Origin of the sequence: Cellulomonas fengjieae (assembly GCF_018388465.1) — a bacterium.
Classification (GTDB): domain Bacteria; phylum Actinomycetota; class Actinomycetes; order Actinomycetales; family Cellulomonadaceae; genus Cellulomonas; species Cellulomonas fengjieae.
Window position 1 is genome coordinate 2,695,084 of sequence record NZ_CP074404.1, and the last position, 57,671, is coordinate 2,752,754.

The window sequence follows — 57,671 nt, forward strand, 5'->3', positions numbered from 1 at the left end:
GCGCGGACGGCGCCCGGCACATCGGTGATCGCCCGGAGCGCGACCCGGAGTCCCCCCTGAGCCCGTCACTTGCCCGGCTTGCCCGGTCCCTTGTCCTTCTTCGGGGGGCCGCCGGGGCCGCCGTCCTCGTCCCGTTCTTGGGCCTGTGCCGCTGCCGCTTCGGCCGCCGCCCGCTCGGCCGCGGCCTGCTCGGCGGCAGCCGCCTGCTCGGCTGCGGCCTGTTCGGCCGCGGCCGCCTGCTCGGCTGCGGCCTGTTCGGCCGCGGCCGCCTGGGCCGCCAGCTCCGCCTGCTGAGCCGCCGCCTTCGCCGCAGCGAGCTCGGCCGCGACGCGGTCCAGCGCGGCGTCGATCTCGCGGTAGCGCGTCGTGGACACCTCCTGCGCGTCGGCCCCTTCGGCGAGCGCGCTCCGGATGTCCTGCAGCAAGGCCTCGGCGTCGTCCCAGCGGGCCTCGCCCGCGGCCTGCGTCACCGCCAGCACCGAACCCTGCAGCGCCTCGGCCCGGTCCTCGGCGAGCTCCGGCCGGGCGGCGCAGCCCGCGCAGACGAGGGCCGTGGCCAGCAGCGCCGCCGTCCAGCCGACGAGGCGCCTCACGGTGCGACGCTCTCTTGCAGCTGGATCAGGGACTCGCCCAGCGTGCCCTCGACCGCGGGGTACGACGGCGGTTCCGGCGGGGCGCCGCCACCCGCGGCGACCTGCCCGACGAGCAGGGCACCGACGGCCAGCAGCACCGCGGCACCGGTGACGAGCCCGACGCGGGCGGACCGCACGCGGCGCCACCGGGTCGCGCTCGCGGGCTCCGGGCCGACAGCCGGGCCGACGGCGAGGGGGACGGTCGGCAGCGCGAGCGTCGCCCCGGACGGGGCGTCGAGGATCGCCGCCAGGTCCTGGGCGACGTCACCCGCGCTCGGCCTGTCCTCGGGCGCCAGGCGCGTCATCCGGGACAGCAGGTCACCGAGCCGTGGGTCCAGGTCGTCGGGGATGGCCGGGGACGAGACGAGCCGCGCCGAGGTGACCTCGGCCATCGTGCCCGAGAACGCCGGACGGCCCGTCGCGCACTCCAGGAGGACGAGGCCGAGCCCGTAGACGTCGCTCGCGGGTGCAAGCGGGCCACCGGTGGCCTGCTCCGGACTCAGGTAGCTCATGGTGCCGAGCGTCATGCCGGTCATCGTGAGCCGGGCGGCACCCGCCAGCCGGGCGATGCCGAAGTCGGCCAGCTTCACGACCGGCCTCGCGCCGCGGCCTCCGTCGAGTGCGTCGGCGCGCGTCAGCAGGATGTTCGCCGGCTTGATGTCGCGGTGGATGATGCCGCGCGCGTGGACGACCGCGAGCGCCTCGGCGACGTCCCGGCCGACCAGGGCGGCCTGCTCGGCACCGAGCGCGCCGCCGCGGAGCCGCTCGGCCAGTGTGGACCCCTCCACCAGCTCCATGACGAGGTAGACCTGCTGCGAGCCGTCGGCGCCGTGCACCGTCCCGGCGTCGTGCAGGGTGACCAGGGCGGGGTGGCTGAGGGTGGCGAGCACGCTGATCTCGGCCCGGTTGCGCGCCAGGTCGTCGGCGCCGTCGTGCACGGCGGGAAAGACCTTGACGGCCACGTCACGGCCGAGCAGGAGGTCGTGCGCGCGGTGCACGGTGGCCATGCCGCCGCGGCCGAGGACCGCCTCGAGCCGGTACCGCTCGCCCAGGACCCGCGGCTCCTGCGAGGCCGCCGTGTCCGGGCGGGGCGCGCCCGCGTGTTCCAGCATGGGCACCGACCGTAGGCGCACCCGCGCACACCCGCACGCGGGCGCCGGGCGAATTCGCGGGCACCGGGCCCGACGACGGTGCCACACTGCGGCGATGACGCTTCCCGACCCCCTGTCCTTCAGCGCGGCCTGGGTGGCCGCGTGGAACGCCCACGACGTCGAGGCCGTCCTGGCCCACTTCCACGAGGACGTCGTGTTCACGTCGCCGACGGCCGCGCGCCTGGTCCCGGGCAGCGACGGCGTGGTCCGCGGGAAGGCCGAGCTGCGCCGCTACTGGACCGAGGGCCTGCGCCTGCTCCCGGGGCTGCACTTCACCGTGGAACGGGTGTTCGCGGGGATCGACGTGCTGGTCATCGGGTACCGCAACCAGTCCGGCGGGCTGGTCGACGAGGTCCTCCGGTTCGCGGACGGGCTCGTCGTCGAGGGGCACGGTACGTACCTGGTCGCGGACGACTGAGCGGTAAGCGCGTTCCCTGAAAGGTTTCACCGCCTAGTTGCGCAACTCCGCCGTCCCTAGCGTCACCACGGGGCTCAGCCGTTCCCCTCGACGACGACGTCGGCCGCACCGCGCTGGAGGCACACCGATGACTCATCCCCGCAGGACCGTCCCGTGGCTCATGGCGGCCACCCTCGCCACCGGGGTCGGGGTGGCGGTCGCTCAGCCGGCGACCGCCGCGGCCGGCTGCCGGGTGGACTACACGGTCACCAACCAGTGGACCGAAGGATTCGGCGCGGACGTGCGGATCACCAACGTCGGTGACCCCGTCAGCACGTGGTCGCTCACGTGGTCGTTCGGTGCCGGGCAGACCATCACCCAGGCGTGGAACGCGGCCACCTCGCAGAGCGGTGCGCAGGTGACCGCTAGGAACGTGTCGTACAACGGCGCGATCCCCACGGGAGGCAGCACGTCGTTCGGCTTCAACGGAGGCTGGTCCGGGAGCAACCCTGTCCCGACGTCGTTCGCGCTGAACGGCACCACCTGCACCGGCACGACCACCCCACCGGTGGACCCCACCACTCCCCCGGTCGACCCCACCACGCCGCCCGTCGACCCGACCACACCGCCCGTCGAGCCGCCCGCCGGCGCGTGGCAGGCCGAGAGGCTCGACCGCGGCCTGATCAGCGTGCGGTCCGGCAGCAACAACCTGGTCCAGTGGCGCCTCCTGGGCACGGAGGCGGCCGGCACCGGCTTCACCGTCTACCGGGACGGCACCAGGATCGCCGGCCCGATCACGAACTCGACCAACTACCTGGACACCGGCGCCGCCGCGGGGGCCCGGTACACCGTGCGGGCCGTCGTGAACGGGTCGGAGCAGGCGGCGTCGGCGAGCTCGCTGACGTTCGGCAACGGCTACCTCGACGTGCCGATCCAGCGACCCAGCGCGGACCACGTCGCCAACGACGGCAGCGTCGGCGACCTGGACGGGGACGGCCAGCTCGAGATCGTCCTGAAGTGGGACCCGACCAACGCCAAGGACAACTCCCAGGCGGGCGTCACGGGCAACGTGTTCGTCGACGCCTACGAGCTCGACGGCACCCGGCTGTGGCGCATCGACCTGGGCCGCAACATCCGCGCGGGTGCGCACTACACCCAGTTCCAGGTCTACGACTACGACGGTGACGGCAAGGCCGAGGTCGCCATGAAGACGGCCGACGGCACCCGCTCGGGCACCGGGCAGGTGATCGGCAACGCCGGTGCCGACCACCGCAACTCCGACGGGTACGTGCTGTCGGGTCCGGAGTACTTCACGGTGTTCTCCGGTCCGACCGGTGCCGTGGGGGCGACGACGAGCTACGTCCCCGCGCGCGGGACGGTGTCCAGCTGGGGTGACGGCTACGGCAACCGCGTCGACCGGTTCCTGGCCGGCACCGCCTACCTGGACGGGCAGCGGCCGTCGATCATCATGGCCCGCGGCTACTACACCCGCGCCGTGGTCGTGGCGTGGGACTACCGCAACGGTCAGCTCACCCGCCGCTGGACCTTCGACTCCAACGACTCCGGCAACAGCACGTACGCGGGCCAGGGGAACCACTCCCTGTCGGTCGCGGACGTCGACCAGGACGGCAGGCAGGAGATCCTCTACGGCGCCGCCGCCATCGACGACAACGGCCGCGGCCTGTGGAACGCGCGCACGGGTCATGGCGACGCCGGCCACGTCGGTGACCTCATCCCGAGCCGCCCCGGCCTCGAGTACTACAAGGTGATGGAGAGCGCCGGCCAGCCGGCGTCCTGGATGGCCGACGCCCGCACCGGCCAGCTCCTGTGGAGCACGCCGGCGGCCGGTGACAACGGCCGCGGGGTGTCGAGCGACATCTGGTCGGGCAGCCCCGGCGCGGAGTCGTGGTCGTCCGCGGACTCCCAGCTGCGCAACACGGCGGGCCAGACGGTCGCCCGCAAGCCCAGCTCGGCCAACTTCCTGGCCTGGTGGGACGGCGACACCTCCCGCGAGCTGCTCGACGGGACCCGCATCGACAAGTACGGCACCGGCGGCGACACCCGGCTGCTGACCGGCGCCGGGGTCCGGTCGAACAACGGCACCAAGTCCACGCCGGTGCTCTCGGGCGACCTGTGGGGCGACTGGCGCGAGGAGGTCATCTGGGCCAAGTCCGACGAGTCGGGGCTGCGGATCTACGCGACGCCGACGCCGACGACCACGCGGCTGTGGACCCTGCTGCACGACCAGACCTACCGGGTGGCGATCGCCTGGCAGAACACGGCGTACAACCAGCCGCCGCACCCCGGTTTCTTCCTGGGCACGCCGTTCACGATGCCGGCGCAGCCGGTCATCTCGACGCCCTGATCTACGCTGCCGGTCGGACCCCCACCACACGGGTGACGGTCCGACCGGCAGCTTCTGGAGACGCGTGACCAGCGAGACGACCCTGCGCTACGACAGCCCGGCGACGGCATGGACGGACGCCCTCCCGCTGGGCAACGGGCGGATCGGCACGATGGTCTTCGGTGGCGTGGCGCGCGAGCGGTTGCAGGTCAACGACGACACCTGCTGGTCGGGTGCGCCGCGCGCCCGGTCGGCGCCGGACGGGCCGGCGGCGCTGGCCGCCGCACGCGACGCGCTCGACCGGGACGACGTCCGCGAGGCGGAGCGGCAGGTGCAGCGACTCCAGGGCGGCTTCGTGCAGGCCTACCAGCCGCTGGTCGACCTGTGGCTGGACCAGCCCGACGCCACCGCCGACGGCTACTCCCGGTGGCTCCGCCTCGACGAGGCCGTCGCCGGGCAGTCGTGGAGCGGGGGGACGCAGGAGGCGTTCGTCAGCCGTCCGGCGGGCGTCCTGGTGGTGCACCGCACCTGGAGCGCGGGCCCCGGTGCGCTCGACGTACGCATCACCTCGGAGCACCCGCTCGACGGCGCCGCAGGCGAGCACGGCCGCTGGTCCGCGACCCTGCGCCTGCCGTCGGACGCGCCGCCGGACTACGTCGCGGGCACGCGGCTGGCCCGCGACCCGCGCCCGGGTACGAGCCTGACGGCGGCGGTCGCCCTCGAGGTGCGCACCGATGGCGTCGTCACCGCCGGACCGGACGGGCCGCGGCTGCGGGACGCGACCTGGGTGACGCTGGTGCTGGCCAGCGCGACCGACTACGTCGACGCCACGACCCCGCCGCACGGCGACGCCTACCTGCTGCGCGCGACGGCGGCCGCGTCGGTCGCGGCCGCCGCGGCCCGGGAGGTGTCCAGCCTGCGCGACGAGCACGTCGCCGACCACGCGCGGCTCTTCGACCGCGTCACCCTGGACCTCGGCACGTCGGACACCGCCGGGACCCCCACCGACCAGCGGCTGGCCGGTCCGCCCGACCCCGGGCTCGCCGCGCTCGCGTTCCACTACGGGCGGTACCTGATGATCGCCGGGTCCCGCCCGGGGACGCTGCCGCTCACGCTCCAGGGCATCTGGAACGAGGCCGTCCGGCCGCCGTGGTCGTCCAACTACACGATCAACATCAACACGCAGATGAACTACTGGCCCGTCCTGAGCGCCAACCTCGCGGAGTGCCACGAGCCGCTGGTGCGCTGGATGGGAGAGCTGGCCGTGGCGGGCAGCCGCACCGCGACGGAGCTGTACGGCCTGCGCGGCTGGACCGCGCACCACAACTCCGACGCGTGGGCGTTCGCCGAGCCCGTGGGGGACGGCGCGAGCGACCCGGCCTGGAGCTTCTGGCCGCTCGGCGGTGCCTGGCTCGCGCGACACCTGGTCGACCAGCACGACTTCACCGGTGAGGCGCTGAGCGCGCGGGACCGGGCAGTGCTGGTCGGCGCCGCGCGGTTCGTCCTCGACTGGCTGGTGGAGCTCCCGGACGGGTCTCTGGGCACGCGCCCGGCCACCTCCCCGGAGAACTCGTTCATCGCGCCCGACGGCGCACCTGCCGCGCTGAGCACGTCCACCACGGCGGACCTGGCGATCGTCCGCGACCTGCTCGAGAACGTCCTGCGGCTGGACGGCACGGACGCCGAGGAGATCACGAGCGCTCTCGCGCGGCTGCCCGGGGAACGGGTGACCGCCGACGGGCGGCTCGCGGAGTGGCGCGACGACGTGCCCGAGGCCGAGCCCGAGCACCGGCACCAGAGCCACCTGTTCCGCGTCCACCCCGGCACGTCGGTCGACCCCGACCAGGAACCCGCGCTGGCCCGCGCCGCGCTCGCCACCCTGGACGCGCGCGGCCCCGAGTCCACCGGGTGGTCGCTGGCGTGGCGGCTCAACCTGCGTGCCCGGCTGCGCGATGCCGCGGGGGCGCAGGCCATGGTCGACGCGTTCCTGCGGCCGGTCGACGAGCACGCGCACGGCGGCGGGGTGTACCGGAACCTGTTCTGCGCCCATCCCCCGTTCCAGATCGACGGGAACTTCGGCCTCACGGCCGGCGTCGTCGAGCTCCTGCTGCAGTCGCACCGCACCGTCGACGGTGTGCGCGAGCTCCAGCTGCTGCCGACCCTGCCGCCGGCGTGGCCGTCCGGGTCGGTGCGCGGTCTGCGTGCCCGCGGCGGTGTGACGGTCGACCTCACGTGGGACGAGGGCGTGCTCGTCGCCGCGCGGCTCGTCGCCGACCGGGACGTCCCGGTCCTGCTTCGAGCCGGCGGCACGACCGAGCGCGTCCACCTCCGCGCCGGTGAGGCGTGGTCGCTCACCCGCTGACGGCGGTGGGCACGGGCGCACCGGCCGACACGGCCACCGTCCGCCGCACGAGGTCCTGGTCCTGGACGGCTTGGGCGAGGACCCAGCCGACCTGCGCACGGGACACCCGCATGCTCGCGACCTGCCCGTCGGTCGCCGTGGCCGGCGGACCCGACCAGGGCTCGTCGGTGAGGTTGACGGGCTGCACCTCGACCCAGTCCAGCCCGCTGGCCCGCAGCTCGGCACCCTGCCGCTCGGTGTCGGCGATCTGCGGGCGCAGCAGCAGCCCGAACATGAGCCGCGTGGCCAGCGGCAGCCCCTGGCTGCTGGGGCCGGTGCCGTAGGACGTCTGCACCACCACGCGCCGCACGCCGTGGCGGCGCATGGCCGCCAGCACCGTCCGCGTGCCCCGCGAACGGATGTCGAGCGGGGTGCCCGACGGCCCGCGCAGGCGCACCCGGACGGCGCTCTCGCTGATGCCGAGCGCGACCACCACCGCGTCCTGCCCCTGGACGAGCGCGTCCACCAGTGCGGCGTCCGTCGCGTCTCCGTCGACGCCGCGGACGTCGGGCAACGTGGACGCATGCCGCGACAGCGCGGTGACGTCGTGCCCGCGCGCGACCAGCTCGGCGACGGCGGCACGGCCGGAGCCGCCCGTCGCCCCGACGACGAGAACCTTCATGATCTGTCTCCCTCTGTGCTGCACCGGGGTTGGTGTGGTCCCAGCCCATCAGCGGGAGCGGTGGACGGTCTATGATGCAGCGTCGCGGTTTCATGGCAGATCATCCACGGAGGACTCGATGTCGACGCTCATCGTGGACCCGCCGTGGTTGTCCGTGGATCCGGTCGGCGAGGCCCTGCACCACCTGCGCGTCACCGGGCTCTTCTACTGCCGCACCGAGGCGGACGGTCCCTGGGCGGTCGACATGCCCGCCTTCGGCGAGTGCGTGAGCTTCCATGTGGTCACCGTCGGCGAGGCATGGGTGGAGGTCGGGGGCGCGCCGCCGGTGCGCCTGGTGCCGGGCGACCTCGCGCTCGTCCCGCACGGGCGTGGCCACCTGCTGCGCAGCGCACCGGGTGTGCCCTCGCTCGGACGGGTGGACGAGCTGCCGCAGGAGTACCTCAGCGAGCACTACTCGGTGCTGCGGCACGCCGGCACCGGCCCCCGGGCCGAGCTGATCTGCGGCGTCCTCTCGGTGGAGGGCTCCGCCTCGCGGCTGCTGCTCGACCTGCTGCCCTCCGTGGTGCACGTCGACCGCTCGAGCTCCGGGACCCTGCTGGCAGGCACGCTCGCGCTCATGGCGGGCGAGCTCGCGCAGGCCCGTCCCGGCGGCGAGGCGGTCACCACCCGGCTGGCGGACATCCTGGTCATCCAGTCGATCCGGGCGTGGCTGGACGCCCAGCAGCTCACCACCGGCTGGCTGGGTGCCCTGCGCGACCCGCAGATCGGCGCCGCGATCACCGCGGTGCACCGCGAGCCCGGCCGGCCGTGGACCGTCGCGGCGATGGCGCGCGAGGCGGCGATGTCGCGGTCGGCGTTCTCCGCACGGTTCACGCAGGTCGTCGGCGAGCCGGCGATGCAGTACGTCACCCGCTTCCGCATGCACGTCGCGGCGGACCGGCTGGGCACGGGACGGACCGTCCGGGAGGTCGCCTCCGCGCTCGGGTACGACTCCGAGGCCGCGTTCAGCCGTGCGTACAAGCGTGAGATCGGCCTCTCCCCCGGGCGGACCCGCCGTCCGCAGATCGACTCCTGAACCGGTCGTAGATCGTCCGGAACCGGCTCTACCGTCGCCCTCATGACGACGACCGAACCCTGGTACACCCCAATTGCGGCCACCGAGGTCGAGCACCTCGTTGGCTCCCTGGACCTGCTGCGCACCACGTTCCGCTGGAAGGCGGACGACCTCGACAGCGCCGGACTGGCCCATCGCATCGGCTCCTCGTCCCTCACCCTCGGCGGGCTGCTCAAGCACCTCGCCGCGGTGGAGGACACGACCTTCACGTGGAAGCTCGCGGGCCGGCACCCCGGCCCGATGTGGCGGCCCGAGACCTGGGGCGACACGGGCGCCGAGCTGCTCACGGCGGGCGACGACACGCCGGAACAGCTCTATGCGACGTGGGACGAGGCGGTCGCCCGCTCCCGCGACCGGCTCGAGGCGGCCCTGTCCGGCGGCGGCCTCGACCAGCTCGTGGAGGACAGTGACGACGCCGGAAACCACGTGAACCTGCGCCGGCTGCTGCTCGACCTCATCCAGGAGTACGGCCGCCACACCGGGCACGCCGACCTGCTCCGCGAGGACGTCGACGGGCGCGTCGGCGAGGACCCGCCGAGCGGATGGCGTCCGGCCGTCGGCGCGCGCCTCACGTGGATCCGGGACTCCTGAGTCGGGGTGGTGCCTCGGTCGCCGCGAGCATGTGGCGGCCGAGCGAGCGCACCGTCGCGTGCAGCTCGGGGCCGCCCACGACCCGGATCGGCACCGGCACGGCCGCCAGACGCTCGGCGATCCAGTACGGGTTGCTCGTCGTGCCCACCAGTCGGCACGACGAGCCGTCCACCGCCTCGAGCCGGCCCAGGTCAGGAGGCAGCCACGCCCGCGCCCGGTGCGCCGGTGCGCGGACCTCGACGACCACCTCGAACTCCCAGCCCTGCGCCAGGTGCGCCTCGAGCTCGGCCACGGGGTCCAGGCCGGCGGGCAGGCTGAACGTCTCCGCCCGGGGCTCGACGCCTCCGATCCGGTCGACGCGGAAGGCGCGACGCGCCTGCGCGCCGTGCGAGTAGCACAGCAGGTACCAGCGGCCGTGCCGGACGACGACCGCCCACGGGTCGACGACCGCCTCCCACGCGTTCCCGTTCTCGGACCGGTAGGCCAGCCGCACCCGTCGGTGCGCCGCCCGGGCCTGCACGAGGGCCGCCGCAGTGGCCGGGTCCGGCCGCAGGGCGTCGGGCCCCGGTGCAGGCGCCGTGCCGTGACGCACCGCCCGCACGGGCGCGGCCACCGACTCGGGCAACGACCGGACGACCTTGCCGAGGGCGCTGCCCACGGGAGTGCCCACGTCGTCGGCGTCATGGTGGCCGTCCAGCGCGGCCATGACGAGCGCCAACGCCTCCGCGGCCGTGAAGACCACGGGCGGCGGGCGCAGACCGCGACCGACCCGGTAGCCGCCGTACGGTCCACGCACGGAGTCGATGGGGATCTCCGCCTCGCGCAGGATGGCCACGTAGCGCCGGGCAGCCCGCTCCGAGACGCCGAGCCGCTCCGCCAGGCGCTCCGCGGTGATCCCGGGGCTGTCCTGGATGAGCTCGAGAGCGGTCAGCGCCCGAGCCGTCGGACTGCGGTCCCCCGCCATGGCTCCCCCCGCATCCGGACGCGGACCGTCCGCGACGGACCCTACGAGGGTCCGGGCCGGGAGGGAACGGCCGCCACCCGCCATGGCGTGTCCGCTCCTGCCCGGCGTAACGTCGCTCGCGCCAGGTCCAGCAGACAGCGACGGAGGGGCGAGCCCATGAGCATGATGGCGGACATGATGAAGTCGATGCCGACGCCGACGGCGGGTATGGACATGTCGATGATGCAGGAGTGCATCGAGGCGTGCTCCGCGGCCGCGATGTCGGCCACGATGTGCGCCGATGCCGACGCCGCTGAGGGCATGGGGCGCTGCGCGTCCCTGTGTACGAACACCGCCGACGTCGCCACGACGATGATGCGGATGATGATGCGCCCCGCCGGCTACGACATGGGCGTGATGACCTCGATGATGACGGCGTGCATGACGATGGGCGAGGCCTGCGCCGCCGAGTGCGCGATGCACGCCGACATGTCCGAGCACTGCCGCATCTGCGCCTCGGCGTGCACCGCGATGGTCGAGGCCTGCCGGTCGGCGATGTCCTCGATGCAGACCGCTAGCTGACCACCGGCCGGGCGGAGTACCAGGCGGGCCCCAGCGCCACCACCTCGGCGACCAGGTGGACGGCGACGGGTTCGCCGACGGCGGGTGCCGCCCGGGTCGCCAGCACGGCCACGGTGCCGCCCAGCAGGGCGACGGTGATCGTGTCGGCGTCCCGGGCGGCGACGAGCCCGTCGCGCCAGGCGCTCGGCGAGGCGGTCGCCACGGCCTCCTGGATCGGCAGCAGGTCGATACGGGTGCGGTTCAGCACGGGAGTGCTCCATCGGTTCGTCAGGCGTTGTCGGTGTGTGCGCCGCACGCAGAGGTACGGCGGGTCAGGTCCCGACCCGGACCAGGCGGCACGCCTGCGGGGAGCTCGTCAGAGCTGAGGGGACCGCGACGACGGGGTCGTCAGCGACACATTCGACACAGACACCGGCGCGTCGACGGGACGTCGACGCAGGGCACGGTGCTGACGATGGGCATGCCACGAGTCTGAGCACCGGTCCACATGCTGTCAAGGAGTCTCGGATGGCGGACGGTTGCCGCTCACGGGATCGGGCGGGAGCGCCGGGGGCGCGGTGTCGGCGCCGCAGGCCAGCGAGGTCGCGAGGTCCTGCGGGCTCGTCGTCGGCAGCTCGCACACGAACCCGCGGCAGACGTAGGCGGCGGGGGCTCCCCCGACCAGCGGCCGGTCCCTGAGCAGCGGCGGGCTCTCCGCGCCGGGCTCCCCCAGCGCGACCACGAGCCCGGGTGCCGTGGACCGCAGCGCGACGCGGTGCAGGGCATGGGTCGCCGGGTCGTCCCGGCGCCCGACGACCGCGACCTCACGGGGGCCGTCGAGGATCGCCTCGACCACCGCGAGCGCCGCTCCGGCGGCGGTCGGGAAGCGGGCCGCCAGCTGCAGCGGACCGCGCAGGGCGCGCTCGGCCGCCTCCCTGTGCCGCAGCGACCCGGTCAGCGACGCGTACGCGAGCAGGGCTGCGGCCGCCGCGGACTGCCCGGACGGCGTCGGCCCGTCCGCGGCGTCCTGCAGGACCCGGATCCGTCCGATGATCGCGTCGGTCTCGTCGTCCGCGGTGTCCCGAAGCCCGCCGTCCTGCGCGGCGAAGTGCAGCAGGACGGTCTCCAGCAGGTCCCCGGCGGCGGCGAACCACGCGGGATCCCCGGTGACCGCGCTGAGCGCCAGCAGCCCGTCCGCGACGTGCGCGTAGTCCTCGAGCACCGCCGGCGCGGCGCCGGGGACGCCGTCCCGCGAGGCCCGGACCAGCCGCACCGACCCGTCGTGGGCCCGGCGGACGTGCGTGTCCAGGAGGAACCGGGCGGCGGCCGCCGCCGCGTCCACGAGGTCCGGGCGGTCCAGGAGCGCCCCCGCCTCGGCGAGCCCGGCCACGGCCAGCCCGTTCCAGCCCGAGACCACCTTGTCGTCCCGTCCGGGGCGCGGCCGCCGTTCCCGGTCACCGAGCAGCCGCGCCCGCAGGCGGTCGAGCCGCTCCGTGTCCGCCGGGTCGGAGCGCCGCTGGAGCACCGAGGTCCCGTGCTCGAACGTGCCCTCCTCGGTCACGCCCAGCACCTCGGCCGCCCACGCGCCGTCGTCGTCGCCGAGCACGTCGCGCAGCTGCGCGGGGCTCCAGGCGTAGAAGGCGCCCTCGCGCCCCTCGCTGTCGGCGTCGAGCGACGACGCGAACGCGCCCTGCGCCGTGCGCAGCTCGTCGAGCATCCACCCCGCCGTCTCGGTGGCGACGCGGTGCGCGAGATCCGATCCGTCGGCCCGGAACGCGTGCGCGTACACCCGCAGCAGCTGCGCGTTGTCGTAGAGCATCTTCTCGAAGTGCGGCACGGTCCACGCGGCGTCGACCGAGTACCGCGCGAACCCTCCGGCCAGCTGGTCGTACATCCCGCCGCGCGCCATCGCCTCCAGGGTCGTGTCCGCCATGGCGAGCGCCGCGGCGTCCCCCGTGCGCGCGTGATGGCGCAGCAACCACTCCAGCACCATCGACGGCGGGAACTTCGGGGCTCGGCCGAACCCGCCGCGCCCTGCGTCGAACGCGGTGCCCAGGGCCGCGAGCGCACGCCCCGCCACGGCGTCGTGGTCACCGCTCGGGTCCGGTGTGGTGCCCCGCTCGGCGAGCGCGGCGGCGATCGTCGCGGCGCTCGTCTCGACCTCGTCGCGTCGCGTGGTCCACGCCGCCGCCACGCTCGCCAGCACCTGCGGGAACGACGGCATCCCCTGCACCGGGCGCGGCGGGAAGTAGGTGCCGCAGAAGAACGGCTCGCCGGTGGGCGTCGTGAACACCGTCATGGGCCAGCCGCCCGCGCCGGTCATCGCCTGCGTCGCCGCCATGTAGACCGCGTCGACGTCGGGCCGCTCCTCGCGGTCCACCTTCACGCACACGAAGTGCTCGTTCATGAACGCCGCGGTCCCGGCGTCCTCGAACGACTCGTGCGCCATGACGTGGCACCAGTGGCAGGCGGCGTACCCGACCGAGACCAGTACCGGCACGCCGCGCGCGGTCGCGTCGGCGAACGCGGCATCGCCCCACTCCACCCAGTCGACCGGGTTGTCGGCGTGCTGCTGGAGGTACGGGCTCGTGGCGGACGCGAGGCTGTTGGGCACGAACCCAGCGTCCGCCGGAACGCGCTCCGGTGCGACCGCACGCGGCCCGGCTCACTCCAGGGCGACCTCCGCCAGCACCTCGATGATGTGCTTGTACGGCTTGCCCGTGGCCCGGGTCATCCCGAGCTCGCACGTCCGGTTGCACGAGGCGTGCTCCTCGGCGTCGCCCGCGAGGACGTCGGCGGCCTCCCCCGCGGTGGCCGACGCCGTGAGCTCGGGGTGCAGCATGCCGCGGTCGCCCGCGTAGCCGCAGCATCCCCAGCGCTCGGCGACCTGCACCTCCTCGGCGACCGCGGAGGCCACCAGCTCGAGCGCCTCGTTGATGCCCATGCGGGTGGTCGAGCACGTCGGGTGCAGCGCGAGCGACGCCTTCTTGGCGTACGTGCCCAGGTGGGGCACCACGCGGGTCGCGACGAACGCGACGGCGTCCATCACCACGAGCGGCGCGCCGCCGTCCTTCGTCGAGCCCTTGGCGACCGCTTGGAGCAGGCCCTCGGTGCAGGACGCCGCGTCGCAGACGATCGGCAGGGCGCCGTCGCGGGTCGCGTCCCGCAGCGCGGCGAGCGTGCGGTCGCGCATCGTCTTCTCCCCGGCGGTCATGCCCTTGGACGACCACGGCGTGCCGCAGCACAGCCCGTCGATCCCCTCGGGGACCAGCAGGGCCACCCCGGCCTTGGCGCACAGCTCCTCGAACGAGGCCTGGACGCCGGGCGAGCCGTCGACCGGGCCGAACATCGACTGCACGCACGCCGGGAAGTAGACCGCTTCGGGCTCGGTCGTCGGTGCGGGCCGGGCACGTCGCGGCCCACCGCCGGGCAGCTCCGCGGAGTACAGCGGCACGTTGTCCGTGCCGAGAGCCGCCCGCGCCAGGTGGTCGGGCGGCAGGACCAGCGGCGTGGGCACCACCTTGAGGGTGCTGAGCGCGGCGCCGGCCACGCGGGTGGTGCCCGCCCAGTGCTTCGCCGCCACCCCCCAGACGGCCTTCGGGACGGGTGCCGCGTTCTGCGCCCGCAGCTTCTTGATCATGACGCCGGTGTCGATGCCGACCGGGCAGGCGGTCTTGCACATGCCGTCCACGGCACACGTATGGATGCCGTCGTACTGGTAGTCCTTCTCGAGGGACGCCACGAGAGCGGTGTCCCCCGCGATCCGCGCCTGCTCGATCGCGCGGAGCACGACGATCCGCTGGCGCGGCGTCATCGTGATGTTCCGGCTGGGGCAGACCGGCTCGCAGTACCCGCACGTCACGCAGCGGTCGATCTCCGGCGCCACGGCGGGCGCGGACTTGATGTTCTGCAGGTGCGCCGTCGGGTCGTCGTCGAGCAGGACACCCGGGTTCAGCATCCCCCGCGGGTCGACGACCGCCTTGATGCCCCGCATGACGTCGTAGATCTCGTCGCCGTACTGCCGACGCACGTACGGCGCCATGACCCGCCCGGTGCCGTGCTCGGCCTTGAGCGAGCCCCCCTCGCCGAGCACCAGGTCGACCATGTCCTCGGTGAAGTCGCTGTACCGCTCGAGGTCCGCGGGGTCGGTGAACCCGCTGGTCAGCATGAAGTGGATGTTGCCGTCCTTCGCGTGCCCGAAGATCACGGCGTCGTGGTAGTCGTACTTGGCGAACAGGTCGATCAGGTCGGTGCACGTGCGACCGAGCGCCGGAACCGGCACGACGACGTCCTCCAGGACGGCGGTCGTCCCCGCGGCCCGGGCCCCGGCGACGGCCGCGTACAGCCCCTTGCGCAGGCGCCAGAGCCGGCTGCGCTCGCGCACCTCGCTGGTGAACCGGGCCGGCGCGGACAGCGGCAGGTCCGCGACCAGGCGCATCCCCACCGCGTGCGCGTCGGCGAGCCCAGCGGCGTCGTCCGCCTGGTACTCGACGAGCAGCGCGGCGTGGTCACGCACCTCGAGGCCCGCCACCACGGCCGGGCAGCCCGACAGGCCCTGGCCGACGCGCAGGGACAGCGCGTCCATGAGCTCGACCGTCGCAGCCCCGGTCTCCACCAGGGCGGGCAGGGCGGTGTTCGCGGCCAGGAGGTCGTCGAACACCAGCAGCGCCGTGGTCACGTCGGTCCGCCGCGGGACCGTGCGGAACACGGCCTCGGCGACGAAGCCGAGTGTCCCCTCGGAGCCGACGATGAGGTGCGCCAGCATGTCGACCGGCCGGTCGAAGTCGAGCAGCGAGTTCACCCCGTAGCCCATCGTGTTCTTCATCGAGAACTGCTGGCGCACCCGTGCCACGGAGGCGGGATCGCGGCGCAAGCGGGTCGCCAGCGTCAGCAGCCCGTCGTGGATCTCCGGCTCGAGGGCACGCAGGCGCTGGTCGGCGTCGAGCTGGCCGGTGTCCAGCACCGTGCCGCTCGGCAGCACCACGGTGAGGGACTCGAGGGTCTGGTAGGCGTTCTGGACGGTCCCGCACTCCATGCCCGAGGAGTTGTTGGCCACGACGCCGCCGATGGTGCAGGCACCCTCCGAGGCCGGGTCCGGGCCGAACTTGCGGCCGTAGGGGGCCAGCCGCGCGTTCAGCGCACGGACCGTGACGCCGGGCTGCACGCGCACGCGCAGCCCGCCGTCGAGCACCTCGATGTCCTTGAAGTTGCGCCGGACGTCGACCATGATCCCGTCGGTCTGCGCCTGGCCGGACAGGCTCGTGCCGCCGGAGCGGAACGCCAACGGCACGCCCTGCGCCGCGCTGACCTGCAGGAGCCGCGACACGTCGCCGGCGTCCCGGGCGACCACCAGGGCCGACGGGATGAGCAGGAAGTGCGACGCGTCGTGGGCGTGGGCGTGCAGGTCGAGCGGACGGGTCCGGACCTGCTCCGGGTCGCCGACGGCGACCCGGAGCGCGTCCAGGGTGGCCGTGCTGGCGCGGTCGGCGGTCACGGCACCATCCAGCCCAGGACGGGGGTGGACTGCAGCACGACGAGGGCGGTCACGAAGACCAGCAGGCCCAGGCTCCAGCCGACCAGCCGCCGGAACAACGTGGACTCCGCCCCGGCCAGCCCCACCGCGGCGGCGGCGACGGCCAGGTTCTGCAGCGAGAGCATCTTGCCGAGCACGCCCGCCGACGAGTTCGTCGCGGCCATCAGCACCGGCGACAGGCCGGTCTGCTCCGCGGCGGTCACCTGCAGCTGGCCGAACAGCGAGTTGGACGAGGTGTCGGAGCCCGTCAGCGCGACGCCGATCCACCCGATCAGCGGGGAGAGGAAGGCGAAGAAGCCACCGGCCGAGGCGAGGGCGAACCCGAGGCTCGTCGTCTGGCCGGACAGGTTCATCACGAAGGACAGGCCGAGCACGGCGGTGACGGTCAGGATCGTCCACCGCAGCTGGTGGACGGTGTCCTTGTAGATGGCGAGCCCGCGCGAGAACGGGATCCTGTAGAGCGCCATCGTCGCGATGCCGGAGAAGAGCAGCAGGGTCCCGGTCGCCTTGAGGTGGTCGAGCTTGAAGTTCTGCGCACCGACGGGCTCACCCGCGGAGTCGACGACGTCCAGCCCGGGCCAGCGGAACGTCACGCTGCCGACCTCGGTCAGCCAGTGCTTGATCCCCGGGATCTGCGCGAGCGAGAAGATGGCCATGATGATCAGGTAGGGCGCGATCGCCATCCAGACCTCGCGGGTGGACGGGCGCTCCTGCGCGCCGTCGCCACCCCCGGTGCGCGGCAGCGTCGTGGTGGTCGTGGTGGTCGTGGTGGTCGTGGTGGTCGTGGTCGGACCGCCGACGGCGGACGCGCCGCCCTGAGCGGCGGCACCCTGCTCGGCGACGGCCTCGTCGTCGTCGCCGGTCACGGTGGTGCTGGGCTGCCAGAAGCGGAGCATGACGAGCACGGCGACGACCGTCAGGACGGCGGCGACCACGTCGGTGAGCTCGACGGCGAAGAAGTTGGACGTGACGAACTGCGCCCCGCCGAAGACGAGACCGGCGACCAGCGCCACGGGCCACGTCTGACGCACGCCGCGGCGGCCGTCGACGAGGAACACGAGCACGAGCGGGACGATCAGCGCGATGAACGGCGTCTGGCGGCCGGCCATCGAGGACAGCTGGTCGATCGGCAGGCCGGTCACCCCGTTGAGCGCGATGATCGGCGCCGCCATGGCACCGAACGCCACCGGCGCGGTGTTGGCCAGCAGCGACACCATGGCCGACTTGAGCGGCTTCATGCCCGCCGCCATGAGCATCGCCGCGGAGATGGCCACCGGGGCGCCGAAGCCGGCGAGCGACTCCAGCAGGGCCCCGAAGCAGAACGCGATGAGGATGGACAGGATCCGCAGGTCGTCGCTGACGGAGCGGATCGTGCGCCCGAGCACCTCGAACCACCTGGTCTCCACCGTGAGCTTGTAGATCCACATGGCGTTCACCAGGATCCACAGGATGGGGAACAGCCCGTAGAACATGCCCTCCGCGGTGCCGCTGAGCGCCTGGACCACCGGCATCTTCCACACCACGACGGCGAGGAGCAGCGAGAGCCCGAGACCCGCGAGGGCGGCCTGCCAGGCCTTGGCGCGGAACACGCCGAGGAGCACGAACAGCAGCAGCAGCGGCAGCGCCGCGAGCACCGCCGAGAGAGCGACGGACCCCCCGAAGGGATCCAGGATCTGCTCGAACATCGGAACAACCTCCACGCTGAGGTCGCGCACCCGCGCGCACGCCGCTGGGGCCGTGCGGGAGTGCGAGAGAAGTGATCTGGGGACGTGCGCGACGCCGATCCCCCCGGCCGGCACCGACGCGGGCCGGTGGGAACCGGCCCGCTCCCGCCCGGTCCGGGCGTCCGCACCAGCGGCTTCGTTGCCGCGGGTCGGTGCGCCCTGGTGCACGTGCAGTGCACTCAGGTAACCAGCGCGACGAGGCCGATCACTGGGCCCTTGGTCCCGGGTGGAGGGCCCCGGTGGCCGCGGCCCGGTCGGCGCCCCGACCCGCGAACGCGCAAAGCCCGGACCAAGGTCACGTCAACGGGAGTCAGGACGCACAGGTTCACGCGGGACAATCGGACCACGTACCGGGCAAGAGGAGGGTGCACATGTCACGTACGCATCTGGTGACGGGATCAGCTTCCGGCGTGGGCGCGGCGGTGGCGCAGGCTCTGCGGGCCCGCGGTGACCGGGTGGTCGGCATCGACCTGCGCGACGCCGACATCACGGCCGACCTGGGCACGCCCGAGGGGCGGGCCGGCGCCGTGGAGTCGGCCGTCGCGGCCACCGGCGGGACCGTGGACAGCGTGATCGCCTGCGCAGGCATCTCGGCCCCGAAGCCGCTCACGGTCGCCGTGAACTACTTCGGTGTGGTCGACGTCCTGACCGGGCTGCTGCCCGCGCTGCGGCGGTCGACCGCCCCGCGGGCCGCCGTCGTGTCCTCCATGGCGACGCTCCAGCGCAACTCGCCCGACCTGGTCGACGCGTGCCTCGCCCACGACGAGGAGCGCGCACTGACCATCGCGGCGGGCCTCGCGGAGCAGGGGCCTGGTGTCGGCTACCTGGCCTACCCGTCCTCCAAGCGGGCGCTGTCCCGCTGGGTCCGTCGGGAGTCGATCACCGCGGACTGGGCCGGCGCGGGCATCGCCCTCAACGCGGTCGCTCCCGCCACGATCCTCACGCCGATGACCCGCGAGCTGCTCGCCGCGCCGGAGTCGGTCGCGATGGTCGACAAGGCCGTCCCGATGCCGCTGAACTACCACCAGAGCCCCGAGTCGGTCGCGGAGCTGCTGGTCTGGCTCACGAGCGAGGTCAACACCCACGTGACCGGCCAGACGATCTACTGCGACGGCGGCGCCGACGCCTCGCTGCGCGGCGACGACGTCTGGGGCTGGGCCGACCCCGCCTGACGCGACGCCCTCGAGGGGGTACGGCGTCATCCTTGCGGCGTACCCCGCAGCGCACCGGAGATGGTCCCTGCGGGCGTCCCGGCGACACCCTGCCGGCTCCTACGTTCGGGTCACACCGAACGAGGAGGACGCATGATCGAGGCCAACGGCCTGACCAAGCGGTACGGCAGCCGGAACGTCGTGGACGGGATGAGCTTCACCGTCCAGCCGGGGAAGATCACGGGGTTCCTGGGCCCCAACGGCGCGGGCAAGTCCACGACGATGCGCATGGTGGTCGGGCTCGACCGGCCGACCGGCGGGACCGTGACAGTCAACGGCCGCCGGTACGCACAGCACCGCGCGCCGCTGGCGGAGGTGGGCGTGCTGCTCGACGCCAAGGCCGTGCACGGTGGCCGGTCCGCCCGGGAGCACCTCGTGGCGCTGGCCACCACCCACGGCATCGGGCGGCGCCGCGTCGACGAGGTCGTCGAGCTGACCGGGCTGACGTCGGTCGCCCGCGTCCGGGCGGGGAAGTTCTCGCTCGGCATGGGCCAGCGCCTCGGCATCGCGGCCGCGCTCCTGGGTGACCCGCAGACGCTGATCCTCGACGAGCCGGTCAACGGGCTCGACCCCGAGGGCGTGCTGTGGGTCCGCACCCTGCTGCGTGGGCTCGCCGCCGAGGGGCGGACGGTCTTCCTGTCGTCGCACCTCATGTCCGAGATGGCCCTCACCGCCGACCACCTCATCGTCGTGGGCCGCGGCCAGGTGATCGCCGACGCACCCGTCGACGAGATCGTGTCCCGCGTGCGCACGTCGACCGTGCGCGTCCGCACCCCCGACGCCGCGCGCCTCGCCGCGCTGCTGTCCCGCGAGGCCGGCGTCGAGCTCGCGTCCACCGGCGCCGACCTGCTCGACGTCACGGGCAGCACCGCCCCCGCGATCGCGACGCTCGCCGCGGGCGCCGGGATCGTGCTCTACGAGCTCGCCCCGGTGCAGGCCTCCCTCGAGGACGCCTACATGCAGCTCACGGAGCACGCGGTCGAGTACCGCGCGACCCCTCCCGACGCGCCCACCGCCACCTCGACCTCGACCTCAGGAGCCCACCGATGACCACGGCAGCCACGCTCGTCCGCACCCCCACCGCCGTGCAGCCGGTGACGTTCGGCCGGCTGGTGGCCGCCGAGTGGGTCAAGTTCCGCTCGCTGCGCTCGAGCTGGTGGGCGCTCGCGCTCGCCGTCGCGTTCTTCCCGATGTTCGCGGCCATGCGCAGCTCGAGCATCGCCCAGATCGCCGACGAGGCCCCCGCCGGGGCCTTCGTCGGGCCGGTCTACGTGACGTCGGGGCTCATGCTCGCGCAGCTCGTCCTGTGCGGCCTGGGCGTCGTGGTGGTCACCGCCGAGTACCGCACCGGCCAGATCCGCTCGACGCTCGTGGCCGCGCCCACCCGCCTGCCCGTGCTGTGGGCCAAGCTGCTGGTCGTCGTCGCGGTGGCGCTCGCCACCGGGCTGGTCGGAGCCGTGACGGGGTGGGTCGCCGCCGCGCCGTGGTTCGAGGCCGCCGGCATGAGCGTCGACCTGTCCCAGCCCGAGCACGTGCGGCTCATGCTCGGTGTCCCCCTGTACCTGGCCGCCATGGCGGCACTCGCGTACGGCATCGGCGCGGTCCTGCGCAGCTCGGCCGCGGGCATCGCGACCGTGCTGGGGCTCGTGTTCGTGGTCGAGCCCGCGTTCTCCTACATCCCGTGGCAACCGTTGCAGAGCCTCGCCGCCTACCTGCCCAGCGCCGCCGGCGCGCGGCTGGTCACGGCCGACGCCATGGGGTCGGTCATGTCCGGCTCGCAGAGCACGATGCTCGGCCCCTGGGCCGGGTACGCGGTCCTGCTCGGCTGGGTCGCCGCCGTCCTCGTGGTCGCCGCCGTGCTGCTCCGGCGCCGTGATGCGTGACCTGCGGTGCGAGGATGCGCCGGTGACTCTCGAGCCCGGCGCACCCCGCGACGCGCCCCGCCCCGCGGCCGTGGCCGCGGCGGCGGGGCGCGTCGGCGCGCACGTCGGACGGTTCCTGCGCCGACCGGCCGTCGCGCACGTGCTCGTCGTGGGCGGCTTCACCGCCTGGGCCCTGCTGATGGGGCTCGGCGCCGACTCGATGTACTGGTTGTCCGAGCACCTCGACAGCGCGCAGGTGCTGCGGATGCAGCTCGCGTGCGTCGTCCTGACCGCCGCGGGCGCGACGGCGCTGTGCTGGCGGCGCAGCCGCCCGGTCGTCGTCGCCGCGGCCGTGGGTACCCTCGCGATCGCCTCGCTGCTGGCGACCGGCGCGACCAACGGGTTCGAGATCGGCCTCGCGATCGCCCTGTGCTCCGTCGCCGTCGCGCGTCCCGTGCGCGACGTGTGGCTCACGGCCGCGGCCGTGGTGCTGCCCGTGGCGCTCGTCGCGTGGGCCGCTCCGCTCGTCCGCGTGCTCGGCACCCGGGTGATCGGCAGGGACCCCGGCGACCCGGCCGCGCTGCGCTCCCCCCTGCTGCCCGGTGCCCTGGCCGACGCCGTCACGCCCGCGTGGCTGGTGACGGTGGTGCCCGTCGTCGTCCTCGTGCTGCTCGGGATCGCGTGCGGCACCCTCCTGCGCAACCGGCGCCTGCGGCTCGCGGCGCTCGCCGAGGCCGCGCAGGCACGCGCCGCCGAGCAGGAGCAACGCGCTCGCCTCACCCAGGCCGACGAGCGCGCCCGTGTCGCGCGCGAGATGCACGACGTCGTCGCACACTCCATCACCGTCATGGTCGCCCTCGGCGGGGGCGCCGCCGCGGCGCTCGACCGGGCACCGGACCAGTCGCGCCTGGCCCTCAAGGAGCTCGTCGAGACCGGCCGCACCGCGCTGGACGACGTGCGCCGGATCCTCGGAGTACTGCACGCCGCCGAGGACGCCGCCGAGGACGCCGCCGGAACGCCGGGCGGAACGGCCGAGCGCTCCTCCGACAGCTCGTCCGAGCCTGCTCCGATGGAGCCGCAGCCGGGCACCACCGACCTGCCCCGCCTGGTCGAGCGCTTCCGCACCGCGGGGCTGCCGGTACGCACGCGCGGCCTCGCCGTCACCGGGCTGGACGGCCCCGCCTGCCTCGACGCGACCGCACAGCTCGCCGTCTTCCGGATCGTGCAGGAGTCGCTCACCAACGCGCTGCGGCACGCCCCCGGCACGGCAGGCGTCGACGTGGAGGTCCGGCGGGCGCCCGGCGCCGTCGAGGTGGTCGTCACGGACCAGGGCCCCGGCCAGGACGTCGCTCCCACCCCGGGGACCCGACGCGGGATCGTGGGCATGACCGAGCGCGTCGCCGCGTTCGGCGGCACGGTCGAGGCCGGCCCGTACGGTCCGGGCTGGCGCGTGCGCGCGCAGATCCCGCAGCCGAATGACGAAGGAGAGGCATGACCCGCGTCCTGCTGGTCGACGACCAGGCGCTCATCCGGATGGGCTTCCGGCTGCTGCTGAGCAGCACGGACGACCTCGAGGTGGTCGGCGAGGCCCAGGACGGCCAGGCCGCGGTCGAGCAGGTCGCGGCGCTGCGTCCCGACGTCGTGCTCATGGACGTGCGCATGCCCGGCGTCAACGGGATCGACGCCACCCGACGCATCGTCGAGACGCACCCCGAGACGCGCGTGCTGGTCCTGACGACCTTCGACCTGGACGAGTACGCGTTCGCCGCCCTGCGCGCCGGCGCGAGCGGCTTCCTCCTCAAGGACGCCGCCCCCGACGAGCTCGCCGCCGCCGTGCGGACGGTCGCCTCCGGGGACGCCGTCGTGTCGGCCCGCATCACCCGCCGGATGCTGGAGCTCTTCTCCGAGCACCTCCCGGCCGGGGACGCGCAGGCCGACGCGGACGCGGTGCACCCGCGGCTGGCGCCCCTGACGCCCCGTGAGGTGGAGGTGCTGCGCGAGATCGCCGAAGGCCTGTCCAACGCCGAGATCGCCGGCCGGCTGTTCCTGTCCGAGGCGACGGTCAAGACGCACGTGGGCAGGGTGCTCGCCAAGCTGGGTGTCCGCGACCGCGTGCAGGCGGTCGTGGTGGCCTACGAGACGGGGCTGGTCCGCGCGGGCGGGTGAGCCGACGGCGCTGGACCGCCGCGAGGCTCCCCGCCCGGCGCGTGGCTCACTGCTCCAGCGACCGCGCCGACAGCTGCCCCACTACGACCTGCTCCTCGATCGTCGCGAGGGCGTAGGCACCGTAGGTGCACCCGACGAACCAGCCGGCGTGCGTCGTGCCGAGGTGCGCGACGTCCAGCGCCGTGACCTGGGTCTGCGCCGCACCGGACGGCTGCCACAGGACCTCGGCCCGCCGCCCGCCGATCCGCACCGAGAGGGTGCCCTGCCCGGCCACCGGCGACCGCGTCACCACCGCTGCCGCTCCGTCGACGCACTGAGTGACCACGAGCTCGACCGTGCCGTCGTCGCCCGCTCGCACGCCGGCGCTGACCCACTGCGTCGAGGACTGCCGCACGGCGAGACCCACCTCGCGCTCGGGCGACGCGGTGACCCACGGCCCCACGTCCGCGAGCGCCAGCGACACCTCCGCGGCCAGGTGGCGCAGCCTGCGACCGAGGAACGCGGGCTCGCTCGCCGCCAGCCCCGCTCCGGCACGCAGGGTCACGTCTCCGCCTGCACCGGTCCCGGCGGCGACCGCCGCAGGCGGGCGCCGGACCGCGAGCCACGGCTCCCCCGCACCAGCCTGCCGCGTGACGCCCGACGGGCCCCCCGGCTCGGGGACCAGCGTGGCGGTGCCGGGCGCGAAGACGGGCCAGTCGTCGTGCCACTGCACCGGCAGCAGGAACGTCTCGCGGCCGAGCAGGTCGACGCCGTCGGCGAGCCGCGACGCCAGGCACAGCGCCCACCAGGTGCCGTCGGGTGCCTCGACGAGGTCGGCGTGCCCGACGTTCACGACCACCGACTGCGGGCCGAGCGTGCGGTGCGTCAGGACGGGGTTGTCGGTGCACGCCTCGAACGGGCCCGTGGGCGACAGCGCCCGAGCGACCGTCACGGCGTGGTGGCGACCGGTGCCGCCCTCGGCAGCGAGGAGATAGACGTACTGGCCACGCCGGTACAGGTGCGGCCCCTCCGTCCACTCCGAACCGATCAGCGCACCGTTCCAGATCGCCACCTCGGGGCCGACCAGCTCGAGGGTCGCCGGGTCCACCTCGCGGACCCAGACCTCTCCCTCGTTCGGCCACTGCGGCACGTGCGCCCCGCGTGCACCGTGCGCCCAGATCCGGCCGTCGTCGTCGAGGAGCAGCGACGGGTCGACGCCCTCGCTCTCCGGCCACCAGACGGGCTGGGACCACGGACCCGCGGCGTCCTGCGCGGTCACGACGAAGTTCCCGCCCTGCCGGCCGGGGCCGGCGAGGTGCGTGCACACGACCAGGAAGCGCGTGCCGTCGTGGCGGATCGTGGGCGCGTACAGGCCTCCCGAGTCCCGGACGTCCGTGTAGTCCAGCTGATCGGTGATCACGTGGCCCACGTGCTCCCAGCTGACCAGGTCGCGGGAGCGGTGCACGGGGATCCCGGGCAGGTACTCGAACGTCGAGTTGACGACGTAGTACCAGGTCCCGTCGGGGCCGTCGACCCGGCAGACCGACGGGTCGGGGTGGAAGCCGGGCAGGACCGGGTTCGAGGCGTCCCGCCAGGCCGACAGGTCGGTCACGACGCTCCGGTTCACGGGTGCGTGCCGATGCTCAGCGTGACCTCGCCGGCCGCCGACGCGACGGGCTCGCCGAGCGCACCGAGCGCGACGGACCAGCCGGCGACGGCGTCCTGGCTCGTCACGGTGACCTGCGACCCGGTGCGCACGACGCGGAAGGACGCCGCCGCGCCGGTGCCGCCGAGCACGCTCGTCACGGCGTCGTAGCCGTCGGGGAGCTCGAACAGACGCAGCGTGACCCCGTCGGCCCAGGCCGACTCCGGCCCGGTCTCGTCGGCGCCGATCGGCAGCACGGTCCCCGGCCGCACGTACAGCGGCAGCGAGTCGAAGCCGTGCTTCTCCTGGCGCCAGCCGCTGCCCGCGACGACCTCGCCGGTGAGCAGGTGGGTCCACCGACCCTGCGGCAGGTAGACGGTGGTGTCCTGGCCCGCCGAGAAGACGGGGGCGACGAGCAGTGCGTCACCGAGCATGTACTGGCTGCCCAGGCCGGCCACGCCCCGGTCGCCGGGGAACTCCAGCGCCATCGCGCGCATCACCGGGACGCCCGTCGTGCTCGCCTCCTCACCGAGGCCCGCGAGGTACGGCATCAGCCGCATCTTCAGGCGGGTGAAGGCGCGGGTCACGTCCACGGCCTCGTCGTCGAAGGCCCACGGGACCCGGTACGAGTTCGACCCGTGCAGGCGGGAGTGGGACGACAGCAGGCCGAAGGCGACCCAGCGCTTGAACACCGCCGGGTCAGGGGTGCCCTCGAACCCGCCGATGTCGTGGCTCCAGAACCCGAAGCCGCTCATGCCCAGCGAGAGGCCGCCGCGCAGGGACTCGGCCATCGCCACGAAGGTCGACTCGCAGTCACCGCCCCAGTGCACGGGGAACTGCTGGCCGCCGGCGGTCGCCGAGCGCGCGAAGAGCACCGCGTCGCCCTCGCCGCGCTCGGTCTCCAGGAGCTCGAAGACGACCTTGTTGTAGAGCTGCGTGTAGTAGTTGTGCATCCGCTGCGGGTCGCTGCCGTCGTGCCACACGACGTCCGTGGGGATGCGCTCGCCGAAGTCCGTCTTGAAGCAGTCGACGCCGTCGTCCAGCAGCGCCTTGAGCTTGCCCTGGTACCACGCCACCGCGGCGGGGTTGGTGAAGTCGACCAGCGCCATGCCGGCCTGCCACTTGTCCCACTGCCACACGCTGCCGTCGGCGCGCCGCACCAGGTAGCCCAGCGCCCGCCCCTCCTCGAAGAGGTAGCTGCGCTGCGCGATGTAGGGGTTGATCCACACGCAGATCCGCAGGCCCCTGGCCTTCAGCCGGGTGAGCATGCCCTGCGGGTCGGGGAACATCGCCGGGTCCCACAGGAAGTCCGACCAGTGGAACTGCCGCATCCAGAAGCAGTCGAAGTGGAACACCGACAGGGGGAGGTCGCGCTCCGCCATGCCGCTGACGAACGACGTGACCGTCTGCTCGTCGTAGCTGGTGGTGAACGAGGTGGACAGCCAGAGCCCGTAGCTCCAGGCCGGGACGCGCGCGGGGCGGCCCGTCAGCGCGGTGTAGCGCTCGAGGATCTCCTTGGGCGTGGCGCCGTAGACGACGTAGTACTGCAGCTCGGAGCCCGCGACGGAGAACTGCGAGCGGGAGACGACCTCGGTCCCGATCTCGAACGACACGTGCTCCGGGTGCGCGACGAAGAGCCCGTAGCCGGCGTCGGACAGGTAGAAGGGGACGTTCTTGTACGCCTGCTCGGAGGCGGTGCCGCCGTCCTCGTTCCAGATGTCCACGCTCTGGCCGTTCTTGGCGAACGTCCCGAACCGCTCACCGAGGCCGTAGATGGTCTCGTTGACGCCCATCGTCAGCTGCTCGCGCACGAACCGGCCGTCCGGCGTGCTGAGGATCCCGACGCTGTGGTGCGTCGAGGTGGTCAGGACGCGCCCGTCGTCGGAGACGAGCTCCATCCGCCAGGGCCCCTCGGTGGCGACCCGCGCCGTGAGCCGGCCCGAGGTGTACGTGGCCGGCCCCTTGCCGGGCGCCTCGGGCAGCTCCACGACGACGTCGTGCTCCGCCCGGGCGAGTGCGAAGTGCGGGCCGGGGTCGACGGCGCCGAGGTGGTGGGAGATGCGCACACCGATCACGTCGGGGACGGGCGACGTGAGGCGGATCGTGATCAGCGGCTGGTTGAGCGTGTCGCCGCGGGAGTCGATCCGCGCGGTCGGCGCGTACGCGAGCAGGTCGTCACCCTCACGGACGATGTCCTCGACGTCACGCGGACGCAGCAGGTCCACTCCGGGACGCAGCTGCCAGTAGCCGTCGGTGAACTTCATCGTGCCTCCATGAGAATGAGAGTCCGCTGCGCCCGGGGTGCCGGGCGCATCGGGGACAGACGTGACAGCCCGCTGCGGCGGGTCATCCCTTCACGGCGCCGAAGATCACGCCCTTGGTGAAGTGCCGCTGCACGAACGGGTACACCAGCAGGATGGGGATGACGGCGAGCACCATGATCGCCATCTTGACCGGGAGCCCGGTGACGGCGCCGGTGGCCACGTCGACCTGGCCGGCCCCGCTGCCCGGGAGCGTCACGCCCTGCAGGACGTAGGACCGCAGGACGAGCTGCAGCGGCCACTTGGCGTTGTCGTTGATGTAGAGCATCGCGTTGAAGAACGCGTTGAAGTACCCGACGCCGTAGAACAGCGCGACGACGGCGATGACCGCCCGGGACATGGGCGCGACGATGCTGCGCAGGATCCGCCAGTCGCCGGCACCGTCGATGCGCGCCGCCTCGGTGATGGCCGGGTCGATCCCCATGAAGAACGACCGCAGGATCAGGACGTTGAAGGCCGAGACGGCCCCGGGCAGGATCAGCGCCCAGTAGCTGTTGATCAGGCCGAGGTTGCTGACCAGCAGGTACGTCGGGATCATCCCGGCGCCGAAGAACATCGTGATGAGGAAGACGAACAGGATCGGCCGGTGCAGGATCGAGCTCGGCCGGGAGAGCCCGTACGCGGCGAGCATGGACACCGAGGTCGACAGCAGCGTGCCGACCGCGGTGATGCCGATGCTCACCATGGCGGCGCGCGTCACGATGCCGCCGTTGAGGATCTGCTCGTAGGCGCTGAAGGTGAGCGTGCCGGGCACGATGACCATGCCGCCCGACCGGTTGACGTCCGCCGTCGTCGACAGCGAGGTCAGCACGACCGTGTAGAGCGGGAAGAGGACCGTGAGCACCACACCCGCCAGGACGACGGCCTTCAGGCCCTGACCGAGCGGGGACGGCTTGCCCTCCCACGCGTTGCGGTGCGTCTTGCGGGGCTTGCGCCGCACGGGGCGGGCGTCGCGCACGGGGTCCGGGACCGGGACGGCGTCCGGGTGGCCCAGCGGGCCCTGTCCGACGTCTGACTGGATGCTCATGATTTGCGGTACACCCCATCCTCACCGAAGACGTGCGCGAGCTTGTTCGCTCCCAGGACGAGGAGCAGAGAGACGACACCCTTGACCAGGCCGGCGGCAGCGGCGAACGCCCAGTCGCCGTTCACGACGCCCTGGTAGTACACGAAGGTGTCGATGACCTCCGCGGCGCCGGAGCCGACGGCGTCGCGCTGCAGGATCAGCTGCTCGAACCCGACGGTGAGCGCGTCGCCCAGGCGCAGGATGAGCAGCAGGATGATCGTCGGCCGGATCGCGGGAAGCGTGATGTGCCACATCCGCCGCCACCGCCCGGCACCGTCCATCGCCGCGGCCTCGTAGTGGGCCGGGTCCACGGTCGCCAGCGCGGCGAGGAAGATGATGATGCCCCAGCCGGCGTCCTTCCAGACGGCCTGCGCGGTGATGAGGACCAGGAACGAGTCCGGGTTGGTCATCAGGTCGAACCCGCTGTAGCCGGCGTCGGCCAGGACCCGGTTCACCAGGCCCGCGCCGCCGAAGATCTGCTGGAAGATCGTCACGACGAGCACCCACGAGAAGAAGTGGGGCAGGTAGATGATCGACTGGATCGTGGTGCGCAGACCCGGCGTGATCACGCTGTTCAGCAGCAGGGCGAGCACGATCGGGATCGGGAAGTAGAACACCAGCTGGAACGCCGTGATCACGAGCGTGTTCTCGACCGAGTGCAGGAACAACGGGTTGGTGAAGACGCGGACGAAGTTGTCCCAGCCCACGAACGCGCTGTCGAGGATCCCCGTGTACGGGGAGTAGTCCTGCCACGCGATGACGTTGCCCAGCATCGGGACGTAGGCGAAGACCACCAGGAGCACGATGCCCGGCAGGGTCATCGTGAGCAGCGTCCTGTCCCGCCTCAGCCGCGTACGCCAGGTGACGCGGTTGACCGGGGCGCCACCGTCGGGGACCACCTGGCGCCGCGAGCGCCGGCGCGGCCGGCTCGATGGGGTGGCGGCGGGTTCGCCGCCGGCCCCCCGGCCCGACGGCTGAGCCGTCGGGCCGGGGGTCGTCGTTCCGGTCGTCATGAGTCGGCGGACTCGCCGTCGCCCTGCTGGGCCTCGTAGATCTCCGTGTAGAACGCCCGCAGCTCCTCGCCGCCGGACGTACGCCACGTCTCGATGGCGGCGTCGAGGTCGTCCATCGACTTACGCCCGCGAGCGATGTCCTTCTCCAGGTCGTCGAAGGGCTGCCCGAGCGACGCGTACTGCGCGGGCTCGGTGATGTTCATCCCGTAGAACAGCGGCTCCACCATGAACTCGGCGTTGCGCGCACCCCATGCGCTGCGGCGCTCGACGTAGTCGGGCAGGGCCACCTGGGCGTTCACGACCGGGGGGTCCACCAGGAAGATGTAGCTCGGCTGCACCTCGGTCTGCGCGAGGGTCGTCGGCACCGGGAGCTTGTTGGCGTCCAGGTCGTAGTGCAGGCCCTCGACGCCGTAGTTGATCAGCTGGAACTCCTCCGTGCCGAACGGCGACGCCAGGAAGTTCGCGGCCGTCAGGAGCTCCTTGATGGCGGCGTCGTCATCGTTCGCCTTGAGGTAGGAGCAGATGCTCGCACCGTTGGGCTTGTAGAGGACCGGGTCGCCACCGTCGGCCGCGAAGACCGGCAGGACGTCGATGCTGAAGTCCGGGTTGGTCGCGCGGTTGCGCGTCAGGGCCTCGTGCCAGTAGCCCAGGCCGCCGGAGTTCACCAGCACGTCGCCGGACTCGAAGCGCAGGCCCGCGTCGCCGTCGTTGCCGGCGACCGCGTCGGGGTGCACCGCGCCGGAGGCGTAGACCTCGGCCAGCCACTCGAGCGCCGCGCGGTACTCGTCCGTCTCCACGCGGTTGACGAGCTTGCCGTCCTCGCCGACCTCCCAGCCCTTGGCGGGCAGGACGCCGAACATCACGGTCGCGGTCGACCACATGTCGTTGGTGCCCCAGACGCCCTCACCGGTGTTGTCGACGACGAAGTCGAGGAGCTCGTCCGCGTTCGTCGGCAGGGCGGCCTCGGGGAGCAGGTCGTCGCGGTACATCGACCAGTTGGTCACGCCGGCGGCCTCGGGGAACGGGAGCCCGTAGAGCTTGCCGTTCCACGAGCACGCCTGCCACGCCTCGGTCGGGATGTTCGCCAGGTACGGGTACTCGTCGACCTTGTCGCCGGCCAGGAAGGGCGTCAGGTCCTCGAAGATCGTCTCGACGGCCTGGCCGAAGCGGGGCGGGTTGTTCCAGGACGGGATGCTGACCCAGTCCGCGACGTCCTTCGGGGAGGCGAGCACCGCGGCGAGCTTGTCGCCGTAGGTGTTGCCGTCCGAGATCTGGAAGTTCAGGGTCGTGCCCATCGCCTCGCTGACCGCGTCGAAGTACTGGTTCCCCTTGGTCGGGGGGATGGTGCCCCACAGCGGCGTCATCACGGTGTACTCGCCACCGGAGCCGGGGGGCGCGTCGAAGGCCTTGACCAGCGGGTCCGGGATCGACAGGAAGCCCGGCGCCGAGCCGTTCACGCTCGGGAAGTCGGCCTCCACCAGGTCGATCGGGGCGTGGTTGGGCAGGTTCTCCTCCGAGATCCCCGCCTGGACGTCATCGCCTCCCTTGGCGCCGTCCGCGTTCGTGTCGCCGCCGCCGCAGGCCGCGAGCAGCGAGGTGGCCGCGAGGGCTGCGGTCGCCGTCACCCACACCCGCCGCCGCTGAGCGCCGTGACTCGTCGTGAGTCTCTTCATCACCAGATCCACTCCTTTGGGAACGTCGGAGGCGTCGATGCCCCCTGAGGTGCCTGACACCCGCGACGGGTGTCTTCCGCCGCGGGCGACACGGTTCGACCAAGATCCGTCGAAGCGCTTCGAGTGAAAAGTAGACCATGCGCCGAGGGATGACAACGTTGCCATGTCATGATGGCCGGCATCCCCTCCACCCCGTCCGGTGCTCACGCCCCGGACCAGGCACGACGCGTGCGAAAACCCCTCGAAGGAGCCCTCGATGGACCACCACTCCCCCGAGCCGGACCGTGCCGCAGCACCCCGGGTGTCGCCCGTCGACCTGCTCGGCCGGCTGACGCTCGACGAGAAGATCGCGCTGCTGCACCAGCACGCGCCCGCCGTCGACCGGCTCGGCCTGCGGCCGTACACCACCGGCACCGAGTGCCTGCACGGCCTGTCGTGGACGGGCGTGGCCACCGTGTTCCCGCAGCCCGTCGGCCTGGCCAGCACCTGGGACGTCGACCTCCTGGCCCGCGTGGGCCGCGCGGTCGGCACCGAGGTCCGCGCCAAGCACGCCGAGGACCCGTCGATCGGCCTGAACGTCTGGGCGCCGGTCGTCAACACGCTGCGCCACCCCCTGTGGGGCCGCAACGAGGAGGGCTACAGCGAGGATCCCGACCTCACGGCCGCCCTGGCCACCGGCTACTGCCAGGGTCTGCGCGGCGAGGACCCCGATGTCTGGCTCACCGTCCCGACCCTCAAGCACTACCTCGGCTACGGCAACGAGACCGACCGGTCCGCCACGAGCTCCCACCTTCCCCCGCAGTCGCTGCGGGAGTACGAGCTGCCCGCCTTCCAGGGCCCGCTCGCCGCGGGCGTCGTCGGCGCGGTCATGCCGTCGTACAACCTGGTCAACGGTCGGCCGAACCACGTCGCGACCGAGCTCCTCGACGAGCTCCGCACGTGGGCGGACGGCTCCGTCGCCGTGGTCTCGGACGCGCAGGCGCCCTCGAGCCTGGTCGACGTCGAGCGGTTCTTCCCCGACCACGTGACCTCGCACGCGGCGGCGCTGCGTGCGGGCATCGACTCCTTCACGGACAACTCGCAGGATGTGCGCCCGACGATCGAGCGGATCACCGCCGCGCTGGGCGCCGGGCTCGTGGACGAGGCCGACATCGACCGCGCCGTGCTCCGGCTGCTCGAGCTGCGCGACCGGACCGGCGAGCTCTCGGGCGCCGACCCCTACCGGGTGCCGGCCACCGCCATCGACACGGCGGAGCACCGCGCGCTGGCCCGGGAGGCGAGCACCCGCGGTGTCGTGCTCCTGGCCAACGACGGCGGCGCGCTGCCGCTCGGTGAGCCCACGTCCATCGCGGTCGTCGGCCCGTTCGCCGCGCACGTGGTCCACGACTGGTACTCCGGCACACCGCCGTACGTCGTCACCCTCGCCGACGCGCTGGCCGAGCGGTACCCGGACGCGGAGGTCCGGGTGGCCACCGGCGCCGACCGGGTCGCGCTGTTCAGCCGCACGCACCAGCGCTACCTCGCCGCGACGCCGACGGGCGACGCCGTCACCGCGACCTCGGTCACCGTCGACGCCACCAGTCAGTTCGACGTCACCGACTGGGGCCACGGCGTCCTCAGCCTGCGCAGCGTGGCCACCGGCGCCTACCTGAGCGGCCAGAGCTGGATCCAGCGGGCCGACGCCGACCGCATCGGTGGCTGGGTGGTGCAGGAGACGTACTCCGCACGGACCCAGCCCGACGGGTCGGTGTCCCTGCTGCACATCGGCAGCGGCAAGTGGCTCCGCATCCAGAACGGCACCCACCTGCTCGTGGCCGACGGCACCGAGGCGACCGCCGAACGGTTCTCCCTCGAGACCCTCGTCAGCGGGAGCGACGACGTCGCCCGGGCGTGCGCCGGTGCGGACGCCGTGCTGGTCGCCGTCGGCAACGACCCGCACGTCGCGGGACGCGAGACCGAGGACCGGCCCGACCTCCTGCTCGGCGCGACGGCCGCGACGGCCTGGAGCTCCGCGTCCGCCGCGCACGACCGGCCGATCCTCGTGATCGTCTCCAGCTACCCCTACGCGGTGCAGGACGAGGCCGCGCAGGCCGGCGCTGTGGTGTGGAGCTCGCACGCCGGCCAGGAGCTCGGGCACGGCCTGGTCGACGTCCTCTCCGGCGACGTCAACCCCTCGGGGCGCATCGCACAGACCTGGTGGCGGCGGGTCGAGGACGCCGGCGACCTGCTCGACTACGACGTGACGGGCGCGGGTGGCCAGGGCGGCCAGACCTACCGGTACGCCGAGGCCGACCCGCTCTACGGGCTCGGCCACGGCCTGGGCTACTCCGAGATCGCCTACCGCAGGCTCGAGCTCTCCGCCGGCAGCGTCGCGGCGCCCGCACCGACCTTCGGGCACACGCCCGCGCGGGACGCCGAGGCCCCCGGCACGGACCTCACGGCCACGGTCACCGTCGAGAACACCGGGGACCGCCCGGTGGACGAGCTCGTCGCGGTCTACTCCCACGCCCCGCAGGACCTGACCGTCCGGGCCCCGCGTCGCCGCCTGCTGGCCTGGACCCGCGTCGAGGTGGCCCCGCACTCCACGCTCGACGTGCGACTGCCGCTCCCCCTGGGTGCCCTGGCCGTCTGGGACGTCGCCGCCACGGCGCCCGACCGCACCGCGCTCGTGGCGACCCCGGGCGCCTACGTGGTCCAGCCCGGCGCCTACGTCGTCGCGAGCGGGCCGAGCGTGACCGAGGCCGCCCTCACCGCCCCGCTCACCGTCACCGGTCCCGAGCCCGCGGTCCTGCGTCCGGGGACCCTGCCCGCAGCGGCCTTCCACTCCTACCGCTCCCTCGTCACGTCGGCTCGCGAGCGCACGCTCGGCAGCTGCATCGAGGTCCACCCGGCGCACGAGGCGGGCTGGGCGCAGTACGGGCGGATCGCGCTCGACGGCGCCCGCGTGGTGCGGATCCTGGTGGCGCGCCGGTGGCTTCCTGCCTCGTCGGCCCCGCGGGTCCGGTTGACCGCCGGCGGCACCGGGTGGGCACCGCTGACGGAGTGGGCGGACGTGACGAGCACCGAGCAGTACGACTGGCAGGAGCTGCGCCTGGAGCTCCTCTCGCCGCCGGCGGGACCCGTCGACCTGCGGGTCGAGATCGAGGGTGCCGCGCGGGTCGCGGAGCTGATCTTCGACTGAGGCCGACCGGCCCGCCGTCCCTTGTGCCGAGCCGACCACCCGGAGTCGCCGCGTGCGTCCTGTCACCAACCCCGTCCTGCCCGGGTGCCACCCGGACCCGTCGGTCTGCCGCGTCGGCGACGTCTACTACCTGGTGGTCTCCTCGTTCGGGTACTACCCCGGCATCCCGGTGTACCGCAGCACGGACCTCGTGGACTGGGAGCTCGTCGGCCACGTCCTGGACCGTCCCGGCCAGCTCGACCTGACCGGGCTCGACCTGTCCGACGGGATCTGGGCCTCGACCATCCGCCACCACGACGGGGTGTTCTACGTGGTCTCGGGCATCGCGCGGGGGCGCACCGGGGCGTCGACCTTCGTCGTCACCGCCACGGACCCCGCCGGTCCGTGGTCGGACCCGGTGGAGCTGGACGCACAGGGCATCGACCCGTCGCTCTTCTTCGACGACGACGGGCGCTGCTGGTTCACCGGTGCGCGGGACGCTCCGGAGCCCGCGGTCACCGGTCCGGGCGAGCTGTGGCTGCGCGAGCTGGACCTCGACACCCTCCGCCTCGTCGGACCGGAGCACGTGCTGTGGCACGGCGCCCTGCGCGGTCAGTGGGTCGAGGGTCCGCACCTGTACAAGCGCGACGGGCGCTACCTGCTGCTCGCGGCCGAGGGCGGTACCGAGCGCAACCACGCCGTCACGGCGGCGAGCGCGACCCACGTCACCGGCCCGTACGTGACCGACCCCCGCAGCCCGCTGCTCACGCACCGCCACCTCGGGCCGGACCATCCCGTGCAGAACGTGGGGCACGCCGACCTGGTCGACACCCCCTCCGGCCAGACCTGGGCCGTCGTGCTCGCGGTGCGCGCCGTCGACGACACGCACGTGCTGGGCCGCGAGACGTTCCTCGTTCCCGTCGAGTGGTCGACCGCGGGCCCCGTCTTCGCCCCGGGTGCCGGGGCGATCCACGTCGGTGAGGCCGCGACCGCAGCGCCCGTCGAGGTGCTCGACCTCGCCGCGCCACTCGCCGCGCAGGGCTGGGCGAGCCTTCGTGGGCCGGTGACCGGGCTCGTCGAGCCGGTGCCGGACGGGCTGCTGCTCACCCCGGCGGGGGCCGACCTGGCGGGCCGCGGCACGCCGACGTTCGTGGCGCGACGCCAGCAGCACCCGCGGTTCCGCACCCGGACCCGGCTGCGAGCCGACGGGCTCACCGGCGCGGAGCAGGCCGGCGTGGTGGCGTTCCTGCACCAGGACCGGTTCGTGACCCACGCGCTGGGCGTCGACGCCGACGGCTCGCGCGAGGTTCGCGTGACCGCCTGGACCTCCGCCGGCGGGCACGTCCTCGGCCGGGCCCCGCTGCCGGGGGACTCGGCCACGCTGCTGATCACCGGCGACGACTCCACGTACACGTTCGCGCTCGAGACCGGTGCGGAGCAGACCGTCGTCGCGGCGGTCGACCGGGCCTTCCTGAGCACCGAGGTGGCCGGCGGCTTCCTCGGCGTGCACCTGGGCGTGTTCGCCGACGGGGCGAGCGGGCCGAGCACCGCACAGGCCCTCGTCGAGGCGTTCAGCTACGAGCCGCTGGCGGCGCCGCGGCAGCAACGGCCCGGCCCCGGCTGACCGTCAGCGCGGCGGCGCGGTGCTGCGGCGCACCACGAGCTCCGGCTCGAGCTTGCGATGGCCGACGACGTCACCGCGCAGCGCCGCGAGAAGGGACTCGATCGCGGCCTCCCCCAGGGCCGCGAAGTCCTGGCGCACGGTGGTCAGCGCGGGCACGAGGTAGCCCGACCCCACCTGGTCGTCGAAGCCCACCAGGGACACGTCGCCCGGAACGCTCACTCCCCGCTCGGCGAACGCCGCGAGCACGCCCATCGCCATCTGGTCGTTGCCGGCGAACACCGCGCCCGGCGGGCCGCCCGGCCGCGACACGAGCTCGTGGGCCAGGCGGTACCCGCTCTCGGCGGTGAAGTCGCCCTCCAGCAGGTCACCGCTCAGCCCCGGCGTCGCCTCGAGCTCGGCCCGCCAGCCCTCCACCCGAGCGCGCGCGTCCCAGGTCCGCAGCGCCCCGCTCAGGTGGACGATCTCCCGGTGCCCGAGGCCGGCCAGGTGGCGCACCACCAGCCCCGCCCCCAGGTCCTGGTCGACCTCGACCGACGCCACGCGCGGGTTCGGGACGTCACCGGACATCACCACCGACAGCGGGATCCGGCTGGTGATCGTCGCCAGCGCGTCGACCGCGACGGGCCGGTCCGCGACGACCGCGACGGCCTCCACCGACTGGTCCGCCAGCCGTTGCACGGTCTCGGCGAGGTCGCCCGCGCCGTCCATCCAGCTGGCGAGGCTGACCCAGTACCCCGCCCGGCGCGCTGCGGTCTCCAGGCCGAGCAGGAGCCGGGGCAGCTCGTACAGCTCCGACCCGGCGATGACCACGCCGATCGTCGAGGAGCTGCCGGACTTCAGCGCCCGGGCCATCGAGTTGCGGCGGTAGCCCAGCTCGGCGATGGCGGCCTCCACCCGCGCGCGGGTGTCCGCGCTCACCGACGGGTGGCCGTTCACGACCCTGGACACCGTCACGTGCGACACGCCAGCGAGGCGAGCGACGTCGACCATCCCCGGTGCGCGTTCCTTCACCAGGGGCTCCGCTCTCGCCTCACGCGTGGCGGCAGCTCGGTCGGGGTACCAGGCCGCTCAGCACACGGTACCCCTGCGACCTGCGGATACACCGCCATCACCGGTCGACGCGACGTGTCGAGACTGCGCTCGACGACGGCGGCGCGTCAGCGCCGGCCGCCGCCGACCCGCACGGTCCCGGTGAGTCGGACGTCCGCGGACGACGAGCCGACGAACACCGGGATGTCACCGCGCGGCGTGCGCCACCGGTCCCGGTCGACGTCCCAGTACGACACCGACTCCGGGCTGAGCGCCACGGTCACCTGCCTGCGCTCCCCCGGCTGGAGGGTCACGGTCGCCCACCCGGCCAGCACCTTCGGCGCGCTCTGCACCTGGCGGGTCGGCAGGTTGCCGACGTACACCTGCACGGTCTCGGTCCCGGCGACCGCACCGGTGTTGCGGACGGCGACCCTGACCTGCAGCGCCCCGTTCGCTGCGGGAGCTGTGCGCAGGTTCCGGTAGTCGTAGGTCGTGTACGACAAGCCGTGCCCGAAGGGGTACTGGGGCGCGATGCCGAACTCCTCGTACCCGCGGTAGCCGACGTAGATGCCCTCCGTGAACTGCTGGTCCAGCCCGATGCCCGAGTACTGCTCCGGCGTGCTGACCGGCGTGCTGTCCTCGTCGACCGGAAGCGTGATCGGCAGGCGTCCGGACGGGTTGACGTCCCCGAACAGGATGCCGGCCAGCGCGTTGCCCTGCTCCTGCCCCCCGAACCACGAGTGGATGATCGCCGGCACGCCACCCTCCCAGTCGGAGGTCTGGACCGCGCCACCGGTGGCCAGCACCACGACCGTGCGGGGGTTCGCCGCCGCGACCTCGCGGATGAGCTCGGCCTGACCGTTGGGCAGATCGAGGTCCGGCTTGTCTCCGCCCTCGGTGGAGTAGTCGCGCACCACGACGACCGCCGCCTGTGACGAGCGCGCGAGGTCGGCCGCTGCCTGTGCCTGCGGCGCGACGACGCCGTCCGGCGGGGTCCAGCCGAGCTGGAACACTGCCCCGGCGTCGGTGCCGGTCACCCCGGGGTTGTTGTACTCGACCCGCAGGTCGTGCGCGACGCCGGCGGTCAGCGGGACCGCTGCCGTCACGGTGGCCAGGACGCCGTCCTGGTCCGCCGACAGGACGAGCGCGTCGTCGAGGTAGACGTCCGCCCGGCCGATGGTGGTCACGGCGAGCTCGTACGTGCCGTCGACCGGAGCGGTGAGGGCCCCCGTCCACCGGATCGACGGTCCCATGTCCCGGGTCTGCGTCGGGAAGTGCGGGGACTGGGAGTTGAACCCGGGGAACACGAAGAACCCGGCGTTGATGGCGGCATAGGGCTCGGTCCGGTCAGCGAGCACCGTGCCGGCGAACTCCGGCTCGGAGAAGTACTCCGCCCGCAGCCCGGGAGCCCCGGCGCCGTCCGTGAGGTAGTCCGAAGGGATCGGGTCCGGGCCGCCGATGAGCGACGCGGAGGTCACGGGATCGGCCCCGGCGACGTGCCGGACCAGGACACCCGCGCCCGCCCGCGCCCGGATTCCGTCGAGCGGGCTCACCGTGTAGGTCGGCTTCACCAGCGAGCTGCCGCCACCCGCGACGACGGTGTCCGCGTCGGCGCCGATCACCGCGATCGACCCGACCGACCCGCTCAGCGGGAGCGCGCTCGCCTCGTTCTTCAGCAGCACCATCGCCCGCTCGGCGACCTGCCGCGCGAACGCGCCGTGCTCCGCCTCGGGCAGCGCCGAGATGACCGGCGGGTTGTCGAACAGCCCGAGCGCGAACATGGGCCGCAGGATCCGCAGGACGGCGTCGTCGATCCGGGAGACCGGGACCTGACCTGCGCGGACGGCGTCGAGCAGCGGTCCGCAGAAGAAGCACGTGCCGGGTCCCGTCTGCGGGGTGGTGTTGCCCGGCATCTCCTGGTCGAGCCCGCCCAGGATCGCCTGCACGGTGCTGTGCGTGGCGCCGTAGTCGCTCATCACCCAGCCCTCGAAGCCGAGCTGCTCCTTGAGGATCCGGTTCAGCAGCTCGTCGCTCTCGCACGCGAACACGCCGTTCACCTTGTTGAACGCGCACATCGCGGAACCCGGCCGCCCTTCCTCCACGCCGATCGCGTACGGCCGCGTGTAGATCTCCTGCAGAGCCCGCTCGTCCACCACCGCGTTGCCACCGCTGAGCCGGTTCACCTCCTGCGTGTACACGTTGTAGTGCTTGATGTCGGCGACGACGGGGTGCGACTGGATCCCCCGGATCTCGGCCGCCGCGATCGTGCCGGACAGCAGCGGGTCCTCGCCCAGCGCCTCGAACGCGCGGCCCGCCTGCGCCACCCGCGCGATGTCGACGGCCGGGGACAGCAGGACGTTGTGGCCCGTGCGGAAGGCCTCGTCACCCGCGACCTGCCCGTACTGCTCGGCCAGGGCGGTGTCCCAGGTGGCCGCCAGGGCGATCGGCGCCGGCAGCTGCGTCGCCTCCTGGTCATTGACGCCGGGGTTGGCGATGCGGACCCCCGCCGGACCGTCGGCCATGGTCAGCGCGGGGATGCCGAGGCGCTCGATCGGGCCGTTGTAGAAGCCGTAGAAGTTGTTCTGCTCCCCGTGCAGCATGTCGACCTTCTCGTCGAGGGTCATCTGCCGCAGCAGGGCGCGGGCGCGCCGGGTGTCGGGGCCGGACTCGTCCCACCACCACTGCGACGGCAGGGACTTCACGTCCTGCAGGCTCTCGGTGACGGCCGCCTCGCCATCGGGATCGTCCGGGGCCGCGACCGCACCACCCGCCGGCACGACCATCGCCGCCACACTGACGGCCGCCACGATCGACAGCCTGAGGGACCTGGTTCGGATGTCGGTACGCATGGACCCTCCCCCGGGTCACGGCGTCGGGCACCACGGCCTCATTGCCGCTGGCGCTGCCCCCGCCACATCCCAGTAGTCCACCGGTGGCGCACAGGCGTCAAGGGCGGTTCTGCGCGGCGACCACGCCATGGGTGCTGCCCACGACGCCCGAAGCGGCCCTCAGGGCTTGCTCGTCCGTCGTCGAGACCGCGGTGCGCCGGCACGCCACGACGCCGGCCGAGCGGCACTCGCCCCAGCCTGAGGACCGGTGAGCGGTATACCCACCGTCGATCCATGCGCCCGGTCAGCACACCTAGCCGTCGCCGCGGGGCGGCGTCGCGGGTCCGGGCGCTGCGTGTGCGTCGTCGGGCTGCCCGTCCCCGTGGTGCGCGTCGCCGAGGAGCACCGTCTGTTCGCGCAGCACGGTGATCATCCGACGAAGGTAGTCCGTGATCGCGGCCTGCTGCTCGGGGGTGTACTCGGCAATGAGCCCACCGAGCGCCCCACCGAGTCGCGCGAAGGCGTCGTCGAGCTCCGGGTTCGTCGAGGGGACTGCGCGGATGATCGCGCGCCGGCGGTCAGCAGGGTCCGTCTCGCGCTGCACGTGCCCGCCCGCGGCCAGACGTCCGACGAGGCTGGTGATCGCCGCAGGGGTCAGGCCCGTCCGTCGGGCGAGCTGGGTGGCACTGAAGGGCCCTTCCTGGTCGATGAGCTCGAGGGTCTTCAGGTCGCCCGCCGACAGGCGGACGCGCGCGGCGACCGCTTGGTGGAAGAGGACGACGGCACTGCTCAGCTCGCGCCCGAGGGACGGAGTGCTTGACACGGGACCCCTCAAATCACTTAGATCGGTCGTAGTAATTACTACGACCCATCTAAGTAGATCAGGAGGCGCGCATGGATGCCACCGAGGCGATCGACGCGACGATGAGCGGGATCGAAGAGGCCTGGGCTGCAGGGGACGCGGGCGCCTTCGCTGCGCTCCATGCGCCGATGGCGACCTATCTGGCATTCGACGGCACGTTGATGGTCGGACGGCGCGAGATCGAGAGCGGGCACGCGCCGCTCTTCCGCGGGATCATGCGCGGCTCGCGGCTCCTGAGCTGGGACCGTCGCGTGCGCCTGGTTTCGAGCGATGTCGCGGTCGCCACGCAGATGGGCGGGATCGTCATGCGGTGGCAGGGCGACCGCGCGACGCCGTCGGCGAAACGGGTCTCGGCGAACACGACGGTGCTCGTCCGCGACGGGGACCGGTGGCTGGTGACGGCGTTTCAGAACACCCGGTACCGGCCGTGGGCGGACACCCTGCTGGGCCGCCTGATGACGAGATCGTCGGGGTGACCGGCGTGCTGCACCACGTGTGCGCGGGCGTGGTCCTGCTGGGCTCGGCGGCGACGTTGTACGTGACGGCGCCGCTCCTGCTCGGGCTCGCGATCGTGCCGGCGGGCCTGCGCAGCTACCAGCTGTACAGCGGCGACACCAACGGCTGGCTGGAGCTGCTCGTCGAGCTCCTGCGCGTGGCCCTGGTCGTCGCCATGGTCGCCGTCGGTCGGCGGTGGCGCGGCGTCGCGGGGTAACCGTGGCGGCAGGTGCGGGCCGACGTGGCGCGGGCGTACCGCGCGGGCTGGTTCGGCATCCTTGTCCAGCTGGGCGTCGTCACCCTCGCCGCGCTCGCCGTCGGAGCGGTCGTCACCGAGTCGTCGGTGCGCGACGTGCTCGGCGCGCTGGGGGCGGACAGCGTGCCTGCACGGCGTGCGGCCGACGCCGTGACGTTCGCCGTGAAGAACGTCGTCGTGATCCCCGTCTACCTCGCGGCCCTGCTCATCGCGAGCGGTGCGGTGCCGGTGGAGCGCACCGCGGCGCGCGCAGGTGCTGCGGGCTGAGGGCGAGCGTCCGCCGGACGTCGGTCCCGGCCCGGATCTACCCGCACGCATCCGCTCGTGGCCGGCAACGTCTCCACGCGACCGCTGCGTACCTCCTGGGTGCACCAACGCCGGAGGCCCTCTCTCCCCGAAGGGAGAAAGGGCCTCTGAGCTGCAACTTCACTTGTAGCGGGGGCAGGATTTGAACCTGCGACCTCTGGGTTATGAGCCCAGCGAGCTACCGAGCTGCTCCACCCCGCGTCGGTGAGTACAACTTACCCCACCCCTGGAGGGGGGCCAAATCGCAGGCACCCGGCCGGTGGTGGTGTGCGTCACCCCCACCGGCCGGACCCGCGTCATTCAGCCAGTCGCGCCTCGGCGTCCAGGGCGGCCTGGATCGCCGTGTCGAGGCGCTTCTGCGCCTCGCCGTAGGTGGCGAAGTCGCCGGTCGCGAGGGCAGCCTGGCCCTCGGCGATGGCCTCCTTGGCCTGCTGCAGCGCGCGGTCCAGGTCGGCGCGCGCCGTCGTGTCCGTCCCGGTGCCCGCGCCCGGGTCGGCCGGTGCGGCGGGGGTGTCGGTCGGCGTGTCCGTCGGTTCCTGCGTCGGCGGGGTCTCCGCGTCCGGATCGGTTCCGGCGTCACCGGCATCGGCACCCGAGTCGCCCCCGAACACCTGGTCCAGGGCACCGTCGAGGGTGTCCGCGAACCCGATGTCGTCACCGAAGGCCACGAGCACGCGCTGCAGCAGCGGGAACGTGGTGCCGGAGCGTGCCTGCACGTAGACCGGCTGCACGTACAGCAGGCCGCCGCCCATGGGCAGGGTCAGCAGGTTGCCGCGGACCACCTGCGAGTCGCCACGGCCGAGGATGTTGAGCTCGTTGGACACGTCCGGGTCGGCGACGAAGTTGTTGTTCACCTGACCCGGCCCGGGCACCGTCGAGTCGCGCGGCAGCTCGAGCAGGCGCATCTTGCCGTAGTCCTCGGACACCTTCCCGTCCTCGTTGCCCGCCTCGGCGTCCACCGCCAGGTAGCCGGTGAGCACGTTGCGCGCGTTGGTACCCGTCGGGATGAACGACGACATCAGCGAGAAGCTGGCCTCGTCCTGGTCGGGCATCCGCAGCGTGAGGTAGTACGGCGGCTGCGGGACGGCGACCTCGCTGGTCGGGTCGTTCGGGTTGGCCCAGAAGTCGTTGCCGGAGAAGAACTGGCCGGCGTCGGTGACGTGGTACCGGGCGAGCAGGTTGCGCTGCACCTTGAACAGGTCCTCGGGGTAGCGCAGGTGGCTCATCAGGGCGCCGTCGATCTCGGACATCGGCTCGAGCGACGACGGGAACACCGAGTCCCACGCCCGCAGGATGGGGTCCTCGGCGTCCCACGCGTACAGCGTCACGGACCCGTCGTAGGCGTCGACCGTGGCCTTCACCGAGTTGCGGATGTAGTTCACGGTCTTCGGCTGGAGCGCCTCGACCGTCTCCGACGTCGCGGTCAGGGAGTCCGTCGTCGCGTCGTCGAGCGAGCGGGTCGCGGCGTACGGGTACTGGTCGGACGTCGTGTAGCCGTCGACGATCCAGACGACCTTCTCGTTCACCACGGCCGGGTAGGCGCGACCGTCGAGCGTCAGGTACGGCGCCACCTTCTGCACCCGGTCACGCGGGTCGCGGTCGTAGAGGATCTGCGACTCGCTGGTCACGCGCTCCGAGAACAGGATCTGCTCGGAGCCGAACTTCAGCGCGTACAGGAGCTTGGCCAGCGGGTTGCCGATCGAGGGTCCCGCCGACACCTCCTGCGTGGGGAACGTGCTGTTCACCGCGCCCTCGGAGTCGTCGGCCGGGTAGTCCAGCTCCCACGGCGTGGCGTCCTCCGGCGCACCGACGATCGAGTACGCCGGGGCCTTCGGGCTGAAGTAGATGCGCGGCTCGTACGGGCCCATCTGGCCGGTCGACGGGATGCCCTGCTCCCAGAACGCCGGGGCGCCCCGTCCCGCCGTCGTGTTGCCGTAGGCCGCGACCACGCCGTACCCGTGCGTGTAGACGGTGGCGTCGTTGGTCCAGTTGCGCTGCTGCGCGTCCAGGCCGTCGAGCGACAGCTCGCGCACGGCGATGACCGTGTCGCGGCTCTCCCCGTCGATCTCGTACCGGTCCACCGACAGGGAGTCGGGGAAGTCGTAGAACGCGCGGATCTGCTCGAGCTGCTTGAACGACGGGCTGACGATCTGGGGGTCGAGCAGGCGGATCGAGGCCGTGGTGTCGGCGTCGGCGCGCAGCGCGCCGGCCTCGGCGGTGACCTCGGCGTCGTAGGCGGTCTTCTCGACGTCCGTGAGGTCGTAGGCGTCGAGGGTCGCGTCGATGTTGCGCTTGATGTACTCCGCCTCGGCGTCCTGCTGGTTCGGCTGCACCTGGAAGCGCTGGACGATCGCCGGGTAGATGCCGCCGACCGCGATCGCGGCCACGACCATGAGCCCGACGCCGATGGCCGGAAGGCGCCAGTTGCCACGGATCGCGGTGACGATGAACATCACCGCGACGAAGATCGCGATGCCCGCCAGGATCGCCTTCGACGGGATGACCGCGTGCACGTCGGTGAACGACGCACCGACGAACTTCTCCCCCGACTTGGTCAGGATCGAGTACCGGTCCAGCCAGTAGCTCGAGGCGATGAGCAGCATCAGCACGGCCGCGATCAGCGACAGCTGCACCCGGGCGGCCCGGGTGGTGCGGGGCGCACCCCCGCGCTGGCCGCCGACCCGCAGGCCGCCGTACAGGTACTGGGTGGCCACGGCGCCGATGCCGGCGAGCACGACGACCGCGGTGAGGAACGAGACCACGAACCGCAGGCCGGGCAGCGTGAACAGGTAGAAGCCCAGGTCGATGCCGTACTGCGGGTCGGTCTCGCCGACGGACTTGCCGTGCATCCACAGCTGGACCGTCTGCCACTGCTGCGACGCGGCGGCGCCGGCGAACAGGCCGAGGACGGCCGGCCCGACGATCATGACCAGGCGACGCAGCGGCTCGATGGCCTCGCGGTACTGGTCGAGGTTCGCCTGCTCCTGGGTGGACGGCGCGTACACCGGCCGCGACCGGTAGCCGAAGTTCAGGCTCCAGAAGACCGCACCGGCCATGACGAGGAACCCGGCGACGAACAGCGCCGCCCGGGTGAGCCACTCGGTGCGGATGACGTCGGTGAACCCCAGCTGCTGGAACCAGAGCACCTCCGTCCACACCTGGGCGAGGAGCAGGACGGCGACGACCAGCACCCCGAGGACGACGAGCGTGGGGGCGAGTGCTCCGCGTCGGCGGGGGCGAGCCGGGCTCGGGCGGGGCGGCGGGCTTCCGAAAGTCACGGCGGGGCAGTCCTCGTCATCGGCAACAGGTGAGACACATCGGCACGGTCATGGACCGTGCGAGCGACGCGCGACAGGCACGTATCACTCGCACTCAGAACGCGCCGGTCGAGGCACAGGTTCCCACACGGATGCGACCATGAACCCTGTGAGTGCACCCACCCCTGACCTGGCCGCGCTGGCCGACTCCGTCCGCGAGATCGAGCATCACGTCGCCGAAGCCGGTTGGGACGGCCCGGTGCGCGTCTTCGCGCTCGTCCGCACCCAGGAGATGCTGCGCACCGAGCCCGGCCTGGCTGCGCAGCTCGACGAGTCGGTCCTGGAAGCCGCCCGGTCCCAGCCGTGGCACCTGACGTCGATCGAGCAGGAGGACCTGCCGGCCGCACCCGACCTCGAGACGCTGCTCGCGGGCCTGTCGTGGCCGTCGACCGTCGACGGCATGGCCGTCACCGTGGAGCGCGTGGTCCTGCCGCCCGCCGCCGAGGAGGAGATGCCGCAGGACACCGACGCCGCGCTCGACTACCTGCTGTCGCACCCGGAGCGCCAGGACGTCCGGCTGGTCGTCGGTGCGCTGCGCGGCGGCCCGTCGTGGTGCGCGGTGCGCACCCGCGCCAACGACGCCGACGACCAGGTCGGCCAGGGCGCCGACCTGGTGCCCGGGCTCGTCGCCGCGGTGCGCTCGACCCTCGACTAGGTCGACCGGCTCGACTGGCAGCTCGGCAGGTCCTCGGTCGTCCCCGCGCCGATCGCGACGACGGTCTCGCGCGCCTCGTGCAGGGTCTCGACCGGGACCACGCGCAGGCCGTCCGGGACGTGCCCGACGACCTCCGGGCAGTTGTCGGCGGGGGCCAGGAACCAGGTGGCGCCGTCCCGGGCCGCACCGGCGAGCTTCTGCCGGATGCCGCCGATGGGCCCGACCTCGCCCGTGACGTCGATGGTCCCGGTGCCGGCGATGTGCTCGCCGGCGGCCTCGTCCTCGGGCGTCATCTTGTCGATGATCCCGAGCGCGAACATGGTCCCCGCGCTCGGGCCGCCGATGTCGTCGATGCTGATCGAGATGTCGACCGGCATGTCGAACGTCGGGTCGATGAACACCCCGATCTGCGCCTTGCCGTCGTCCCTCGTGCCGGTGACGATCGGGATGTCGAGCGCCTGCCCGTGCCGCCGCACCGTGAGCGTCACGGTGGTCCCGGGCTCGACGCGCTCGAGCTGCGTGATGAGCCCCTGGTAGTCGGGCACGGGGGCCCCGTCGAGGGCGACGATGACGTCCCCCTCCTCCACCTTGCCCTCGGCGTCCGTCCCCTCGACGGCCCCGGCGACGACGAGGGTCGCGGGAACCTCGTAGCCGAGCTCGGTGAGCGCCGCGACGGCGGCGTTCTCCTGCGACGAGACCATCTCCGCGGTGTTCGACTCGTCGATCTCGTCCTGCGTGCGGTCCGGCGGGTAGAGCAGCTCGACGGGCTGCACCACCGCATCGGGAGAGAACCAACCCTCCAGGACGCCGACGACGCTGGAGGGGAAGCCCGGTCCGCCCGTGCCGGACACCGTGGTCAGGCGGAGCTCGCCCGTGGCGTCGAACGTCTCGGCGCCCTCGATCTGGATCAGGGGCGTGCCGTCGTGCTCGCCCAGCACGTCCCGCGTCGGCCCGGGGCTGCTGACCGCGTACGGCACGGGCATGACGGCGAGGACGGCGACCAGCACCGCCGTGGACAGCAGCCCGACGGACAGGGTGAGCGACCGCGGGCTGACGCGGTCGGGCGCGCCGAAGGGCGCGTCGACGTCGGACGGGAGCGAGGGCTGGTCGAGCACGCCCACATCATCCCCCGGCACGGCGGGGTCGGCCGTCACGGCCGCTTCCTGGACCGTGCCTGGCGCCACACGGCCGCGGTGCCGATGACCGCGACCGCCGCCCCGGCGGCACCCAGCGCCGCCACGTCGCGCGACGCGACCCGCCGCCCCGCCACCGCCAGGCGGCCCTGGACGCCCTCGAGCAGCACGTCCAGGCACGCGGCGCTGGACCAGCGCGGCTCCCACCCGGCCTCGCGCAGCCGGTCGGACGCGACCGTCCAGGGGTAGACGACGTACGCGAGCTCCGACGCGGGCGCGGGGAGGGCGCCGACGCGGTGGAGCCGCTCCGCGGTGCCGAACGCCGTCGCGGCGGCCAGCTCGATCCGGCGCATGCCCGCGGCCGCCTCGACCTCGGCCGGCTCGAGCACGTCGTCCGCTCCGACGGTGAGCACGCCGGACAGCCGCTCCTCCACCGCGAACCGGGCGGCGGCGGCGAGGTCCTCGACGTGCACGAACTGCCACTGCCGGGCGGCACCGCGCACGGTGAGCAGGCGCGGCGCCTCGAAGTGCCGGGTGACGAACGTGTCGATGCCCGGCCCGACGACCGCGGCGGGTCGCAGCACCGTCACGAGCGGCGACCTGCGACGGCGGCCACGCTCGAGCACCGCCTCGGCCGCCACCAGGTCGCCCACCAGGCCGTCGCGCGGCACCTCGTCGGCACGCGGGAGCGGGTCGTCGTCGTGGATCACGGGACGGTCGGGCCAGGCCCCGTGCACGACTGCGGAGCCGATGGCCACCACGTGTCTCGTCCCGACCGCGCGCGCGGCGGCCAGGACCCGCTGCGTGTGCGCGACGATCGTCGCCTCGCTCTCCCGGCCGGGCTTGCCCGACGCCCCGGCGAGGTCGGCCTCGTGCGTCACGAGCACGACGACACCGGCCCCCTCGAGCGCGTCCTGCGGACGTCGCGCGGGGAGCTCGGCGACCGTCCGCACCCCCGTGCCCCACGCGGTCGCGACCGCGGCGGCGACGGGTCCGCGGCCGACCACGACGACGTCGTCGTCGCTCGTCCGCGCCGCCGACGCGCCGAGCGGACGCGCGCTGCGCCCTGAGCGAATCTGCCCGCCCACCATCCCCCGTCCCGGTGCCACGCAGTTACCGTGTTCGCAGCCCGCCCTATCGTCGCAGGAGGTCCACGTGAGCCCCGACAACTCCGCCGTACCGGGAGCCGATGGTGGCATGCCCGCGTGGGAGCAGGTGATGCGCGCGATGCTGGGTGACGGCGCCGACGAGGCCATCCGTGAGCTGCAGGAACGGGGCTTCGACCCCGACGCGATGGCCGCCGCGTCCGGCCTGCCCAACGACCCCGCGGTCCTCCAGCAGGTGTTCGCGCAGGTGCAGGCCATGCTGGCCGCGTCGGGCGACGATCCCGTGAACTGGCAGATGGCCCACGACCTGGCGCGTCAGCAGGCCGCCGCCGGCGGCGACCCGTCGCTGACCGCGGCGCAGACGCGGCAGGTGCTCGACGCGCTCGGCGTCGCCGAGCTGTGGCTCGACGCCGCCACCGACCTTCCGCCGTCCACCGGGACCCCGCGTGCGTGGAGCCGGGCCGAGTGGGTCGAGGCGACCCTGCCCGCCTGGCGCACGCTGACCGAGCCGGTGGCCAGCTCGCTGTCGTCCGCGCTCGTCGGCGCCCTGGGCGGCGCCCTGCCCGACGAGTCGCCCGAGGGGTTCGGTCTGCCGGGCGGCATCGAGCCGGCGCAGCTCCTGCGCCAGCTCGGCTCCGCGGTGTTCGGCATGCAGGTCGGCCAGGCCGCCGGCACGCTCGCGCACGAGGTGTTCGGCACCACCGACATCGGGCTCCCGCTCCTCGACCGCCCCGCCCCCGCGCTGGTCGCCGCCAACGTCGACGCCTTCGCGGAAGGTCTCGATGCGCCCGTGGACGAGGTGCGGCTGTTCCTGGCTCTGCGCGAGGCGGCCGCCACGCGCCTGTTCACCCACGTCCCCTGGCTCCGCGCCCACCTGCTGTCCACGGTCGAGGCCTACGCGCGCGGGATCACGATCGACGCGGAGCAGCTCGAGGAGGCCGTGCGCTCCGTCGACGTGACGGACACCGCCGCCCTGCAGCAGGCACTCTCCGGCGGGGTGTTCGCGCCGCACACCACGGCCGCGCAGAAGGCCGCGCTCGAGCGCCTGGAGACCGCGCTCGCGCTCGTCGAGGGCTGGGTCGACGAGGTCACCGCGACCGCGGCGCTCCCCCACCTGCCGCACACGATGGCCCTGCGCGAGATGATCCGCAGGCGCCGTGCCGCCGGTGGTCCGGCGGAGCAGACGTTCGCGAACCTGGTCGGCCTCGAGCTGCGACCCCGCCGGCTGCGCGACGCCGCGGCGCTGTGGGCACAGATCACCCGGGACAACGGTGCGACCGGACGCGACGCCGTGTGGGACCACCCCGACCTGCTGCCGAGCACCGAGGACCTCGACGACCCGGCCGGTTACGCGGCACGTCGGGCGACCGCGGTGGACGACGCCGCCGAGGTGGACCGGGCGCTGGCCGAGATCCTCGGCGACGACCCGGACGCCGGCCCCACAGCCTGACCCGACCAGCCGGCCGCGGCCGACGGGCCTGCGGCGTGGACGCTCAGCGCCTGCCGTCGTCCCCGAGGTCGTCGAGCTCGAGATCCTCGGCCACCTCGACGACCTGCACCTCGTCGAGCTCGTCCACCTCGTCGGCCAGCACGTCGTCCAGCACGTCGTCCAGCACGTCGTCCGGCTCCGCCAGCGCACCGCCGTCGACGTCGCCCACGCCGTCCTCGGCTCCCCCGGCCGGGGCCTCCTGACCTCGTTCCGCCGCGTACGCGTACCCCTCGAGGAAGCCGCGTGCGCGCTGGGTGCGCGGATAGGCCTCGAGCACGGCCCAGAACTCGGGCCCGTGCCCGGCGTGCAGCAGGTGCGCGAGCTCGTGCAGCAGCACGTAGTCGAGCACCCACCGCGGCATGCCACGCACGCGGTCGGAGATCCGGATCGTCCCGTCGGACGGCGTGCAGGACCCCCACCGCCGGCCCTGGTTGGTGGACCACCGGACCGTCGTCGGCCGCGCCCGCCCGCCGAGGTACCTGGTGGAGAGCTCCGTGGCCCTCGACATCAGCTCGTCGTCGGACGGCCGACGGCGGCGCTCCTGGGTGGCCAGCCGCGTCAGCATCCGACGCACCCACTCGCGTTCCTGGGCACGCGTGAACCGTGCGGGGATGGCCACGATGGTGCGGTCGCCCTCGCGCCAGGCCGTCACCGTGCGCACGCGTTTGCGCGATCGGCGGATCTCGACCTGTGACAGGTCCTGCGGGGGCTGCACACCGGAACGCTAGCGCCCCGCGTCCCCGGCCCCGGGTTCACCCGTCCGCACACGGCGAGTCCTGCACGATTCCGGGGGCTGTGGGCGTCTCGGCCACTACTGTGAAAGCCGCTCGGACGTGGCAGCACCACCACGCCCGGCCGCCGGCCGGCGGTTTCCCGGTCCGGTGCACGACACCGAGGGAGGACCCCCATGGCCGAGACGTATGCAGGCGAGTTCTATTGCGTGAAGTGCAAGGAGAAGCGTGAGGCCGAGGGCGACGTCGTCATCTCGGAGTCCGGCCGCCGGATGGCCAAGGCCGTCTGCCCGGTCTGCGGGACGAAGCTGAACCGGATCCTCGGCAAGGCCTGAGCACCGCACGTACCGCCCGAGGGCATCGTCCACCCGGACGGTGCCCTTTCGGCGTTCCTGGGGCTGTGGATGACCTGCGCGCGGCGTCGGCCGTGCTGCGAGAGTGACGCCGTCGTTCTCGGAAGGGGGCATCCATGCGACTGCGTGACGGGCTGCAGGTGCTGCGACGCACCGCGACCGAGGTCCAGGTCGGCACCGACCCGCGCTGGGCCGTCCGGCTGACCGACCTCACCTCCGCGGAAGCGGACCTGCTGCTCTCCGTCGGGCCGCGCACCGACCTGGGTCGCGTCCTCGGGGCCGCGGCGCGTCGGGGCCTGGACGGCGAACGGGTCCAGGCGCTCGTGGGCGTGCTGGTGGAGGCGCGGCTCACCGACGACCATCCGCCTCGGGCGGTCCTGCGAGGTCCAGCGGCGGCGGACGCGACCACGTGGTCCCTCCTGCGCGCCGACGGCGACGGCGCCGGCCTGGTCCGGGCGCGTGCGCAGCGGGTGGTCGCGGTGCTGGGCCTCGGACCCACCGGCCTCGGCATCGCCGTCGGCCTCGCGGCGGCGGGGGTCGGCACGCTCCTGCTCGACGACGAGCGTCCGGTGCGATCGACGGACGTCGGCGTGTGCGGATACCGGTGGGCGGACGCCGGAGCGCCGCGCGAGCACGTGGCCGCACGCATCCTGCGGGACGTCGCGCCGCACGTGTCCACGCTGTCGCAGCGCCCGGCGGACGCCGTGGTGCTCGTCGAGGACGGGGTGGCGGACCCCATGCGCGGGCCCGTCCTGGTGTGCGGGGCCACCGCCCACCTCAGCGTGGTGATCCGCGAGGCCGACACGGTCGTCGGGCCGTTCGTCGTCCCCGGCGCGGGGCCGTGCCTGCGCTGCCTCGACCTGCACCGCGCCGACGCCGACGCGTCGTGGCCGACCATCGCCACGCAGCTGCGTGCCGGGACCGCCGACGAGTCCGGCGTCGTCGCGGCGGTGTGCGCCGGGCTGGCCGCCTCGGCCGTGCTCGCGCACCTGGACCGCGTCGCCGGGCTCGCACCCGGCGTCACGTTCGAGGTCGCCCTGCCGGACGCCGTTCCCCGCAGACGCACGTGGGCGGTGCACCCCGAGTGCGGGTGCACCGCCCTTCCGGCGTCGCCGGCGGGCGCGCCGGTCTGAGCCGACCGTCAGACCGCGGTGTCCGGGTTCTTGCGAGGGCGTCCGCGACCACGCTTGGTCGCGACCACCACCCCACCGACGAACACCTCGCCGCCCCAGACGCCCCACGGCTCGGCGCGGTCGATCGCGCCGGCCAGGCACCCCTCGATCAGGGGGCACTCCCGGCACAGGGCCTTGGCCTTCTCGACGTCGGCCGTCCGCTCCGCGAACCAGAGCTCCGGGTCGTTGGACCGGCAGGGGACGCATCCGGCGACGAGCTGGTCGAACGTCTGGCGGTCGTCGGTCGCCGAAGTGCAGTCGGTAAGGGGCCACGGACCGGATCCGCCGTGGTTCACCGTGTCGAGCAGCGCGGTGAGCCGCACGATGTCCTCCTGATGTCCTTGCTGGTGAACGTGTTGCGTCGGTGCCGGACCGACTGCCAACCCGTCCGCCCGACTCATCGGGAGAACAGAAAGGCCGCGGGTCCGAGTTCGGACTCCGCGGCCTGGTGCCTCGTCGAGAGGTCAGATCATGGGAGTCCGGATGAGCTGCACGTGGTGATCGGTCGCCGGACGACGCTTCCACCCACCGAGGAGCTCGAGAGCAGTGCCGCCGATAGGCGCAGCTGTCCCCGGGATCGGGAACATGGCGGGTGCGACAGATCGCGGCAGGAACGCAGCAGCGTTCGGCATCTCGCTCTTCGTGGAATTCATCGGTGCACCCACCCCCTCTCCGGCTCGGACCCTCGCCTCTCGGCGCGATCCCTCAACAAGGACGTCGCCAACCCTAGGACCGGCCTCACACGGCGAACAACCGAATTACCGAACATTCCTCGACGAGTTTCTGCCAACACCCGATCGGCCCAGCGAGCCGGCGTCCGCGCGGCTTCCGCGGACGGCAGCCAGCACGTCCTCGCCGACGTCCGCGAGCGTCATCGGGCCCACGCCGCGGACGGCGCCCAGCTCTTCCAGCGTGCTGGGATCGGCCTGGGCGATCGCACGGATCGTGGCGCTCGTCAGGATGGAGGCGGGCTGGCGGCGCAGCTGCGCGGCGTGCTCGTCGCGCCACGAGGTGAGGCCCTCGACCACGGCCTGCTCGCGGCCGTCCAGGTCGCGGAGCGGGACGCCCGGCCGACGTCGCTCGTCGGGCCACAGGTCCGTGAGGAACCGCGAGACGCCGCGGCCGGCCCTGGCGCGCGGGTGCCGCGCCCGCGAGTACGACAGGTGAAGGTGCTCGCGCGCCCGGGTGATCCCGACGTACAGCAGCCGCCGCTCCTCGGCGAGCGCCGCGTCGGTCTGCGCCTGGACCGTGGGCAGCAGGCCGTCCGAGAGACCGACGAGGAACACCGCGTCCCACTCGAGGCCCTTGGCGGCGTGCAGCGACGCGAGCGTCACGCCCTCGACGGTCGGCGCGTGCTGGGCGGTGGCCCGCTCGTCGAGCTCCGCCACCAGGTCCGCGACGGTCGGCGGGCCGCTGCCCGTGGGCGGCGCCGCCGCGAGGGCGTCGGCGAGCGAGACGAGCGCCTGCAGCGCGTCCCAGCGCTCGCGGCTCGCGCCCCGGCCCTCCGGCGGGGTGTCCGTCCAGCCCGCGTTGCGCAGGATGTCCCGGACCGAGTCCGGCATCGGGGTCTCGGGGTCCGCGGCCCGGGCGCCGCCGCGCAGCAGCACCATGGCCTTGCGCACGTCGGCGCGCGCGAAGAACCGCGCGTTGCCCCGGACCTGGTAGGCGATGCCCCGGTCGGCGAGCGCCGCCTCGAACGCCTCCGACTGCACGTTGGTGCGGAAGAGCACGGCGATGTCAGCGGGCCCCACCCCGCCCCGGATCAGCCGCGCGATCTCGTCGGTCACGCCGGCGGCCTCGGCCTCGTCGTCCGGGTACGTCACGAACGACACGTCGGGTCCGTCGGGCCGCTGCGCCCGGAGCTCCAGCGGGCTGGGCCCGCCCGCCTTGCGGGCCGCGTGCATCACGTGGTTGGCCAGGCCCACCACCTGCGGCGTCGAGCGGTAGTCGCGGACCAGCTCGACGGTGGTGGCGCGCGGGTACGTCTTGGTGAACGACATGAGGTGGTGCGCGGAGGCTCCGGCGAACGAGTAGATGGTCTGGCTGGGGTCCCCGACGACGCAGAGCTCCTGCCGGCCACCGAGCCACTGGTCGAGCAGGTACTGCTGGAGAGGGCTGACGTCCTGGTACTCGTCGACGACGAAGTGCTGGTACTGCTCGCGGACCGAGTCGGACACGTCCCGCCGCTCGGCCAGCATGGCCGCGAGCAGGAGCAGCACGTCCTCGAAGTCGATGACGCCCTGCTGGTCCTTGGTCGACTCGTACGCGGCCATCAGCCGCGCCACCGACTGCGGGTCGATGCCGCCGGGGCCGGGTCGATCGGTGGCGGCGGCAGCCTTCACGTAGTCGTCCGCGGTGACCAGGCTGACCTTGGCCCACTCGATCTCCGACGCGAGGTCACGCACGCTCTCCCGGTCGGTCTCGATGCCGACCAGCTGCGCGGCGTGCGCGACCAGCTTGGCCTTCTGCTCGAGGATCCGCGGCGGCGGACCGCCGACGACCTTGGGCCAGAAGAAGCCGAGCTGACGCAGCGCCGCGGCGTGGAACGTGCGGGCCTGGACACCGGACGCACCCAGCAGCCGCAGCCGGGTGCGCATCTCACCGGCGGCGCGGGCGGTGAACGTGACGGCCAGCACGTTGGCCGGCCGGTACGCGCCCACCTGGATGCCGTAGGCGATGCGGTGCGTGATCGCCCTCGTCTTGCCCGTGCCGGCACCCGCGAGCACGCGCACGGGTCCCCGCAGCGTGGTGGCGACGGCGCGCTGCTCGGGATCGAGGGCGTCGAGGAGGGCTTCGGCGGACATCGGGACCAGTCTCGCAGCACGAGCCGACACGCTCGTCACCGCCCTGTGCGCGACGGGTACCGTCGGGAAGAGACCAGCTCGGCCGGGCGTTGACATGCACGGCGACCCGTCGCACCCGTCCGCACACCAGCACAGAGGGACCGATGACCACCCAGACCCTGCCCGAGGCCGGCACGATCACGATGTACTCCACGACCTGGTGCGGCTACTGCCGCCGGCTCAAGACGCAGCTGGACTCCGCAGGGATCGGCTACACCGAGGTGAACATCGAGGACCACCCGGACGCCGCCGCCCTGGTGGAGTCGGTCAACGGTGGCAACCAGACCGTCCCGACGGTCGTGTTCCCGGACGGTTCCGCGGTGACCAACCCGTCCCTCGCGCAGGTGCGCGACCGGCTCAGCTGAGCGGTCCGCCGAACCACTCCTCGACCAGCGCCCGCGCGATCGACGCCCGTCCGGGCGGGATGACGTCGCCCGCGCGCACCGCGTCCGCGAGCTCGCCGCGGGTGAACCAGCGCACCTCGGTCAGCTCGACGCCGTCCGCGCGTGCGTCGGTCGTCTCCGCCGTGGCACGGAAGCCGATCATCAGCGACGCCGGGAACGGCCACGGCTGGCTGCCGCGGTAGGACACCGCCCCGACGACGACCCCCGCCTCCTCGGCGACCTCGCGGCGCACGGCGTGCTCGAGCGACTCCCCCGGCTCGACGAAGCCCGCCAGGGTCGACCAGCGACCCTCCGCCCACTGCGCGGCGTGGCCGAGCAGGATCCTGTCGTCCGCGTCCACGACCGCCATGATCACGGCCGGGTCGGTGCGCGGGTAGTGCTCGGAGGCGTCGGCGACGCAGACCCGCGTCCAGCCGGACTGGGCCACCCGGGTGCGGGCGCCGCAGCGCGGGCAGCGCGGGTGCCGTGCGTGCCAGCCGTCGAGCGCGACGGCCGTGGTGGCCAGGCCCGCGTCGTCCGCGGACAGCTCCGCGCCCATGTCCCGCAGCGGCGTCCATGTCAGACCGTCGGGCAGGGCACGCCGCTCGGGCGTCGGGTCCGGGCCGGCCGGGACCGGGTGCACGAGGACGTCGGACGGCACGCCGACCGGCGGTGCGGGACGACGCTGCGCGACGCGCCGCGCGAGATACGCCTCGCCGGCCTCGCCGCGGCCGAGCAGCAGCCACCCGCCGTCGTCCGCGTCGTCCATGCGCTCCGTACCGTCTGTGCCGGCTGTGCCGTCTGCGCCGGCCGTCCCGGCCATCCCGGCCAGGTGCGCCGCCTGTGCCGGCTCCAGCAGCGCCACCCGCGGTCCCGTGGACGTCACGACCGCTCCGTCACTCACCAGCAGCACGCGCGTCGCGGGGTCCGCGAGCGCCGCACGCAGGTGGTCGCCCCCGGGGCGCAGGTGCGCGGCACGGTCGATTCCGGCACGGGACAGCGGCAGGGCATCCGGATCGATCACGCCGGTCACGGTACGCGGCGGTGCCCCGTGGGGCGCGCGCGGGCCCGGCGACGCGGGCCGGGACGGGACGAACCGGGCGCAGACACGCCGGGCCGGTCCACGGGGGTCGGCCGTGCCGCCTGCCTATCCTGTGCGGGTGGTTCGATCCCCTCTCGCCCTCGCCGCGCTGGCGACCGTCGCCGTCCCGGGACTCGACGCCTTCGACGTCCGGCGTCCGGCCCGACCCGGGACCGACTTCGACACCGCGGTCGTGATCGACGGCCACCGCAACCGGTGGGTCGTGCGCGCGCCGCAGCACGCCGCCGCGGGCGCCGCGCTCGAGGCCGAGGTCGTGCTCCTGAGCATGCTCAGCGCCGAGTGCGAGGCGGGACGGCTCCCGTTCGCCGTCCCCGCCCCCGTCGGGTTCGCGCACCTGCCCGAGGGCGGTCGCGCGGCCGTGCACGCCGAGATCCCCGGCGGTCCCCTCCGCCTCGAACGTCTCGCTCCCGGACCCGGCCTGGCCGCCGCGCTCGGCCGCGCGATCGCCGCGGTGCACGAGCTGCCCACCAGCCTGGTCGAGAATGCCGGTCTGCCCGCCTACGACGCCGGCGAGTACCGCCAGCGCCGTCAGGCGGAGGTGGACGAGGCCGCCCGCACGGGCAAGGTCCCGCCCGCCCTGCTGCGGCGCTGGGAGGAGCGGCTCGAGGACGTCGCGCTGTGGCGCTTCCGGCCGACGGTCGTGCACGGCGACCTGACCAGCGACCGCGTGCTCGTGCACGGGGACACCGTGACCGGGCTCCTGCACTGGGGCGACGCCTGCGTGGCCGACCCGGCCGACGACCTCGCGTGGCTCCTGGTCACCGCGCCTGCGGACGCCATGGACTCGATCATGGAGGCGTACCAGATGCGCCGGACCGAGCTCACCGACCCGCACCTGGCCGACCGTGCGCTGCTCGCAGGTGAGCTGGCACTGGCTCGGTGGCTGCTCTACGGGGTCCGGACGCAGGACGACGAGATCATCGACGACGCCGTCGCGATGCTCGAGGACCTCGACGCCCACACCCGTGAGGACCACGACGCAGAGGCCGCACCGCAGCTGGCGTGACCGAGCGTCCCGTCGCCTGGGGCGGGCTGCACGACGCGCGCGACCTGACGCTGCCGGCCGGTGTCGTCCGGCACCACCGCCCCGGCGAGGGGTGGGGCGCCGAGTTCATAGGCCGCCGGGGCGAGCTGCTCACGCCCGGCTGCTCCGAGCACCCCGGCCCCCTCAGTCGGTGTCGAACAGCGTCGGCGCCGCGCGTGGCGCGGCTTTCGGCCGCTCCCAGCCCGCTCGACGCCGCCCGCCCGCGTTCGCCCGGGCGCCCGGGCGGTTGACGCGCGGCGCGACGGCATCGGCACCCTGCGGGCCGTCCGTCCGCGTGGTCGCGCGGAGCAGCGCGGCGATCTCCGCCTCGTCGAGCAGCCGCTCCGGGTACACCGTGACTCCCGCGCCCACGTAGCAGAACGCCGCACGGACGCGTTCGAGCGGGGTGCCCGTCCAGCGCGACCAGGCGAGGCGGTAGACGGCCAGCTGCAGCTCGCGGGCCGCACGGGCGGTCTCGTCCTTCGGTGGCGCCCCGGTCTTCCAGTCGACGACCACCACCCCGTCCGGTCGGCCCGCGTCGGCACCGGTAACCGTGCCGGTCCTCGTGCTCGTGCCAGTGCCGGTGCCGGTGCCGGTGCCGGTGCCGGTGTCCGGGAAGACCGCGTCGATCCGGGAGCGCAGCACGTAGCCCTCCACCGAGATCTCGATGTCGACCTCCACGGCCACCGGCGACCGGTCCGCCCACTCCGTGGCCAGGAAAGCCTCACGCAGCGCCCGCTCGTCCAGGTCGACCACCGCCGAGTCGTCGTCGGCACCCGGCAGGGCGTCGACGTCCACCAGCGACGCGCGGCCGTACCAGCCCTCGACCCAGGCGTGGAAGCGCGTGCCGCGCC

At 73.5% G+C, this 57,671-nt stretch carries 45 protein-coding genes, 1 tRNA gene and 1 pseudogene (1 of these 47 running past the window's edge); 22 read left to right on the forward strand and 25 right to left on the reverse strand.

Annotation, left to right across the window (positions count from 1 at the left end; genetic code table 11):
• Positions 1-65: 65 nt before the first annotated feature.
• Positions 66-593 (reverse strand): hypothetical protein, encoded by a 528-nt coding sequence (locus tag KG102_RS12395; protein ID WP_208288583.1) that lies wholly within the window; start codon positions 591-593, stop codon positions 66-68.
• Complete coding sequence (locus KG102_RS12400; protein WP_208288581.1) at positions 590-1,744, reverse strand: serine/threonine-protein kinase; 1,155 nt, start codon at positions 1,742-1,744, stop codon at positions 590-592. Before KG102_RS12400 ends, KG102_RS12395 begins: the two co-directional genes overlap by 4 nt.
• Positions 1,745-1,838: 94 nt before the next feature.
• Between KG102_RS12400 and KG102_RS12405 the strand changes: the two genes are divergently transcribed.
• From KG102_RS12405 to KG102_RS12415, 3 genes are all read left to right on the forward strand, one after another.
• Positions 1,839-2,201, forward strand: a complete 363-nt coding sequence (locus KG102_RS12405; RefSeq protein ID WP_208288579.1) for a nuclear transport factor 2 family protein — start codon at positions 1,839-1,841, stop codon at positions 2,199-2,201.
• A gap of 127 nt (positions 2,202-2,328) precedes the next feature.
• Entirely contained in the window at positions 2,329-4,545 is a 2,217-nt protein-coding gene (locus KG102_RS12410; RefSeq protein ID WP_208288577.1) for a rhamnogalacturonan lyase family protein, read from the forward strand.
• A gap of 64 nt (positions 4,546-4,609) precedes the next feature.
• Positions 4,610-6,886, forward strand: a complete 2,277-nt coding sequence (locus tag KG102_RS12415; protein ID WP_208288575.1) for a glycoside hydrolase family 95 protein — start codon at positions 4,610-4,612, stop codon at positions 6,884-6,886.
• On the opposite strand, the gene KG102_RS12420 is transcribed toward KG102_RS12415, so the two are convergent.
• A complete protein-coding gene (locus KG102_RS12420; protein ID WP_208288573.1) occupies positions 6,876-7,547 on the reverse strand; it encodes an NAD(P)-dependent oxidoreductase in 672 nt (223 codons plus the stop codon). The genes KG102_RS12415 and KG102_RS12420 overlap by 11 nt on opposite strands.
• 118 nt (positions 7,548-7,665) lie before the next feature.
• Here KG102_RS12420 and KG102_RS12425 point away from each other — a divergent pair, with 118 nt between their 5' ends.
• On the forward strand, positions 7,666-8,622 hold the full coding sequence (locus KG102_RS12425; protein WP_208288571.1) for an AraC family transcriptional regulator: 957 nt from the start codon (positions 7,666-7,668) through the stop codon (positions 8,620-8,622).
• Positions 8,623-8,664: 42 nt separating this feature from the next.
• Complete coding sequence (locus KG102_RS12430) at positions 8,665-9,252, forward strand: mycothiol transferase (RefSeq protein WP_208288568.1); 588 nt, start codon at positions 8,665-8,667, stop codon at positions 9,250-9,252.
• Here KG102_RS12430 and KG102_RS12435 read toward each other — a convergent pair.
• Complete coding sequence (locus KG102_RS12435; protein WP_208288566.1) at positions 9,230-10,216, reverse strand: helix-turn-helix transcriptional regulator; 987 nt, start codon at positions 10,214-10,216, stop codon at positions 9,230-9,232. The genes KG102_RS12430 and KG102_RS12435 overlap by 23 nt on opposite strands.
• 156 nt (positions 10,217-10,372) lie before the next feature.
• Between KG102_RS12435 and KG102_RS12440 the strand changes: the two genes are divergently transcribed.
• Positions 10,373-10,777 (forward strand): aldehyde dehydrogenase, encoded by a 405-nt coding sequence (locus tag KG102_RS12440; RefSeq protein WP_243883902.1) that lies wholly within the window; start codon positions 10,373-10,375, stop codon positions 10,775-10,777.
• On the opposite strand, the gene KG102_RS12445 is transcribed toward KG102_RS12440, so the two are convergent.
• The 4 genes from KG102_RS12445 to KG102_RS12460 form a co-directional block, all read right to left on the reverse strand.
• Positions 10,770-11,024: a nuclease gene (locus KG102_RS12445; RefSeq protein WP_249667307.1), complete on the reverse strand. Its 255-nt coding sequence runs from the start codon at positions 11,022-11,024 to the stop codon at positions 10,770-10,772. The two genes, KG102_RS12440 and KG102_RS12445, sit on opposite strands and share 8 nt — an antisense overlap.
• 246 nt (positions 11,025-11,270) lie before the next feature.
• Positions 11,271-13,370 carry a thioredoxin domain-containing protein gene (locus tag KG102_RS12450; RefSeq protein ID WP_208288564.1) on the reverse strand — a complete coding sequence of 700 codons (2,100 nt, stop codon included), beginning with the start codon at positions 13,368-13,370 and terminating at the stop codon, positions 11,271-11,273.
• Between the two features lie 51 nt (positions 13,371-13,421).
• Complete coding sequence (locus KG102_RS12455; RefSeq protein WP_249667308.1) at positions 13,422-16,250, reverse strand: FAD-binding and (Fe-S)-binding domain-containing protein; 2,829 nt, start codon at positions 16,248-16,250, stop codon at positions 13,422-13,424.
• Positions 16,247-17,974, reverse strand: coding sequence for an L-lactate permease (locus KG102_RS12460; RefSeq protein ID WP_208288562.1), 1,728 nt, complete (start codon positions 17,972-17,974; stop codon positions 16,247-16,249). The genes KG102_RS12455 and KG102_RS12460 overlap by 4 nt, the downstream gene beginning before the upstream one ends.
• 410 nt (positions 17,975-18,384) lie before the next feature.
• Between KG102_RS12460 and KG102_RS12465 the strand changes: the two genes are divergently transcribed.
• The 5 genes from KG102_RS12465 to KG102_RS12485 all read left to right on the forward strand — a co-directional run bounded on the left by KG102_RS12465 (position 18,385) and on the right by KG102_RS12485 (position 23,252).
• On the forward strand, positions 18,385-19,185 hold the full coding sequence (locus tag KG102_RS12465; RefSeq protein WP_208288560.1) for an SDR family oxidoreductase: 801 nt from the start codon (positions 18,385-18,387) through the stop codon (positions 19,183-19,185).
• 132 nt (positions 19,186-19,317) lie between these two features.
• Positions 19,318-20,274 carry an ABC transporter ATP-binding protein gene (locus KG102_RS12470; RefSeq protein WP_208288559.1) on the forward strand — a complete coding sequence of 319 codons (957 nt, stop codon included), beginning with the start codon at positions 19,318-19,320 and terminating at the stop codon, positions 20,272-20,274.
• Positions 20,271-21,107 carry an ABC transporter permease subunit gene (locus KG102_RS12475; protein ID WP_208211873.1) on the forward strand — a complete coding sequence of 279 codons (837 nt, stop codon included), beginning with the start codon at positions 20,271-20,273 and terminating at the stop codon, positions 21,105-21,107. The genes KG102_RS12470 and KG102_RS12475 overlap by 4 nt, the downstream gene beginning before the upstream one ends.
• Positions 21,108-21,129: 22 nt before the next feature.
• Positions 21,130-22,581 (forward strand): sensor histidine kinase, encoded by a 1,452-nt coding sequence (locus KG102_RS12480; protein WP_208288557.1) that lies wholly within the window; start codon positions 21,130-21,132, stop codon positions 22,579-22,581.
• Positions 22,578-23,252, forward strand: a complete 675-nt coding sequence (locus KG102_RS12485) for a response regulator (RefSeq protein WP_208288555.1) — start codon at positions 22,578-22,580, stop codon at positions 23,250-23,252. The genes KG102_RS12480 and KG102_RS12485 overlap by 4 nt, the downstream gene beginning before the upstream one ends.
• A gap of 46 nt (positions 23,253-23,298) precedes the next feature.
• On the opposite strand, the gene KG102_RS12490 is transcribed toward KG102_RS12485, so the two are convergent.
• The 5 genes from KG102_RS12490 to KG102_RS12510 form a co-directional block, all read right to left on the reverse strand.
• The gene (locus KG102_RS12490) at positions 23,299-24,843 is read right to left on the reverse strand and encodes a glycoside hydrolase family 43 protein (RefSeq protein ID WP_208288552.1); all 1,545 of its coding nucleotides are present in this window, start codon (positions 24,841-24,843) and stop codon (positions 23,299-23,301) included.
• Positions 24,844-24,854: 11 nt separating this feature from the next.
• Positions 24,855-27,140 carry an alpha-xylosidase gene (gene yicI, locus KG102_RS12495; RefSeq protein ID WP_208288549.1) on the reverse strand — a complete coding sequence of 762 codons (2,286 nt, stop codon included), beginning with the start codon at positions 27,138-27,140 and terminating at the stop codon, positions 24,855-24,857.
• 82 nt (positions 27,141-27,222) lie between these two features.
• Entirely contained in the window at positions 27,223-28,224 is a 1,002-nt protein-coding gene (locus KG102_RS12500) for a carbohydrate ABC transporter permease (protein ID WP_208211884.1), read from the reverse strand.
• Positions 28,221-29,276 carry an ABC transporter permease gene (locus tag KG102_RS12505; RefSeq protein ID WP_208211886.1) on the reverse strand — a complete coding sequence of 352 codons (1,056 nt, stop codon included), beginning with the start codon at positions 29,274-29,276 and terminating at the stop codon, positions 28,221-28,223. Before KG102_RS12505 ends, KG102_RS12500 begins: the two co-directional genes overlap by 4 nt.
• The gene (locus KG102_RS12510) at positions 29,273-30,949 is read right to left on the reverse strand and encodes a type 2 periplasmic-binding domain-containing protein (protein ID WP_208288547.1); all 1,677 of its coding nucleotides are present in this window, start codon (positions 30,947-30,949) and stop codon (positions 29,273-29,275) included. The genes KG102_RS12505 and KG102_RS12510 overlap by 4 nt, the downstream gene beginning before the upstream one ends.
• Before the next feature lie 256 nt (positions 30,950-31,205).
• Between KG102_RS12510 and KG102_RS12515 the strand changes: the two genes are divergently transcribed.
• Both KG102_RS12515 and KG102_RS12520 read left to right on the forward strand, forming a co-directional pair.
• A complete protein-coding gene (locus KG102_RS12515) occupies positions 31,206-34,130 on the forward strand; it encodes a glycoside hydrolase family 3 protein (RefSeq protein ID WP_208288545.1) in 2,925 nt (974 codons plus the stop codon).
• A gap of 52 nt (positions 34,131-34,182) precedes the next feature.
• Positions 34,183-35,733 (forward strand): glycoside hydrolase family 43 protein, encoded by a 1,551-nt coding sequence (locus tag KG102_RS12520; protein ID WP_208288543.1) that lies wholly within the window; start codon positions 34,183-34,185, stop codon positions 35,731-35,733.
• A 3-nt stretch (positions 35,734-35,736) separates the two neighbouring features.
• On the opposite strand, the gene KG102_RS12525 is transcribed toward KG102_RS12520, so the two are convergent.
• The 3 genes from KG102_RS12525 to KG102_RS12535 all read right to left on the reverse strand — a co-directional run bounded on the left by KG102_RS12525 (position 35,737) and on the right by KG102_RS12535 (position 40,413).
• On the reverse strand, positions 35,737-36,723 hold the full coding sequence (locus KG102_RS12525) for a LacI family DNA-binding transcriptional regulator (RefSeq protein WP_208289025.1): 987 nt from the start codon (positions 36,721-36,723) through the stop codon (positions 35,737-35,739).
• Positions 36,724-36,890: 167 nt separating this feature from the next.
• Positions 36,891-39,569, reverse strand: a complete 2,679-nt coding sequence (locus KG102_RS12530; RefSeq protein ID WP_249667310.1) for a beta-glucosidase family protein — start codon at positions 39,567-39,569, stop codon at positions 36,891-36,893.
• Positions 39,570-39,903: 334 nt separating this feature from the next.
• Positions 39,904-40,413, reverse strand: a complete 510-nt coding sequence (locus tag KG102_RS12535; RefSeq protein WP_249667311.1) for a MarR family winged helix-turn-helix transcriptional regulator — start codon at positions 40,411-40,413, stop codon at positions 39,904-39,906.
• Between the two features lie 71 nt (positions 40,414-40,484).
• Here KG102_RS12535 and KG102_RS12540 point away from each other — a divergent pair, with 71 nt between their 5' ends.
• From KG102_RS12540 to KG102_RS12550, 3 genes are read left to right on the forward strand one after another with little or no spacing between them, the layout of a single operon-like run.
• A complete protein-coding gene (locus KG102_RS12540; RefSeq protein WP_243883901.1) occupies positions 40,485-40,928 on the forward strand; it encodes an SgcJ/EcaC family oxidoreductase in 444 nt (147 codons plus the stop codon).
• A complete protein-coding gene (locus KG102_RS12545; protein ID WP_208288534.1) occupies positions 40,925-41,164 on the forward strand; it encodes a hypothetical protein in 240 nt (79 codons plus the stop codon). The genes KG102_RS12540 and KG102_RS12545 overlap by 4 nt, the downstream gene beginning before the upstream one ends.
• 12 nt (positions 41,165-41,176) lie before the next feature.
• Entirely contained in the window at positions 41,177-41,470 is a 294-nt protein-coding gene (locus KG102_RS12550; RefSeq protein WP_208288530.1) for a hypothetical protein, read from the forward strand.
• A gap of 166 nt (positions 41,471-41,636) precedes the next feature.
• On the opposite strand, the gene KG102_RS12555 is transcribed toward KG102_RS12550, so the two are convergent.
• Both KG102_RS12555 and KG102_RS12560 read right to left on the reverse strand, forming a co-directional pair.
• A tRNA-Met gene (locus KG102_RS12555) sits at positions 41,637-41,710 on the reverse strand.
• 95 nt (positions 41,711-41,805) lie between these two features.
• A complete protein-coding gene (locus KG102_RS12560) occupies positions 41,806-44,787 on the reverse strand; it encodes a UPF0182 family membrane protein (RefSeq protein WP_208211908.1) in 2,982 nt (993 codons plus the stop codon).
• Between the two features lie 139 nt (positions 44,788-44,926).
• Between KG102_RS12560 and KG102_RS12565 the strand changes: the two genes are divergently transcribed.
• Positions 44,927-45,481 (forward strand): PPA1309 family protein, encoded by a 555-nt coding sequence (locus KG102_RS12565; protein ID WP_208211911.1) that lies wholly within the window; start codon positions 44,927-44,929, stop codon positions 45,479-45,481.
• Here the strand turns inward: KG102_RS12565 and KG102_RS12570 are convergent.
• Together KG102_RS12570 and KG102_RS12575 are read right to left on the reverse strand one after the other, a co-directional pair.
• Positions 45,478-46,635: a YlbL family protein gene (locus KG102_RS12570; protein ID WP_249667312.1), complete on the reverse strand. Its 1,158-nt coding sequence runs from the start codon at positions 46,633-46,635 to the stop codon at positions 45,478-45,480. The genes KG102_RS12565 and KG102_RS12570 overlap by 4 nt on opposite strands.
• Positions 46,632-47,723 carry an NAD-dependent epimerase/dehydratase family protein gene (locus tag KG102_RS12575; RefSeq protein WP_249667313.1) on the reverse strand — a complete coding sequence of 364 codons (1,092 nt, stop codon included), beginning with the start codon at positions 47,721-47,723 and terminating at the stop codon, positions 46,632-46,634. The genes KG102_RS12570 and KG102_RS12575 overlap by 4 nt, the downstream gene beginning before the upstream one ends.
• 46 nt (positions 47,724-47,769) lie before the next feature.
• On the opposite strand from KG102_RS12575, the gene KG102_RS12580 reads away from it, so the two are divergent.
• Positions 47,770-49,170, forward strand: a complete 1,401-nt coding sequence (locus KG102_RS12580; protein WP_372438221.1) for a zinc-dependent metalloprotease — start codon at positions 47,770-47,772, stop codon at positions 49,168-49,170.
• A 193-nt stretch (positions 49,171-49,363) separates the two neighbouring features.
• Here KG102_RS12580 and KG102_RS12585 read toward each other — a convergent pair.
• Positions 49,364-49,924, reverse strand: a pseudogene (locus tag KG102_RS12585) (SprT-like domain-containing protein); the annotation flags it as partial.
• 192 nt (positions 49,925-50,116) lie between these two features.
• On the opposite strand from KG102_RS12585, the gene KG102_RS12590 reads away from it, so the two are divergent.
• Positions 50,117-50,275: a DUF5679 domain-containing protein gene (locus KG102_RS12590; RefSeq protein WP_175348182.1), complete on the forward strand. Its 159-nt coding sequence runs from the start codon at positions 50,117-50,119 to the stop codon at positions 50,273-50,275.
• Between the two features lie 134 nt (positions 50,276-50,409).
• Entirely contained in the window at positions 50,410-51,426 is a 1,017-nt protein-coding gene (locus KG102_RS12595) for a ThiF family adenylyltransferase (protein WP_208211915.1), read from the forward strand.
• A gap of 8 nt (positions 51,427-51,434) precedes the next feature.
• On the opposite strand, the gene KG102_RS12600 is transcribed toward KG102_RS12595, so the two are convergent.
• Both KG102_RS12600 and KG102_RS12605 read right to left on the reverse strand, forming a co-directional pair.
• Positions 51,435-51,788, reverse strand: coding sequence for a WhiB family transcriptional regulator (locus KG102_RS12600; protein WP_249667314.1), 354 nt, complete (start codon positions 51,786-51,788; stop codon positions 51,435-51,437).
• Positions 51,789-52,223: 435 nt separating this feature from the next.
• Positions 52,224-54,269, reverse strand: coding sequence for an ATP-dependent helicase (locus tag KG102_RS12605; protein WP_208288526.1), 2,046 nt, complete (start codon positions 54,267-54,269; stop codon positions 52,224-52,226).
• A gap of 143 nt (positions 54,270-54,412) precedes the next feature.
• Here KG102_RS12605 and KG102_RS12610 point away from each other — a divergent pair, with 143 nt between their 5' ends.
• Positions 54,413-54,673, forward strand: coding sequence for a mycoredoxin (locus tag KG102_RS12610; protein ID WP_208211921.1), 261 nt, complete (start codon positions 54,413-54,415; stop codon positions 54,671-54,673).
• Here KG102_RS12610 and nudC read toward each other — a convergent pair.
• Positions 54,666-55,715, reverse strand: a complete 1,050-nt coding sequence (gene nudC / locus KG102_RS12615) for an NAD(+) diphosphatase (RefSeq protein ID WP_372438217.1) — start codon at positions 55,713-55,715, stop codon at positions 54,666-54,668. The two genes, KG102_RS12610 and nudC, sit on opposite strands and share 8 nt — an antisense overlap.
• A gap of 136 nt (positions 55,716-55,851) precedes the next feature.
• Between nudC and KG102_RS12620 the strand changes: the two genes are divergently transcribed.
• Positions 55,852-56,799, forward strand: coding sequence for a phosphotransferase (locus tag KG102_RS12620; protein ID WP_208288523.1), 948 nt, complete (start codon positions 55,852-55,854; stop codon positions 56,797-56,799).
• Positions 56,800-56,961: 162 nt separating this feature from the next.
• Here the strand turns inward: KG102_RS12620 and KG102_RS12625 are convergent, their stop codons facing one another.
• On the reverse strand, positions 56,962-57,671 hold the final stretch of the coding sequence (locus KG102_RS12625; RefSeq protein WP_208288521.1) for an ATP-dependent DNA helicase. The gene runs 2,941 nt beyond the window's last position; only the last 710 of its 3,651 coding nucleotides appear in the window; its start codon lies off the right edge, out of view; its stop codon occupies positions 56,962-56,964.

Bases quoted from the DNA above. Each gene is read 5' to 3' on its own strand.
- KG102_RS12400 (WP_208288581.1), bottom strand. From the start codon at position 1,744: ATGCTGGAACACGCGGGCGCGCCCCGCCCGGACACGGCGGCCTCGCAG.
- KG102_RS12405 (WP_208288579.1), top strand. From the start codon at position 1,839: ATGACGCTTCCCGACCCCCTGTCCTTCAGCGCGGCCTGGGTGGCCGCG.
- KG102_RS12410 (WP_208288577.1), top strand. From the start codon at position 2,329: ATGACTCATCCCCGCAGGACCGTCCCGTGGCTCATGGCGGCCACCCTC.
- KG102_RS12420 (WP_208288573.1), bottom strand. From the start codon at position 7,547: ATGAAGGTTCTCGTCGTCGGGGCGACGGGCGGCTCCGGCCGTGCCGCC.
- KG102_RS12425 (WP_208288571.1), top strand. From the start codon at position 7,666: ATGTCGACGCTCATCGTGGACCCGCCGTGGTTGTCCGTGGATCCGGTC.
- KG102_RS12430 (WP_208288568.1), top strand. From the start codon at position 8,665: ATGACGACGACCGAACCCTGGTACACCCCAATTGCGGCCACCGAGGTC.
- KG102_RS12435 (WP_208288566.1), bottom strand. From the start codon at position 10,216: ATGGCGGGGGACCGCAGTCCGACGGCTCGGGCGCTGACCGCTCTCGAG.
- KG102_RS12440 (WP_243883902.1), top strand. From the start codon at position 10,373: ATGAGCATGATGGCGGACATGATGAAGTCGATGCCGACGCCGACGGCG.
- KG102_RS12460 (WP_208288562.1), bottom strand. From the start codon at position 17,974: ATGTTCGAGCAGATCCTGGATCCCTTCGGGGGGTCCGTCGCTCTCTCG.
- KG102_RS12465 (WP_208288560.1), top strand. From the start codon at position 18,385: ATGTCACGTACGCATCTGGTGACGGGATCAGCTTCCGGCGTGGGCGCG.
- KG102_RS12470 (WP_208288559.1), top strand. From the start codon at position 19,318: ATGATCGAGGCCAACGGCCTGACCAAGCGGTACGGCAGCCGGAACGTC.
- KG102_RS12475 (WP_208211873.1), top strand. From the start codon at position 20,271: ATGACCACGGCAGCCACGCTCGTCCGCACCCCCACCGCCGTGCAGCCG.
- KG102_RS12485 (WP_208288555.1), top strand. From the start codon at position 22,578: ATGACCCGCGTCCTGCTGGTCGACGACCAGGCGCTCATCCGGATGGGC.
- yicI (WP_208288549.1), bottom strand. From the start codon at position 27,140: ATGAAGTTCACCGACGGCTACTGGCAGCTGCGTCCCGGAGTGGACCTG.
- KG102_RS12500 (WP_208211884.1), bottom strand. From the start codon at position 28,224: ATGAGCATCCAGTCAGACGTCGGACAGGGCCCGCTGGGCCACCCGGAC.
- KG102_RS12505 (WP_208211886.1), bottom strand. From the start codon at position 29,276: ATGACGACCGGAACGACGACCCCCGGCCCGACGGCTCAGCCGTCGGGC.
- KG102_RS12510 (WP_208288547.1), bottom strand. From the start codon at position 30,949: ATGAAGAGACTCACGACGAGTCACGGCGCTCAGCGGCGGCGGGTGTGG.
- KG102_RS12515 (WP_208288545.1), top strand. From the start codon at position 31,206: ATGGACCACCACTCCCCCGAGCCGGACCGTGCCGCAGCACCCCGGGTG.
- KG102_RS12525 (WP_208289025.1), bottom strand. From the start codon at position 36,723: ATGGTCGACGTCGCTCGCCTCGCTGGCGTGTCGCACGTGACGGTGTCC.
- KG102_RS12540 (WP_243883901.1), top strand. From the start codon at position 40,485: ATGGATGCCACCGAGGCGATCGACGCGACGATGAGCGGGATCGAAGAG.
- KG102_RS12565 (WP_208211911.1), top strand. From the start codon at position 44,927: ATGAACCCTGTGAGTGCACCCACCCCTGACCTGGCCGCGCTGGCCGAC.
- KG102_RS12590 (WP_175348182.1), top strand. From the start codon at position 50,117: ATGGCCGAGACGTATGCAGGCGAGTTCTATTGCGTGAAGTGCAAGGAG.
- KG102_RS12595 (WP_208211915.1), top strand. From the start codon at position 50,410: ATGCGACTGCGTGACGGGCTGCAGGTGCTGCGACGCACCGCGACCGAG.
- KG102_RS12605 (WP_208288526.1), bottom strand. From the start codon at position 54,269: ATGTCCGCCGAAGCCCTCCTCGACGCCCTCGATCCCGAGCAGCGCGCC.
- KG102_RS12610 (WP_208211921.1), top strand. From the start codon at position 54,413: ATGACCACCCAGACCCTGCCCGAGGCCGGCACGATCACGATGTACTCC.